47 protein-coding genes (1 of these 47 running past the window's edge) are annotated in these 56,799 nt (G+C 73.1%); 12 read left to right on the top strand and 35 right to left on the bottom strand.

All coding sequences use genetic code 11. The features are described 5' to 3' along the window. Positions 1–90, top strand: partial view of an ABC transporter permease gene (locus tag ACQEVU_RS09855; RefSeq protein WP_433322303.1) — the 3' end only. It extends 1,110 nt beyond the left edge of the window; the window shows 90 of its 1,200 coding nt (coding positions 1,111–1,200); the start codon falls outside the window, past its left edge; its stop codon occupies positions 88–90. Between the two features lie 147 nt (positions 91–237). Here the strand turns inward: ACQEVU_RS09855 and ACQEVU_RS09850 are convergent, their stop codons facing one another. Further along, positions 238–1,323 carry a peptidoglycan-binding protein gene (locus tag ACQEVU_RS09850; RefSeq protein ID WP_433322301.1) on the bottom strand — a complete coding sequence of 362 codons (1,086 nt, stop codon included), beginning with the start codon at positions 1,321–1,323 and terminating at the stop codon, positions 238–240. Positions 1,324–1,471: 148 nt separating this feature from the next. On the opposite strand from ACQEVU_RS09850, the gene ACQEVU_RS09845 reads away from it, so the two are divergent. Beyond that, on the top strand, positions 1,472–2,197 hold the full coding sequence (locus ACQEVU_RS09845) for a GntR family transcriptional regulator (RefSeq protein WP_433322299.1): 726 nt from the start codon (positions 1,472–1,474) through the stop codon (positions 2,195–2,197). Here ACQEVU_RS09845 and ACQEVU_RS09840 read toward each other — a convergent pair. After that, complete coding sequence (locus tag ACQEVU_RS09840) at positions 2,134–2,892, bottom strand: aspartate/glutamate racemase family protein (protein ID WP_433322297.1); 759 nt, start codon at positions 2,890–2,892, stop codon at positions 2,134–2,136. The genes ACQEVU_RS09845 and ACQEVU_RS09840 overlap by 64 nt on opposite strands. Continuing rightward, entirely contained in the window at positions 2,889–4,406 is a 1,518-nt protein-coding gene (locus ACQEVU_RS09835; RefSeq protein ID WP_433322295.1) for an NCS1 family nucleobase:cation symporter-1, read from the bottom strand. Before ACQEVU_RS09835 ends, ACQEVU_RS09840 begins: the two co-directional genes overlap by 4 nt. An 89-nt stretch (positions 4,407–4,495) precedes the next feature. On the opposite strand from ACQEVU_RS09835, the gene ACQEVU_RS09830 reads away from it, so the two are divergent. Both ACQEVU_RS09830 and ACQEVU_RS09825 read left to right on the top strand, forming a co-directional pair. Next, positions 4,496–4,819, top strand: coding sequence for a putative quinol monooxygenase (locus ACQEVU_RS09830; RefSeq protein ID WP_433322293.1), 324 nt, complete (start codon positions 4,496–4,498; stop codon positions 4,817–4,819). Beyond that, entirely contained in the window at positions 4,819–5,790 is a 972-nt protein-coding gene (locus ACQEVU_RS09825; protein ID WP_433322291.1) for an NADPH:quinone reductase, read from the top strand. The genes ACQEVU_RS09830 and ACQEVU_RS09825 overlap by 1 nt, the downstream gene beginning before the upstream one ends. On the opposite strand, the gene ACQEVU_RS09820 is transcribed toward ACQEVU_RS09825, so the two are convergent. From ACQEVU_RS09820 to ACQEVU_RS09780, 9 genes are all read right to left on the bottom strand, one after another. After that, complete coding sequence (locus ACQEVU_RS09820) at positions 5,759–6,196, bottom strand: nuclear transport factor 2 family protein (protein ID WP_433322289.1); 438 nt, start codon at positions 6,194–6,196, stop codon at positions 5,759–5,761. The two genes, ACQEVU_RS09825 and ACQEVU_RS09820, sit on opposite strands and share 32 nt — an antisense overlap. A gap of 70 nt (positions 6,197–6,266) precedes the next feature. Beyond that, positions 6,267–7,979: an Hsp70 family protein gene (locus ACQEVU_RS09815; protein WP_433322287.1), complete on the bottom strand. Its 1,713-nt coding sequence runs from the start codon at positions 7,977–7,979 to the stop codon at positions 6,267–6,269. 64 nt (positions 7,980–8,043) lie between these two features. Then, a complete protein-coding gene (locus ACQEVU_RS09810) occupies positions 8,044–13,017 on the bottom strand; it encodes a carbohydrate-binding protein (protein WP_433322285.1) in 4,974 nt (1,657 codons plus the stop codon). Between the two features lie 16 nt (positions 13,018–13,033). Continuing rightward, entirely contained in the window at positions 13,034–13,720 is a 687-nt protein-coding gene (locus ACQEVU_RS09805) for a cobalt transporter (RefSeq protein ID WP_433322283.1), read from the bottom strand. Then, positions 13,717–14,373: a hypothetical protein gene (locus ACQEVU_RS09800; RefSeq protein ID WP_433322282.1), complete on the bottom strand. Its 657-nt coding sequence runs from the start codon at positions 14,371–14,373 to the stop codon at positions 13,717–13,719. The genes ACQEVU_RS09805 and ACQEVU_RS09800 overlap by 4 nt, the downstream gene beginning before the upstream one ends. A 108-nt stretch (positions 14,374–14,481) precedes the next feature. Next, positions 14,482–16,122 (bottom strand): fucose isomerase, encoded by a 1,641-nt coding sequence (locus tag ACQEVU_RS09795; RefSeq protein WP_433322281.1) that lies wholly within the window; start codon positions 16,120–16,122, stop codon positions 14,482–14,484. Continuing rightward, the gene (locus tag ACQEVU_RS09790; RefSeq protein ID WP_433322280.1) at positions 16,119–18,599 is read right to left on the bottom strand and encodes a GH116 family glycosyl-hydrolase; all 2,481 of its coding nucleotides are present in this window, start codon (positions 18,597–18,599) and stop codon (positions 16,119–16,121) included. The genes ACQEVU_RS09795 and ACQEVU_RS09790 overlap by 4 nt, the downstream gene beginning before the upstream one ends. After that, a complete protein-coding gene (locus ACQEVU_RS09785) occupies positions 18,596–20,080 on the bottom strand; it encodes an FGGY-family carbohydrate kinase (protein ID WP_433322279.1) in 1,485 nt (494 codons plus the stop codon). The genes ACQEVU_RS09790 and ACQEVU_RS09785 overlap by 4 nt, the downstream gene beginning before the upstream one ends. Before the next feature lie 168 nt (positions 20,081–20,248). Further along, on the bottom strand, positions 20,249–21,220 hold the full coding sequence (locus ACQEVU_RS09780; RefSeq protein ID WP_433322278.1) for a LacI family DNA-binding transcriptional regulator: 972 nt from the start codon (positions 21,218–21,220) through the stop codon (positions 20,249–20,251). Positions 21,221–21,406: 186 nt separating this feature from the next. Here ACQEVU_RS09780 and ACQEVU_RS09775 point away from each other — a divergent pair, with 186 nt between their 5' ends. Together ACQEVU_RS09775 and ACQEVU_RS09770 are read left to right on the top strand one after the other, a co-directional pair. Then, on the top strand, positions 21,407–22,513 hold the full coding sequence (locus ACQEVU_RS09775) for a glycoside hydrolase family 172 protein (RefSeq protein WP_433322277.1): 1,107 nt from the start codon (positions 21,407–21,409) through the stop codon (positions 22,511–22,513). 85 nt (positions 22,514–22,598) lie between these two features. Next, positions 22,599–24,152 carry a DUF4185 domain-containing protein gene (locus tag ACQEVU_RS09770; RefSeq protein WP_433322276.1) on the top strand — a complete coding sequence of 518 codons (1,554 nt, stop codon included), beginning with the start codon at positions 22,599–22,601 and terminating at the stop codon, positions 24,150–24,152. 1,534 nt (positions 24,153–25,686) lie between these two features. On the opposite strand, the gene ACQEVU_RS09765 is transcribed toward ACQEVU_RS09770, so the two are convergent. From ACQEVU_RS09765 to ACQEVU_RS09745, 5 genes are all read right to left on the bottom strand, one after another. Continuing rightward, complete coding sequence (locus ACQEVU_RS09765; protein WP_433322275.1) at positions 25,687–26,508, bottom strand: carbohydrate ABC transporter permease; 822 nt, start codon at positions 26,506–26,508, stop codon at positions 25,687–25,689. Positions 26,509–26,518: 10 nt separating this feature from the next. Continuing rightward, positions 26,519–27,469 carry a carbohydrate ABC transporter permease gene (locus tag ACQEVU_RS09760; protein ID WP_433334876.1) on the bottom strand — a complete coding sequence of 317 codons (951 nt, stop codon included), beginning with the start codon at positions 27,467–27,469 and terminating at the stop codon, positions 26,519–26,521. Positions 27,470–27,550: 81 nt separating this feature from the next. Further along, positions 27,551–28,843: an ABC transporter substrate-binding protein gene (locus ACQEVU_RS09755; protein WP_433322274.1), complete on the bottom strand. Its 1,293-nt coding sequence runs from the start codon at positions 28,841–28,843 to the stop codon at positions 27,551–27,553. A 20-nt stretch (positions 28,844–28,863) separates the two neighbouring features. Beyond that, entirely contained in the window at positions 28,864–29,898 is a 1,035-nt protein-coding gene (locus tag ACQEVU_RS09750) for a DUF4185 domain-containing protein (protein ID WP_433322273.1), read from the bottom strand. A gap of 359 nt (positions 29,899–30,257) precedes the next feature. After that, the gene (locus tag ACQEVU_RS09745) at positions 30,258–31,181 is read right to left on the bottom strand and encodes a hypothetical protein (RefSeq protein WP_433322272.1); all 924 of its coding nucleotides are present in this window, start codon (positions 31,179–31,181) and stop codon (positions 30,258–30,260) included. Positions 31,182–31,661: 480 nt separating this feature from the next. Between ACQEVU_RS09745 and ACQEVU_RS09740 the strand changes: the two genes are divergently transcribed. Beyond that, on the top strand, positions 31,662–32,000 hold the full coding sequence (locus ACQEVU_RS09740) for a PadR family transcriptional regulator (protein WP_433322271.1): 339 nt from the start codon (positions 31,662–31,664) through the stop codon (positions 31,998–32,000). Positions 32,001–32,027: 27 nt separating this feature from the next. After that, complete coding sequence (locus ACQEVU_RS09735; RefSeq protein ID WP_433322270.1) at positions 32,028–32,894, top strand: hypothetical protein; 867 nt, start codon at positions 32,028–32,030, stop codon at positions 32,892–32,894. Here the strand turns inward: ACQEVU_RS09735 and ACQEVU_RS09730 are convergent. The 4 genes from ACQEVU_RS09730 to ACQEVU_RS09715 are packed head-to-tail and all read right to left on the bottom strand — an operon-like array spanning position 32,849 to position 37,256. Beyond that, entirely contained in the window at positions 32,849–33,697 is an 849-nt protein-coding gene (locus ACQEVU_RS09730) for a PIG-L deacetylase family protein (RefSeq protein ID WP_433322269.1), read from the bottom strand. The two genes, ACQEVU_RS09735 and ACQEVU_RS09730, sit on opposite strands and share 46 nt — an antisense overlap. 51 nt (positions 33,698–33,748) lie before the next feature. Further along, a complete protein-coding gene (locus ACQEVU_RS09725) occupies positions 33,749–34,852 on the bottom strand; it encodes an alanine racemase (protein ID WP_433322267.1) in 1,104 nt (367 codons plus the stop codon). Further along, positions 34,849–35,685 carry an amidohydrolase family protein gene (locus ACQEVU_RS09720; RefSeq protein WP_433322266.1) on the bottom strand — a complete coding sequence of 279 codons (837 nt, stop codon included), beginning with the start codon at positions 35,683–35,685 and terminating at the stop codon, positions 34,849–34,851. The genes ACQEVU_RS09725 and ACQEVU_RS09720 overlap by 4 nt, the downstream gene beginning before the upstream one ends. Continuing rightward, on the bottom strand, positions 35,682–37,256 hold the full coding sequence (locus tag ACQEVU_RS09715; RefSeq protein WP_433322265.1) for an N-acyl-D-amino-acid deacylase family protein: 1,575 nt from the start codon (positions 37,254–37,256) through the stop codon (positions 35,682–35,684). The genes ACQEVU_RS09720 and ACQEVU_RS09715 overlap by 4 nt, the downstream gene beginning before the upstream one ends. A 6-nt stretch (positions 37,257–37,262) precedes the next feature. On the opposite strand from ACQEVU_RS09715, the gene ACQEVU_RS09710 reads away from it, so the two are divergent. Next, complete coding sequence (locus tag ACQEVU_RS09710) at positions 37,263–37,643, top strand: RidA family protein (RefSeq protein ID WP_433322264.1); 381 nt, start codon at positions 37,263–37,265, stop codon at positions 37,641–37,643. 8 nt (positions 37,644–37,651) lie between these two features. Here ACQEVU_RS09710 and ACQEVU_RS09705 read toward each other — a convergent pair whose 3' ends face one another. From ACQEVU_RS09705 to ACQEVU_RS09665, 9 genes are all read right to left on the bottom strand, one after another. Then, entirely contained in the window at positions 37,652–38,518 is an 867-nt protein-coding gene (locus tag ACQEVU_RS09705; RefSeq protein WP_433322263.1) for an IclR family transcriptional regulator, read from the bottom strand. 9 nt (positions 38,519–38,527) lie between these two features. Then, positions 38,528–39,502, bottom strand: a complete 975-nt coding sequence (locus ACQEVU_RS09700) for an ABC transporter ATP-binding protein (RefSeq protein WP_433322262.1) — start codon at positions 39,500–39,502, stop codon at positions 38,528–38,530. A 164-nt stretch (positions 39,503–39,666) separates the two neighbouring features. Beyond that, on the bottom strand, positions 39,667–40,647 hold the full coding sequence (locus ACQEVU_RS09695; RefSeq protein WP_433322260.1) for an ABC transporter ATP-binding protein: 981 nt from the start codon (positions 40,645–40,647) through the stop codon (positions 39,667–39,669). Further along, the gene (locus ACQEVU_RS09690; RefSeq protein WP_433322259.1) at positions 40,644–41,498 is read right to left on the bottom strand and encodes an ABC transporter permease; all 855 of its coding nucleotides are present in this window, start codon (positions 41,496–41,498) and stop codon (positions 40,644–40,646) included. Before ACQEVU_RS09690 ends, ACQEVU_RS09695 begins: the two co-directional genes overlap by 4 nt. Then, positions 41,495–42,454, bottom strand: coding sequence for an ABC transporter permease (locus ACQEVU_RS09685; RefSeq protein ID WP_433322258.1), 960 nt, complete (start codon positions 42,452–42,454; stop codon positions 41,495–41,497). Before ACQEVU_RS09685 ends, ACQEVU_RS09690 begins: the two co-directional genes overlap by 4 nt. 79 nt (positions 42,455–42,533) lie before the next feature. Then, positions 42,534–44,126, bottom strand: a complete 1,593-nt coding sequence (locus tag ACQEVU_RS09680; RefSeq protein WP_433322257.1) for an ABC transporter substrate-binding protein — start codon at positions 44,124–44,126, stop codon at positions 42,534–42,536. Positions 44,127–44,189: 63 nt separating this feature from the next. Continuing rightward, on the bottom strand, positions 44,190–45,035 hold the full coding sequence (locus ACQEVU_RS09675; RefSeq protein WP_433322256.1) for a fumarylacetoacetate hydrolase family protein: 846 nt from the start codon (positions 45,033–45,035) through the stop codon (positions 44,190–44,192). Continuing rightward, positions 45,022–45,891 carry a Gfo/Idh/MocA family protein gene (locus ACQEVU_RS09670; RefSeq protein WP_433322255.1) on the bottom strand — a complete coding sequence of 290 codons (870 nt, stop codon included), beginning with the start codon at positions 45,889–45,891 and terminating at the stop codon, positions 45,022–45,024. Before ACQEVU_RS09670 ends, ACQEVU_RS09675 begins: the two co-directional genes overlap by 14 nt. Beyond that, positions 45,888–46,889: a Gfo/Idh/MocA family protein gene (locus ACQEVU_RS09665; RefSeq protein WP_433322254.1), complete on the bottom strand. Its 1,002-nt coding sequence runs from the start codon at positions 46,887–46,889 to the stop codon at positions 45,888–45,890. Before ACQEVU_RS09665 ends, ACQEVU_RS09670 begins: the two co-directional genes overlap by 4 nt. A 141-nt stretch (positions 46,890–47,030) precedes the next feature. Between ACQEVU_RS09665 and ACQEVU_RS09660 the strand changes: the two genes are divergently transcribed. Further along, the gene (locus ACQEVU_RS09660) at positions 47,031–48,341 is read left to right on the top strand and encodes an aspartate aminotransferase family protein (protein ID WP_433322253.1); all 1,311 of its coding nucleotides are present in this window, start codon (positions 47,031–47,033) and stop codon (positions 48,339–48,341) included. Positions 48,342–48,371: 30 nt separating this feature from the next. On the opposite strand, the gene ACQEVU_RS09655 is transcribed toward ACQEVU_RS09660, so the two are convergent. The 4 genes from ACQEVU_RS09655 to ACQEVU_RS09640 are packed head-to-tail and all read right to left on the bottom strand — an operon-like array spanning position 48,372 to position 54,157. Next, on the bottom strand, positions 48,372–49,601 hold the full coding sequence (locus tag ACQEVU_RS09655) for an NAD(P)/FAD-dependent oxidoreductase (RefSeq protein WP_433334874.1): 1,230 nt from the start codon (positions 49,599–49,601) through the stop codon (positions 48,372–48,374). Further along, a complete protein-coding gene (locus ACQEVU_RS09650; protein ID WP_433322252.1) occupies positions 49,601–50,986 on the bottom strand; it encodes an NAD(P)/FAD-dependent oxidoreductase in 1,386 nt (461 codons plus the stop codon). Before ACQEVU_RS09650 ends, ACQEVU_RS09655 begins: the two co-directional genes overlap by 1 nt. A gap of 1 nt (position 50,987) precedes the next feature. Beyond that, on the bottom strand, positions 50,988–52,403 hold the full coding sequence (locus tag ACQEVU_RS09645; protein WP_433322251.1) for an FGGY family carbohydrate kinase: 1,416 nt from the start codon (positions 52,401–52,403) through the stop codon (positions 50,988–50,990). 47 nt (positions 52,404–52,450) lie between these two features. Continuing rightward, positions 52,451–54,157 (bottom strand): IlvD/Edd family dehydratase, encoded by a 1,707-nt coding sequence (locus tag ACQEVU_RS09640; RefSeq protein WP_433322250.1) that lies wholly within the window; start codon positions 54,155–54,157, stop codon positions 52,451–52,453. Positions 54,158–54,186: 29 nt separating this feature from the next. Between ACQEVU_RS09640 and ACQEVU_RS09635 the strand changes: the two genes are divergently transcribed. Together ACQEVU_RS09635 and ACQEVU_RS09630 are read left to right on the top strand one after the other, a co-directional pair. Beyond that, complete coding sequence (locus tag ACQEVU_RS09635; RefSeq protein ID WP_433322249.1) at positions 54,187–55,095, top strand: SMP-30/gluconolactonase/LRE family protein; 909 nt, start codon at positions 54,187–54,189, stop codon at positions 55,093–55,095. Then, the gene (locus ACQEVU_RS09630; RefSeq protein ID WP_433322248.1) at positions 55,077–56,096 is read left to right on the top strand and encodes a zinc-dependent alcohol dehydrogenase; all 1,020 of its coding nucleotides are present in this window, start codon (positions 55,077–55,079) and stop codon (positions 56,094–56,096) included. Before ACQEVU_RS09635 ends, ACQEVU_RS09630 begins: the two co-directional genes overlap by 19 nt. Positions 56,097–56,271: 175 nt before the next feature. Here ACQEVU_RS09630 and ACQEVU_RS09625 read toward each other — a convergent pair whose 3' ends face one another. Then, entirely contained in the window at positions 56,272–56,790 is a 519-nt protein-coding gene (locus tag ACQEVU_RS09625; RefSeq protein ID WP_433334872.1) for a winged helix-turn-helix domain-containing protein, read from the bottom strand. Positions 56,791–56,799 lie beyond the last annotated feature (9 nt).

Raw genomic sequence — 56,799 nt, 5'->3', positions numbered from 1 at the left:
GTGTCGGTCGCCGCGGGCGCGGTCGCCGGCCTCTACCCGGCCCTGCGGGCCGCACACCTGCCGCCAACCGACGCCCTACGCACCGCCTGACCGCCCATACACAAAGGACGCCGCGGGCGCGGTCGCCGGCCTCTACCCGGCCCTGCGGGCCGCACACCTGCCGCCAACCGACGCCCTACGCACCGCCTGAGCACCATCCACAAAGGACGCGCGGGCGCGGTCGCCCAGCACCGGTTCCTAGTTCGGTACCGCGACCCGCTGCCCGGCCGCGAGCCCGTCCCCCGTCACCTCGACGAGGCTCGCGACCTGGTCGAAGATGCCGACGCGCACGGACACGTGGCGGGTGTTCGCGCCGTCGGCGACCAGCACCTCGTACTCGGCGTTCGGCAGGGCCCGCAGCGCCGGGATCGGCACGGCCAGCACCCCGCGGTGCGCCTCGACGGTGAAGCCGACCTGCACCTGCGCGTCCTCCAGGACGTTGCCAACGGAGCCGTTCATGGTGACCACGACGCCCACGCTCGCCGGGCCGCCCCCGCTCTGCCCGGGCGGGCCGCCGTTGGTCGCCGCCGCCTGGGTCACCGCGCCGAGCGTGCTGATGGTGCCCGGCCGGACGGTGCCGTCGGGCAGCGTCACCACGACGGCGTCGCCAACCTTGATCCGGGCCAGCACGGCGGTGGAGACCTGCGCGGTGACGGCCCGCTGCTCGCTCGTGCCGTGCTCGACCACCGCGCCCGGCTCGACGGCCGCGCCGGCCCGCAGGTCGGCCTCGGCGACGCGCACGCTGCCGGCGACGAACACGACCTGCCCGAGCGGCACGGTGCCGGTGACGGGCAGGTGCGCGTCCTGCTGCCAGCGGCGCACGGCGGAGTACGTGGCGGAGGTGAAGTGCTCGTCGACGGTCAGCCCGGCGCCGTACCCCAGCGCCCGCAGGTTCTCCTCGAGCTGCCGGACGTCGACGCCGTCGCTCATGCCGGACTGCATGGCGCGCCACGGCGGGCGCTCGCCGAACAGCAGGATGACCGGCGCGCCGTCGACCTCGTACGCCGGCTGCCCGCGGCCGACGACCGCGCCGGCGGCCGGCACCCACGTGAGCGTGCCCGGCCCGGGGGCGCTCACCGTGTACGTCCCGGAGCGCCCGAGCGCGCCGGCCACCGTCTGCCGGCGGGCCACGTCGGTGCTCACCACGGGCGCGGTCGCCGCCGGGGCCCCGTCCCCGGCCCTGCCCTGGCCGGGCGCCGGCCGCACCCCCAGCGCCACCGCCCCGGCGCCCGCCACCCCGGCGAGCGCTACCCCGGCCACCACGGCCGTGCGTCTGCGATCCATGTCGTGCAGCGTCACCCGCAACCGGCGGCGGTCGCTTCCCCAAAAAGTAGCCGCCGGGTCCCCTCGTTCGGCAATCCGCCAACCACGAAACGTGCCGATAACCAGGTCCGACTAGGCTCGGGCCACGTTCGGCCCTTCGGAGGCGCCCATGGCCGGTCCCCGGCGGCGGTCGGTGCTGGTGGCCCGGCTGCGGGCGCGGGCGCCCGGCGCGCCGCAGACCGCCATTCTGGATGACCTGCGCGCGTGCATTCTCGACGGCGAGGTGCCGCCGGGCTCGCCGATCCCGGTCGACGCGGTGGCCGACGCGTTCGGGGTGTCGCGCATCCCGGTGCGGGAGGCGCTCATGACCCTGATCGGCGAGGGGCTGGTCGATCATCGGCCGCATCTGGGGTACCGGGTGGCGAAGCTGACGGCCGAGGAGTTCGGCGAGGTCTACCTCGTGCGGGAGGCCCTCGAAACGGCGGCGCTGCGAGTCGCGGTCGGGCAGGCCGGCGCCGGGGATGACGAGCGGGCGGGCGCGGCCCACGCGGCGCTGGAGGCGGCGGTGCGGGCCGGGGACGGGCGGGCGTACCACCGCGAGAGCCGGCGCTTCCACCTGGCGCTGATCCGCCCGTGCCGGATGCGCCGGCTGCTGCACATGCTCGGCACGGCGTGGAACATGACGGAGCCGCTGCAGCCGATGACCCACCTGGGGCCGGACGAGCGGGCGCTGCTGCACCGCGACCACGCCGCGATGCTGGCCGCGTTCACCGCCCGCGACGCCGACGCGCTGGCGGCGGCCTGCGCGGCCCACCACCATCGTCTGCAGTCCTACATCGCTCGGCTGCCGCGCGACACGGGACTCTTCGCGAACCCCGACAGTGCCCCGCTGTAGGGCTTCGGCGGGGGCGGCGCGAACTCGCCGCGGGCCGAGGTCCGCAAGCCGAGCGTCACGAGCGACTGGGCGAGCGCGGTCGCGGCGGCGACGCCGTCGACGACCGGCACGCCGATCCGCGCGGAGACGGTCCGGGCCAGGTCGGCCATGCCCGCACAGCCGAGGACGACGACGTCCGCGCCGTCGGCGGCCAGGGCCGCACCCGCGAGCGTGGCGACCCGGTCGGCCAGGAACGGGTCCCGGTCGAGCTCGAGGACCGGGATCTCGCAGGCGTGCACGCCGCGGCAGGCGCCGGCCGGCGCGTACCGGGCGGCGAGGTCCCAGGCGCGGCCGGTGGTGCGCTCCAGGGTGGTGACGACGGTGAAGCCACGGCCGAGCAGCGTCGCCGCGTGCATGGCGGCCTCCGCGATGCCGACGACGGGCCCGCGCGCGAGCTCCCGCGCCGCGTCCAGGCCCGGGTCGCCGAAACAGGCGATGACGTAGGCGTCCACACCCGCCCGCTCGCCCTCGGCCACCGCCGCCAGCACCCCGGGCACGCTCAGCGCCTCGTCGTAGTGGCTCTCGATGGAGGCCGGCCCCATCGCGGAGGTGACCGCCTCGACGTGGACGCCCGGGCCGGCCACGGCCCGGGCGCTCGCCTCGATGGTGGCCGTCATCGCCGCGGTGGTGTTGGGGTTGACGACCCGGATTCTCATGACTCGGCGGTACGCCGGGACAGCGCCAGGTACGTCAGCAGCCCGAGGGCCATGCCGATGAACCAGCTGTACTGCGCCGTGGTGTGCATCCCCGGCCCGTGCGTCCACAGCACCGGCACGACCGCGACGACGGCCCCGACGGCGGTTGCGATGAGCGCGGGCGGGTTGTATCCCCGGCGGTACCAGTACCGGCCGTCCGGCGCCATCGTGAACATCGCGTCGACGTCCACCCGCTGGCGGCGCACCAGGTAGTAGTCGGCGATGAGCACCCCGAACAGCGGCCCGATCGCCGCGCCGAGGATCTCCAGCGTGTAGTGGATGACGTCGGGATTGTTGTACAGGTTCCAGGGCGTGATGAGCACGGAGCCGACCGCGGCGATCATCCCGCCGGCGCGCCAGCTGATGCGCTGCGGGCTGACGTTGGAGAAGTCGAACGCCGGCGAGATGAAGTTCGCGACGATGTTGATGCCGATCGTGGCGATGGTGAACGTGAGCGCCCCCAGCACGATGGCGAACGTGCTGTCGATGCGGGCGACCGTCTGCACCGGGTCGGTGATGAGCTCGCCGAAGATCGGGATCGTCAGCGACGAGGTGACCACGACCAGGATCGAGAAGGCCAGGAAGTTCACCGGCAGGCCGAGCAGGTTGCCGGTCCGTACGGACGCGAACGACTTGCCGTATCGGGAGAAGTCGCCGAAGTTCAGCATCGGCCCGGAGAAGTACGACACCACGAGCGCGATCGCGCCGAGCATGACCGGCACGGCGTCGAGGCCGTGGTACTTCACGTCGCCGAGCTTCAGGTCGATCGCGCCCCAGCCGGCCCTGGAGATGAGGTACCCCGCGAGCACCACCATGACCACGTAGACGGCCGGCCCGCAGAAGTCGATGAACCTGCGGATCGTCTCCATGCCGGTCCAGAACACCGCCGCCTGCAGCACCCACAGCAGCGCGTAGGAGCACCAGCCCAGCAGCGGCAGGCCGAGGAAGCCCCACTTGTCGACGTCGGCGTACGGCATCAGGCCCGGCCACAGCTTGAGCACGACGACGTCGAGGGCCGCGGAGGCCAGATAGGTCTGGATCCCGTACCACGCAACGGCGATCGACCCGCGGATGATCGCCGGCACGTTGGCCCCGAGCACACCGAACGCCACCCGGTTGATGACCGGATAGGGCACCCCGGTGGCCTGGCTCGGCTTGGCGACGAGGTTGCAGAAGAAGTACACGATGCTGATGCCCACGACGAGCGCGACCAGCACCTGCCAGCTGGACAGCCCGAGCGCGAAGAGGCTGCCGGCGGTGACGTAGCCGCCCACGCTGTGCACGTCGGACATCCAGAACGCGAAGATGTTGTAGGCGCCCCACGTCTGCCGGCGAAGCGGCGCGAGGTCCTCGTTGGTGAGCCGCGGATCGTATCCGGGCCTGACCTCGCCGCCGCCGACGGGCATGCCGGCGGCCTCGACGAGATCCTCATGCTGTGCCGTGGCTTCCTGCGAGCCTGAGATGGTGTCGGCCATGCCAACACGCTAGGAACGGCACGTTTCGGGGCCGTGTTCCCAGATATATATCTTCTTGGCCCCGCAGTTCCCGCCACGAGGAGTACCGAATGATCTTCATTACCGCCAAGTTCCGGGTCAAGCCCGAGCACGCCGAGCAGTGGCCCGAGATCACGGCCGCCTTCACGGCGGCGACGCGCGCCGAGCCGGGCAACCTGTGGTTCGACTGGTCGCGCAGCCTCGACGACCCGAACGAGTACGTCCTGGTGGAGGCCTTCCGCGAGGACGCCGCCGCCGCGCACGTCGGGTCGGAGCACTTCAAGGAGGCGCAGCGGACCCTGCCGCGGTACCTCGCCGAGACCCCGAAGATCGTGAACTTCACGGTCGGGCAGGACGACTGGTCCGCGCTCGGCGAGATGGCCGTCGAGGGCTGATGCGCGCCGCGTACGTCGAGCGCCTCGGCCCGCCCGAGGAGATCCGCTTCGGCGAGCTCCCCGACCCGCGGCCCGGCCCGACGGACGTGCTCGTCACCGTCGCGGCCGGCACGGTCAACGTGGTCGACGGGCTGGTGCGCTCGGGCCGGTACCGCACCGCGGTCCCCCTGCCGTTCGTGGTCGGCCGCGACCTCGCCGGCACGGTGGCCGCGGCCGGTCCCGGCGCCGTCGGCTTCGCGCCCGGCGACGCGGTGTGGTGCAACAGCCTGGGCCACGACGGCCGGCAGGGCGCCGCCGCGGAGCTCGCGGTGGTGGCCGCCGATCGCCTGTACCACCTGCCGCCCGGCGTCCCACCACCCGCGGCGGTCACGCTGCTGCACCCCGCGGCCACCGCCCACCTCGCCCTGTTCACCCACGGCCGGCTGCGCCCGGGTGAGACGGTGGTCGTGGCGGGCGCGGCCGGGAACATCGGGTCGGCGCTGGTCGCGCTGGCGGCGCAGGCGGGCGCCCGGGTCGTGGCGACGGCGTCGGCCGCCGACGCCGGCTACTGCGCGGCCCTGGGCGCGGCCGAGGTGCTGGACTACCGCGCCGCCGGCCTCGCGTCCGGCCTGGCGGCCGCCTGCCCCGGTGGCGCCGGCCTGTACGTGGACACCTCCGGCCGCAACGATCTCGCCGAGGCGCTGCCGCTGCTGGCCGGGCGGGGCCGGGTCGTGGTGCTGGCCGGCGCGGCGTCGCGGCTGGCGGCGCCGGCGGCCGACCTGTACCTGCACGACCGCACCGTGACCGGCTTCGTCATCTCCCGCGCCACCACGGCGGAGCTGGCCGACGCCGCGGCGTCGGTCAACCGGCTGCTCGCCGCGGGCGTGCGCAGCCGCGCGACGCTCGAGCTGCCGCTGTCGGCGACGGCCGAGGCCCACCGCCGGCTCGAGGACGGCTCGCTCAGAGGCCGCCGGGTCCTCCTTCGCCCCTAGGGCCGAAGATCCGCCGCTCGTGCTCGGCGATCGGGATGTCGTTGATGCTCGCCTCGCGCCGGGACATGAGCCCGTCCTCGGTGAACTCCCACAGCTCGTTGCCGTAGCTGCGCCACCACTGCCCGGCGGCGTCATGGCACTCGTACTGGAAGTGCACCGCGATCCGATTTCCCTGGTACGCCCACAGCTGCTTGCGCAGCGCATAGTCCAGCTCCCGGGCCCACTTGCCGCGCAGGAACCCGACGATCTCGGCGCGCCCGGTCAGGAACCGGTCGCGGTTGCGCCACTGGGAGTCCGCGGTGTAGCCGAGCGCGACGTGCTCGGGGTCGCGGGTGTTCCAGGCGTCCTCGGCGGCCTGCACCTTGGCGAGGGCGGTCTCGAGGGTGAACGGCGGTCGCTGGGTCACGTTGCGCGCTACCCGGCGGCGGCGCCGGGTAACCGGATCGGCGGATGAGGCCGGGCGAGCCTGCGGAAGGTCACCTCCACGCCGGCGTGACGGTTGCGGCGTCGATGATCGCGATGAGGTCGGTCCAGTCCTCGAGCAGCTGCGCCAGGTCGACCTTGGCCAGGCGCCGGCGGGCGCCGCGGGCCGTCGGGTCCAGCAGGTGCCGGCGCAAAGCGTCGTCGGCCTGGTCGATCGTGGTGTGCTCGCCGATGAGGTCGTCGACGCCGTCGAGGTCGAGGAACAGGGCCAGCTGTGCGCACAGGTCGCGGCAGCGGCACACGTAGCTCGGCAGCCACCCCTCCGGCGGACCGCTGAGGTGCTCGACGAGCAGGTCGAGGTCGTAGCGGGCCTCGTCGGCGCCGGTGTTGCGCACCTGCCACGGCGGCGTCGCCAGCAGCGGGTCCCGGCCGGCGTTGGCCGCCGCGTATTGGGCGAGCTGCGCCGCCTCGGGGAACATCAGCAGCCGCCCGCCGGCGTCGGCCGGGAAGACGTGCTCGAACACGCCGTACCCGGCGTGCAGCTGGCCGCGCAGCGTGAAACCGGAGTGCTCGGGCAGGCTCACCTCGATCAGCTCCACCGCGGTCACCGTGATCCCGGAGGGCGCCGGCCCCGGCGGCGCCGGCGGCACCGGCGCGGCCGCAACCGGCCTCAAGACCGCCGCCGTGGCCGGAGGTGCCGCAACCGGCGGCGGGTACAGCAGAGGATCGAGGCTCCCGGCGGCGACCACGAGCTCGGGCTGGTCGACGACGGTCGGCGCGACCCCCAGCGCGTGATGCACCATCGCGCCAACGAGCGGCATCCGGCTGGCCCCGCCGACCAGCAGTACCGCGAAGAACGGCCGCAGCGGCACCGGGCTGCCGGCGAGGGTCGCGTGGACGGCATTGACGGTCCGCTGGATCAGCGGCGCGGCCACGCCCTCGACGTCGGCCCGCGACAGGGTCTGGTCCTGGTCGGCGATCGGCACGTACAGCGTCGTGGAGGCCGACCGCGACAGCATCTCCTTGGCCGCCCGCACGTCGTCCCACAGCTGCCGGCGGGCGGCCCGGTCGGCGATGGTGGCCGGGTTGTCCAGCCGCGCCCACGCCTCCGGGGTGCCGCACCGCGTCCGCAGCAGGTCGACGATCGCGGCGTCGATGTCCTGGCCGCCGGTGTCGTCGAGGCCGGCGCTGCACAGCACGGTCATCGGGGTCGCGGTGCCGGGCGCGAAGCGCACGACGGCGACGTCGAAGGTGCCGGCCCCGAGGTCGTACACGAGCAGGTCGGCCGGCCCGGCCTGGTGCCGGCGCAGGTGGAAGGCGGCCGCGGCGACGGGCTCGGGCACGAGCCGCAGCCGGTTCAGCCCGGCGGCGGCCGCGGCCCGCTGGAGGGTCTCCCGGCGGGCCGGACCCCAGGCGGCCGGATGGCAGACGGTCGCGGCGGTCACCGGCGCGCCGGCGATGCGCGCCGCCTCGCCCGCGGCCCGCCACAGCAGGGCGCCGAGCAGCGACTCGACGGCGACCTCGGCGTCGCCGAGCAGGACCGAGGGCTCGTCGATGCGCCGCTTCGGGCTGCCCTCGAAGCGCTCGGGCCGGGTCCGCGCGGAGTGGACCGCGTCTCGGCCGACGATCAGGCCGCCCTCGTCGGCGAAGACGGCGGAGGGCAGCAGCGAGGCGCCGTCGAACAGCACCGGCTCCACCGTGCCGTCGGGGCGGCGCACGAAGGCGACCGTGGCGGAGGTTCCAAGATCGATACCCAGCTCCACCACGGCCGCCTCCCCGTTCCCGTCGCGCCAGCGTATGCGACCGGCGCAAGCGCGACAGGCTACCGCACTACTTGATCAGCCTCCAGGGCCCGTTCGGCTCGCCGGGGGCCTGGTTGCGGGTGTACCACTTCGCCTCGTACACGTGGCCGCCGTACGACACCCGATCCCCGGTGTTGTAGACGGTCGTGGGCGTCCAGGCCGCCGGTCCGCCGCCCGGGGACGGCGGGGCGATCTCCTCCCACGGCCCGTTCGGGTCGCCGGGGGCCTGGTTGCGGGTCCACCAGCGGACCCGGAACCGCTTGTCCTTGTACAGCGCGACCTCGCCCGAGTTGAAGATGCGCGATGCGGTCCACAGGGCCGCGCCGTCCTCGGACATCGCCTGCTCCTGCCAGGGGCCGGTCGGGTCGCCGGGCTTCTGGTTCTGGCTCCGCCAGGCCGCGACGTACACCCTGCCCTCGTAGCTGACCTTCGCGTTGCCGTCGTACGCCTTGCTGGCGCCCCACACCGGCGGCACGGTGATTGTCAGGGTGACCGCTGCCTGGGCCGGGTTGAAGGCGTCGCTGCCGGTGTACGCCGCCGTCAGCGCGTGGTCGCCGGCGGCCAGCCCCGGCGGCAGCTTGAAGGTCGCCGTGTCGCCGGCCGGCGCCACCGACCCGCGCACCTGGCCGCCCTCGCGCAGCTCGACGGTGCCGGTGACCGGCGCCCCGTCGGCGTCGACCTTCACGGTGACCGTCGCCGCCGTGCCCCACTCGACGGGCGCGGTCGTCGCGGTGAGCCGCGGCTGGCCCTTGCCGGTGCGGAACACCGCGGGCTGGGCCGCCGCCACGCCGCCGTCGGCGCTCCTCGCCGTGACGATCCAGGCGTACGACGTGGCCGGCGACAGCCCGGTCCAGCTCACCGTCGCCGTCTCGTTCGCCTTGAGCTCGTCGGTGCCGATGGTCCCGGCCGGCACGTACGCGGCGAGCGAGTCGGTGCTGAACGAGGTGCGGCGGGTGGTGAGGTCGACCGGCAGGGTCAGGTTGTCCTCGGCCCCGTTGTAGCGGGGCTTCGTCTGGCTGCCGTCCTGGCGGATGTCGTACTCCGTCGCGCCGTAGTTGTTGAGGAACGGGGAGTACGTGTCGATGTGCATCTCGGCGCGCTTGACGTCGAACTGCAGCAGCCGCAGGAAGCTCGCGCCGAACTGCAGCCGGTCGGTCGCCTTGTGGTCGGGCGTGCCGTCGCCGTTGACGTCGATGTTGCCGGCCGAGTCCACAAGGGACGGCCACAGCTCGCCGGCCGGCACCGTGTAGAACTGGTAGTCCGCCAGCAGCTCGACGACGTCGTGGGCCACGGTGACGCCGACGTTGGTCTTCAGGTTGGTACCGACGCCGTGCTCGTGGCCGGCGAGGACGAGGAAGACGTTCGGGTTGGCCTCCACCACCTGCTTGTACAGCGGGGAGCCGTCCGGCGCCGAGAAGTCCGCGCCGCGCCCGTCGGGGTTCGTCGAGGGCTTCAGGTAGTCGTGGGACAGCAGGATGCCGTTGCGGTCCTTGTACCGCTTGAAGATGGAGTCGGCCCACCTGGCCTCCTGCGGCGTGACGCCGTAGGAGAGCCCGACCGCGACGAAGTCGAGCCCGCCGGCGGAGAACAGCACGTAGTTGTTTTGGTTGTCCTGGCCGGTCTGGTTGTCCCGGCCGGGCTTGACCGTGCCGTCGGCGTTGAACTGCTCGTCCCAGGCGTGGTACTCCGCGCCGGCCGGCCAGCCCTTGGCGACCTGGTAGTAGCGCTGCGCGCTGAACGTCTTGGAGAACCGCGAGTCCGGGCCGGTCTCCGCGCCGAGCTGGTCGTCGTGGTTGCCGGCGATGACCTGGTTGACCACGCCGTGGTCGTCGAGCGTCTTCTGGTAGCCCGAGGCGAGCGCGAGCTCCTTGTCGACCTCCTCGTTGAGGCCCGGCCGCTGCAGCGAGCCGTCCGGGTTCCTGGCGAGCGGGTCGTAGTAGTCGTTCTCGATGATGTCGCCGGTGTGCGCGGTGTAGGCGATCTTCCGGCTCGCCGAGTTGTCGGCGATCCACTGGGTGGTGTCCTTGTACGCCGCCGCCCAGATCGCCTGCTCCTCGGCCGTCTCGACGTCGGCGGCCTCCTGCTTGCCGTTCCAGTTGTCGTAGGTGCCGCCGGCCGCGCCCTCGGTGAGGTACTGCGTGTCGGTGAAGTGGGCCAGGGCGAAGTCGTACGTCCCCGGGTCCTCGAAGTGGTCCTTGTCCTGCTGCGCGGTGGCGTCGCGCGGCGACAGGTCGTCGGCGAACGGGTCCTCGCCGGTGACGAGGACGTGCACGGTGCCGCCGTCGCGGTAGGCGTCGGGCAGCGCGGCGGCGAGCACGGTGCTGTGCTGGGCCTGGCCGCGGGAGCTGGTCAGCACGACCCACCGCTTCGCGGCCGGGTCCCACACCCGAAGCGCCACGACCCGCTCGGGGTCGATGGTGCCCTCCCAGCGCAGCGTCGGGCCGGCGGCGGCGCCCAGGCTCAGGTCGTACCGCTGGAAGACCACGTCCCGTCCGGACGCCGTGTCGACGCTCTGGGAGTCCAGCGGCCGCAGCGACTCCAGCTTGACGGTGCCGTCGTGGGCGACGTCGAGCGTGGTCGGCACCGCGCTCGCCGTGCCCTGGTACCCGGCGGCCGGCAGGACCACGTCGGCCTTGGTGAACGTGGCCGTGAGCGCCACGCCCGCCGCCCCCGGCACCTTCGCGGAGAGGTTCGCCGTGGGAACGTTCGGGTCGCTCACGGTCGCGGCGAGGTCGGTCGGGACGTCGGGGATGTTGGCGCTGGTGAAGTGGATCTGCCGGGTGGCGGCGTTGCCGAGCGTGTCGGTCGCGGTGACCGCGAGCGTGTGCGCGCCGGCGGGCAGGCCGCGGCCGATCTGGTCGCCCTGGCCGACCGCCTTGCCGTCGAGGGTGATGACCGGCTGGCCGGCGATGCCCGACGCGTCCCGGATCTTCACCATGAGCGCGACGGTCGAGGTGAGGTTCTGCCCCTCGGCCGGGACGCTGCTGTCGACCTCGGGCGCGGTGTTGTCCACCTTGAACGTCCGGGTCGACGACCGATCTCCCACCCGAGCCTGGATGGTGTGGGCGCCGTCGGCGAGCGTGGTGGTGTCGACGTCGGCGCGGCGGCCGAGCGCGGGGGCGCCGGCGATGTCGAACGTGATCGTCTTGTCCAGCACCGCGTTGAAGCTGCTGCCGCAGGTGCCGTCTCCGATGTAGACGGTCACCGGCTGGCCGGCCGGGTAGCTGGCCGAGCCGATGGTGACGGTGTTCTCGGCGATCTCCCTGGTCAGCTGGGTCGCGGTCGCGCCGGCCGGGGCGAGCTGGAAGTCGCGGAGGGTGAAGTCGTCATAGTTGTCGCAGCCGCCGGGCAACGCCTCCCCGTGGTCGCTGCCGGCGACGAACTCGACGGTGTTGACGCCGGGGACGAGCCACTCGTTCGGAAAGGCGAGGTCGGCGACCTCCTTCTCCCAGATGCCGAGGTCGAGCGGGATGCCGTTGATGAGCACCTTGTTGTCGAAGCCGCTGTCGGCGCCGTTGCCGCCGACGAAGACCCGCAGGTGGGCGTCGCCGGCCGCGGCGAGCGTGTCGAGCGTGCGGGTGGTCGGGGCGCCCGCGACGTCGAAATGGAACTCGGCCTCCTTGTTGGGTCCGCACGTGCCGTCGCCGAGGGCCAGGGAGGCGTCGGTGGTGGGCGTGCGCGTGACCGTGGCGCCGCTGGTGGTCGTCAGGTAGGTGGTGCCGGGCGTCACGGTGCCGGCCGTGCCGATCGCGAGCTGCGTCGCGGCCCGGGTCAGCTTGAAGTCGTCGTGGTTGGCGCAGGTGACGCCGCCCGACGTGCCGTTGTAGTCGCCGGTCTTGACCTGGATGACGTTGTCGCCGTTGTGCAGGAACCGGTTCGGGAACGTGACGGCCGCGCTCTCCTGGCCGGCGACGCCGTAGTCGCCGCCGAGGTCGACGCGGTTGCCGTTGACGAGCAGGTAGTTGTGGTACTTCGCCTCCAGGGAGTTGCCGGCCTCGACCGTGAACCCGAGGGTGGCGGTGCCGGCGGCGAGCGTCTCGGCGTTCTCGGCCGGCCGGTCGTCGATGGCGAGCGACGCAATGCCTTCGCCGGTCCCGGTGCCCCCGGCGAGGGCGGCGATGACCGGGCGCGTGCCGCGCACGAGCGCGCCGTCGGCCGGGGTCACCTTCGGCGCGCCGGCCGGGGCGTTGTTGACCGAGACGGCGACGCGGGTGGTGGCGCCGGACTTCGTGGTCGCCGCGACCGTGTGCGCGCCGTTGGCGAGCCCGGTCGTGTCGAGGTCGGCGCCGAGGCCGGCGGTGCCGCCGGGGGTGCCGGAGACGACGAACGTCAGGTCCTCGGTCAGCAGGTGCGGCGAGCTGCCGCAGGTGCCGTCGCCGAAGCTGTAGCTGAAGGAGTTCTGCTCGCCGTCGGCGACGACGCCGATGAGGCTGAGGCTGATGCTGCTCAGCGGGAAGTCGTCGTAGTTGGGGCAGCGCAGGCCCTCGCCGAACGGCAGCGTGTTCACGCCGGCGGCGGCGGTGTTCGTGGTGTCGACCCAGTTCCAGCCGGCGTGCACGGTGACCGTGTTGACGCCGGGGTGCAGCCAGGCGCCGGGGAAGTCGAGGGCGCCCGCGCGGCCGCCGGGGATGTCCGGGAAGTAGACCCGGTCGGCCTCGGCGGTGTGGTCGTTCACGGTGATGTAGTTGTGGTAGCGGGCCTCGGTACCGTTGCCGCCCATGTCGAAGCCGAAGTGCGCGGTGCCGGCGGTCGGCTTCGCGGCCACCGCGGCGCCGTCGACGCTCAGGGCGACGACGGAGTCGTTCTCGATCGTCGGCTCGGCCTCGACGCGGGCGGTGCCCTCGATGGTCTGCCCGTCGGCGAGGTTGATGACCGGCGCGCCGGCGGCGCCGGGCGGCGCGTCCTCGGCGCCGGCGTGGTCCGGGCCGACGGCGGCGCTGGTCCCGCCGACCAGCACGACGGCGAGCGCGGAGGCTATCGCCCGCCGCATTCGATGCCTCATGGCGCTGCTATCTCCTTCAGAGGTGGTAAACGGAAACCGCGACGAGGCCGACGCCGGCGAGGGTGATGCCGGCGGCGGCGAGGATCGGGGCCACGTGGGTGGCGCGGTGCAGCAGCGAGCGGGTCCGCGCCGCGCGCTCGATCAGGGAACTGCCGGCGACGGCGAGGACGCCGACGCCGAACAGCACGACGGCCATGCCGATGCCGAACGTCAGCACGAGCAGCAGCGCGAACCCGGCCCGGCCGATGAACAGCCCGGTGGCCAGGACCAGGAAGGCGGCGGGCGAGGGCGTGAGGCCGCCGGAGACGCCGAGCAGGATCAACCCGGGGCGTTTGTGCTCGTGGTGGTGGTGGTGTCTTCTCGCATTTCGGCGGATGAGCCAAAGCCCGGTGAACAGGACGAGCAGGCCCGCGGCCAGCTGGAGCCAGGTGGTCAGCCGTTCCATGCGGATCACGTCGGACAGCGTCAGGAACGTCCACAGCAGACCGATGACGAGGACCGACAGCGTGTGCATGACGGCGACCGAGCCGCCGAGCCAGGCGGCGTCGCGCACGCGGCCGCGGGAGCCGGCGAGGTACGCGGCGGCGAGGCTCTTGCCGTGCCCGGGCATGACCGCGTGACCGGCGCCGGCGGCGAAGGCGAGCACGAACGCGATGGCGGGCACGCCCGGCGAGTGCAGGATGTCCTGGAGGCGGTCGCTCATCGGCGCAGCCGCCTCGTCAGCAGGAACACCGCGACTGCGACGAGCAGCACCCCGCCGACGACGGCGGAGATCTGCCAGGCCGCGCTGCGACCGAGATCCGAGCCGGGGGCGCCGATCGCCCAGTCGTGGGAGTCCGCGCCCTGCCGGTACACGGCGCGCTCACCGCCCGGGCCGGTGGCCAGGGTCTGGTACGCCGGGTTGAGGTCCGTCAGCATCCGCACGACCACGGAGGCGGTGCCGACCGGGCCGGGGCAGGCGTAGTCGACGGTCACGCCGGCCTTCGCGAGGTCGGCGGGCGGCTCGACCGTGCCGGCGCAGGCCCGGCCGGCGCTGGCGACGGTGATCTGGCGCAGCAGGTAGGCGGAGAACGCCGGCGACGGGCCGATCGCGGCCGCGTCGGCGTCGCGGTAGAACACGGCGCCGTCGAGCATGACGCGGTCCGGCGGCAGCAGGCCGAGGGAGACGCCGAGCAGGGTCAGGTCGTCGAGGCCGCCGACCTTCCAGCGGACCCGGACGACCTCGGGCCGTGCGCCGTCGGCGGCGACGGTGACCGTCTGCGGGTCACCGAACGGGTGCGCCGCGGCGGGCGCGGGCGCGGCGAGCACGGCCGCCAGCGTCAGGGCACCCGCGAGGAGGCGTCCGAGTTGTGCCAAGGAGAACGCTCCGTGAGTGCGACATCGGTTGCGCCGGGCCAGTCTGCCCGGCGCAACCGAAACTCACAGGCTTCTCTCAGCCAGCAACAGGCAACGCCGACGTGAACATCAGATCTTGACGTCGCCGCACAGGTGGACGACCAGGCCGAGCTCCTGGAACAGCGCGGCCTTGGCCAGCAGCGCCCGGTCGGCCGCGTCGGCGTCGGGGCAGTAGGCGACCTGGACGTGGTTGGCCTTGTGCCGCGCCATCAGCTGGTCGCGGCCGACGCCGTGCAGCACGGCGTGCATGATGGGCCACTGCCGGTCGGTGGCGTCGAGGCGGCGCTGGGTCTCCTGCGGCGGCAGGCTGCGCACGTGCGCGCGGCCCAGGTCGACGTGCAGCACACCGTCCATGATGAACACCCGCGACCAGACGATGTCGCCCGGCTTGGAGACGCCGCTGAGGGTGCCGCCGCCGAGGGGGAAGAACATCGGCGGCTGGCGCATGCTGTAGCTCTTGTCGTAGCCGCCGTTGTGCGACGCCGGCACCGAGCCGGAGATCTCGAAGACCCAGACGAACTCGCCCTCGTACTCCTGGCCCCACCGGATGTCGTGCAGCGTCGTGGCCGGGTCGAAGCCCATCGCCGTCCACAGCCGGTTGGTCACCAGCGCGTCGACGGCCACGCCCTCGTCGACCTCGTTGAAGTGCGGCAGCGGTACGCCGGCGTAGAGCTCCCGGCTCCCGTCCCGGCTGCGCACCGGCGGGCGCTCCACGTTGTTGAGCAGCCCCTCGGCGAGGTCGCTGGCCGGCACCGTGTCCTTCAGGCCCTGCTGGTACTGGATGCCCACCGCGTCGAGGCCGAAGTCGTCGCTGATGCGAAGCGCCGCGATGTACATCTTGAACTGGCTCGTCACCTGCGCCTCGGTGAGCTCGCTGGCCTCGTCGGTGCCGAAGTGGAACGTGAAGCCGCGCTCGTCGAGCCAGGCCCGCACCGCGGCGGCCTCGGCGTCGCCGACCCGGTTCATCTCCGCGACGAGCGCGCTCTGCGACAGCCGTTCCTTGTAGATGCCGAGCGGGTTGAGCAGTTCGTCGTCGAAGATGGCGTTGTACATCCCCATGCAGCCCTCGTCGAACACCCCGATGACGGCCTTCTCGTCGCGCAGCTGACGGGCCAGCGCGGTGCCGAGGACGACTTCGGGCGAGCCCTCGTCCAGCGGCGGCAGGTCCCGCACGTGGGACAGGTCGTGCACCACCTCCCCCGTCTCCAGCCACTGCCGCAGCCCGTCGACCGCCCACGGGTCGGTGAAGTCCTCGCTCCACAGCGCCGAGTGGTGCACGCCGGCCTTGGTGAGGCTGGCGGTGAGGTTCAGCAGCCCGACGAGGCCGGGGAAGCCGCCGGACCAGTTCGCGACGATGAGGATCGGGCCCTCGTGCGTGCGCAGGCCGGCGAGGACGTGGTGGCTGTACTGCCACACCGCCTCCACGACGATCAGCGGCGCGTCGCGCGGGATCGTCTTGAACACCTCGATGCCCATGCGCTGGCTGTCGATGAAGCCGTGGCCCTTGGCCGCGTCGAACGCGTGGGTGCGGTGCGCCTGCCAGCCCAGCCGGCCCAGCGCCGCGGTGACGTCGGACTCGAGCTTCTCCTGGGTGGGCCAGCAGCGGATGTTGGCGCTCGGCCGGAGGTCGCCGCTGGCCACCAGGTAGGCGGTGGTCGGCTCGGCGGCCGGCCGCCGCAGCGGTACCGGCAGCGGGTACGAAATCGTCATTTCTCCTCCGGTGGAGTCGTGGGGGCAGTGAGCGAAACGGTGTCGCCCGCGCGAAGGGCGACGCCGGTGGCCTCGAGCCGGCCGAGCGACGGGTGCTCGACGGTGAGCCGGACCAGGTCGAGGGATCCGCCGTGCAGCACCAGCGCGGCGCCGTCCGGGCCGACCTCGGCCTCGCCCCAGCCGCCGCCGGTGGTGAAGACGGAGCGGACGACGGGCGCGTCGAGGCGGGGGCGGATGGTCAGGGTGGCCGCGGGCGCGTCGTAGTCGACGCCGCTGAGCGCGAGCAGGGGCCCCCAGCTGGCCAGCGACCGGGCGTAGTGGTTGCCGCACTCGGCCTCGTTCCACGGGCTGCGGCGCCGCCCGTCGTGCCGGTCCCGCACGGCGCGGACGATGCGCAGGCCCTCCTCGACGAGGCCCTCGTAGATGAGGTGGGTGGCGACCTGGTACTCGATGCCGGTCCACACCTCGTCGCAGTACACGAACGGGATCCGGGGCCGCCCGCCCCGCGGCCACGAGCACAGCACCAGCCCGGCCTCGTCGCCGAGGGCATAGGTGCGCTGCACGCTGTGGTGCTCCGCGAGCGTTTCCCGGAAGTTGTACCTCCACACGGCGCCGATCGCCGAGCGCACATGGCCGGCGGGCAGCACGTGCCCGAGCCCGGCGACATGGGCGAGCTGCTGGCCGAGGAGCTGGTCGCTGAGGCAGCCGGTGCCGTACTGGTAGCGGTGCTCGTCGACGTCGTCGAGGCGCTGCTCGTAGTACTCGCCGTTGTAGAGCAGGGCGTCCATCCGCTCGGCGCAGCGCCCGGCGGCCTCCCGGTAGCGCGCGGCGTCGGCGTCCTCGCCGAGCCGCTCAGCCATCCGGGCGCCGGCGTGCAGCGCGGCCACGAACATCGAGTTGGCCAGCGAGTTGGGCCCGAAGAACTCGATGTCGTACGTGTTGTGCTGCTTGCTGTCGAGCACCCCGTCGCCGTCGGCGTCCCACTCCCGGAACGCGAAGTCCAGGGCCCGCCGGGCGCCCGGGTACAGCCCGGCCAGCCACGCGTCGTCGCCGGCGAAGCGCCACTCGCGGTACAGCCGCACGATCGCGCCGAGCTGCCCGTCGACGGCCGGATGAAACTCCCACGGCGCGTTGCCGAAGACGCTGTTGGCGCGGAAGTTCATCCGCCCGTCCGCGCGGGTCTCGTGCCGGAACTCGGTCTCCCGGGCGCTGCGCTCGAGCTCCGGGAAGAGGAACGCGGCCGACTGCGCGTAGTTCCACACGTGCGTGCAGGTGCCCTCGCAGCTGCCGGCGTGCTCGAAGCTGCCCTCCCACGCGGCGAACACCCGGTTCTCCAGCACGAAGCACGTCGTGCTGCGCAGCACCGCGAGGTTGGCGGCGGCCGCGTCGACCACCGCGGCCGGCAGCGTCCCGCCGTGCAGCGCCTGGTGGAACCGGCGCGTCTGCGCCTCGAGCCCGGGCAGCCGCGCCGCGAGGTGCGCGGCCACGCCCCACGCGTCGGCGAACCGGGTGGCATAGTGGTTGCGCACGACGTCGCCCGCCCCGGCGTTGTCGAGCCCGATGTTGCCCTGCCAGGCGCGGGCCCGGTTCGGGAAGTGCCACGCGAGCAGGAACTCGAAGTCCCGTTCTTCCTGTGGCGCAAGGGTTTTGACGATGCCGAGCGAGCCGACGCGCAGCCGCGTGAACCAGTCGGGGTGCGGCGGCGGGTCGAGGCTCTCGACGGTCTCCGGCTCGAGCCGCCCGTCCTGGCGCAGGTCGTCCCAGAACACCTGGACGCCGTCCTGCCAGAACCCGCTGAGCCACTGGGGTTTCGCGGTCACGTCCCGGTCGGTGGTGGTGAGCGCCGCGCTGCCGAAGCGCAGGTCGCGCTCGCCGAGGTCGGTGCCGAACCGGATGCCCCGGATGCCGTCCTCGTCGCGCCACTCGTTGCGCGGATGCCCCGCGAACTCCGGGAAGTGGAACACGTTGCGCCCCACGATCCCGACGGGGTTGGCCATCGACCCGGCCACGGTGACGTCGGCTGGTTCGGCGCCGGTGTTCTTCACGGTGTACCGCAGCACGGCCCCCGGAATCCCGGAGTCATCCACGTCGAGCGGCACCAGCGGCGTGAACGCGGTCAGCGTGACCTCGAGCCCCAGCCCGGGGTCGGCCAGCTCGACCTGCAGCAGCGGGTACTCGCCGCGCATCCGGCTGCTCTGCAGTCGCGGCAGCCCGGCCAGCCGCCCGGCGTCGTAGCCCTGGTCCCCTTCGTGCGGCGGCCGCAGGCGCCCCTCCAGCACGCGGGTGACCGGCTCGTGCCCGTCGCGGGCGACCCGGACCGCGAAGAACGTGAACGGCAGGCTCGCCCCCTTGCCGGGCGCGTTGGCGAGCTCCCAGTCGCGCAGCTCCCCGCGCGCCCCGATCGACACGTTGCCGGTGCCGATGCCGCCGAGCGGGAACGCCGCCACGGCGTCGGCGCCGTCCAGGACCCGGCTCATGCCCGCGCCGCCAGGGCGTGCGCGATGCGCTCGGTGGCCGGGTACAGCTCGAGGTACAACTGGTAGAGCTCCTCGTACCGCGCGGTCGCCGGTGGGTCCGGCCGCACGGTTTCGACGACCGGGTTCCAGTCCTCGATGCTGACGGGGTGCCCGGCGCGGGCGGCCAGGAAGGCGGCGCCGTAGCTCGCGCCGATCGTCTTCTCCGCGACGACCTGGTCCCGCCCGGTGACGTCGGAGACGATCCGCGCCCAGAGCCCGCCCTGCGTCCCGCCGCCGACGGCGACGATCCGCTCGATCCGCCCGCCGGCCGCCTCGATCGCCTCGATGTTGTGCTGCACCCCGAACGCGGTCGCCTCGAGCGCCGCCCGGTACAGGTCCCCGCGGTTGTGTTCCACGGTGAGCCCCGCGATGACCCCGCGCGCGTCGGGGTCGGCGATCGGCGTGCGCTCCCCCGCGAAGTACGGCAGCATGAGCAGCCCCCGCGCCCCGATGCCCGACTCGCGCGCCTCCTCCAGCAGCCGCGGGTACCCCGGCCCGCCGACGAGGTCGTGCAGCCACGAGGTGATGGCGCCGGAGGTGGCCATGCCGGCCGCGAGGTTGCGCGTGCCGGGGAACGCCCCGGTCGTTCCCCACAGCACGCCGGAGCCGTTGCGCACGGCGGTGGTGTGGACGAGGAACATCGTCGTGCCGTACATGAGCATGAGGTCCCCGAGCCGGTGCGCCCCCACGCTGACCGCCTCCGACCAGGCGTCGATGGTCCCCGCGATGACGGGCGTCCCGGCGGCGAGGCCCGTCTGCTCGGCGGCCCCGGCGGTCACGCCCCCGACGACGTCCCCCGGCCACACGAGCGGCGGCAGCTCGATCCCGCCGCGGAGCCGCTCGGCCCAGGGCCCGTACCAGTCCATGCCGTCCGCGTCGTACATCGGCGTGCACTGGCTCGCCGAGTGCTGGTCGAGGTAGTAGCGTCCGGTGAGCCGCCACCCGAGCCAGTTGGACGGCATGAACAGCCGCCGCGCCCCGGCCCAGTGGCCGGGCTCGTGCTCGGCCAGCCAGGCGAGCTTGGGCCCGACGCTCTGCGTCGACAGCGCCGACCCGCTGCGCTCGCGGATGGCGTCGGCTCCCCCGAGCTCGTCGGTGAGCCGGGCGATCTGCCGGGTGGCGCGCGTGTCGACCCCGTAGAGGATGCCGGCCCGCAGCGGCCGGCCGCCTTCGTCGGCGATGACCACGCACGGCCCCATGCCACTGACGCCCACGGCCTTGACGTCACGGTCGCCCGGCGCCGCGTCCAGCAGCTCCCGGACGATGGAGACGGCTTCCTCCCACCAGACCTCGGCGTCCATCTCCACGTGCCCGGCTCGCGGCCGGCGCACGTCGTGCTGCCGCGTGGCGCTGGCGAGGATCGCCCCCTGCAACGAGACGAGCACGCCTTTGGTGCTCGAGGTCCCGACGTCGATGCCGACGACCGCGGCGCTGTTCGTCATGGTAGCCAAGATGGCAGAAATCGATTTCACCGTCAATGCCGCGCGCGGCCGGGAACTCCCCCAGGAACGCACGCGTTCCCGCACGCTCCCCCTGAATCCCTTGCAAACCAACAGTGTTCGCCGCTGCCGGGGAAGTCTCGGCGCGGGCGTGGTGAGCCGGGGATGCGGCTAGTGCGGCGCTACCCGGTTGCGCAGGACGATCGTGCGGGCCGGCTGGTTGTCGCCGTTGATCCGCTCCAGCAGCAGGTTGGCCGCCGTGGTGCCGATCAGCCGCGCCGGGAGGTGGACGACCGTGATGGGCAGCGGGACCAGCGGGACGAACGGCAGGTCGCCGAAGATGGCCAGGCCCGTGGTCGGCGGCAGGATGCCGCGCTCCGCCAGCACCTGCAGGGCGCCGACGCTCATCAGGTTGTTGGCGACAAAGACGGCGTCGGGGGGCTTCGGCAGCTCCAGCAGCTCTGCCATCGCCTGCTCGCCGCCGTCGACGCGGAAGTTCGCGTAGCGCAGCAGGTCCGGGTCCGGCTTCACGCCCGCGGCGGTCAACGCGTCCGCCCAGCCGTCCGCGCGGCCGGTGGCCGTCTCCACGTCCCTCGGGCCCGTGATGCACGCGATCCGGCGGTGGCCGGCCTCCAGGAGGGCCTTCGTGGCCGAGCGGCCTCCCGCGCGGTTGTCGACCGTCACCGCGTCGATGTCGAAGCCGTGCGGGCCGCGGTCGACCGCGACGACCGGGCGGCCGCGCTCGATGAGCTCGCTGACGTCGCTGTGGTCGCCGGCGGCGGCCAGGATCACCCCGGCCATGTTCGCGCCGATGGCGATGTCCAGGTAGCGGGCCTCTTTATCATGATCTTCGTCGGTGTTGCACAGGACGACCGAGTAGCCGGCGGCCTGGGCCACGTCCTCGACGCCGCGGGCCAGGGAGGTGAAGAACGGGTTTTCGATGTCCGGGATGACCAGCGCTATGACTTCGGAGTTCTGGCGGCGCAACGTGCGGGCCGTGCGGCTCGGGCGGAACGACAGGGCCTCCGCGGCCTCGCGCACGCGTTTGGAGCGCTCGGGGCTGACGTTCATCCCGTTCATGACGCGCGACACGGTCGCCGGGGAGACGCCGGCCAGACGGGCAACCTCGTAAATCGTCGACATGACTCCCCTGTCGTCCCCGGGCCGGATCCCACCGTACCTGCGAGTTTATCCGGCACGTGGCGCGATGATTGACACGCTGTCCCGGCGCAGCCTACAGTCCGGTGAAATCGATTGCACGCAATTGTGATCACCCATACGCCCACGGCGACGAGACGGCCGTACACGGCAAGGGAGCCCAGACAAGCTATGAACCCGATTTCGCGGCTGCGGGCCGTACAGACGCGGTCCATCAGTCCGGAGAACTTCGACGGGTCGGCGGGCGGCGGGGGCCGCGCCACCGAAGGCACCGGGGCGTCGTGCGCCCGCGACCTCGGGCCGGGGTGGAAGATCTCGCCGAGCGTCGACATCGAGCCGGGCGACACGTTCACGCTGGGCCGCATCGAGGGCGCCGGGCGCATTACGCACTTCTGGATCACCACCCACAAGGACAACTGGCGCACGCTCATGCTGCGCGCCTACTGGGACGGGCGGGACGAGCCCGCCGTCGAGGTGCCCTACGGCGACTTCTTCTGCAACGGCTGGGGCGAGTTCGCCCAGGTCAACTCCCAGATGGTGGCGTCCAACCCGCACGGCGGGTTCAACTCCTACTGGCCGATGCCGTTCCAGGACGGCGCGCGCCTCACGATCGAGAACACGTCCGTCGTGCCGGTCCGGGTGTACTACCAGATCACCTACGAGATCGGCGGCGACTACAGCGACGAGGGCTACTTCCACGCCCAATGGCGGCGCAGCAACCCGCTGGAGTACCTCAAGACCCACGTCCTGCTCGACGACGTCGTCGGCGCGGGGCACTACGTCGGCACGTATCTGGCCTGGGGCGTCAACAGCAACGGCTGGTGGGGCGAGGGCGAGATGAAGTTCTACCTCGATGACGACGACGAGTACCCGACCATCTGCGGCACCGGCACCGAGGACTACTTCGGCGGCGCGTGGAACTTCGACGTCCCCGGGCAGGGGTACACCGCGTTCTCCACCCCGTACCTGGGCATGCCGCAGGTCATCCGGCCCGACGGGCTCTACGTCAGCCAGCAGCGCTTCGGGCTGTACCGCTGGCACGTCCCCGACCCGATCCACTTCGCGAGCCGGCTGCGCGTCGAAGTCCAGGCCCTCGGCTGGCGGTCCGGCTGGCGCTACCTGCCGCTGCGCGACGACATCGCGTCCACGTCGGTGTTCTACCTCGACCGGCCGGTCACCAACCGGCCGCCGACGCCGAGCGCCGACGACCTGGAGATCCACTTAGGCGCCGCGCCGGTACCCGACCTCGGCGCACAACCCCCGAGGCACCCGGACTGAACCCGGCCGCGGCCCCACGTCTGCGGGACCCGGCCCACCGCGCCGCACCGGGCGGCGCGGCGGGTCCCGAGGTAAGGAGCCAGCAGTGCCCCTTCGAAGCACCCTGGGAAGGACCGCCGCCGCCACCGCGGTTCTCGCCCTCACCACCACCGGGCTCGTCGCGCTCGCCGCGGCGCCGGCCCTGGCCACGTCGGCGCACACGCCGGCGAGCCTCGTCGAGAAGCTCACGGGGCCGGACGGCCCGAACAACACCTGGGGCCGGTGGGACGTGAAGGCCACCGACCTCGGCATCCTGTGGGACAACGGCGCCGGGCAGACCCTGGCCGCGTTCGGCGACACGTTCGGCGACGCCTGGGTCGGCCCGGGCGGCGGTGCCCTCGGGCCCGGCGACGCGTACTGGCGCAGCAACGTCCTGCTCCGCTCGGGCGACACCAACCTGGCCGACGGCATGCACTTCGACAGCGCCGTCACCGGATCCGACGGCCGGGCCCGGGAGATCGTGCCGGGGCTGCACCAGGCGGACGGCACCGGCGAGGTGACGAAGATCCCGACCGCGGGCATCGCGGTCGGCACGCGGCAGTACCTGTCGTTCATGTCGGTGCGCCACTGGGGCGCGCCCGGGCAGTGGGACACCAACTACGCCCGGATCGCGTACTCCGACGACAACGGCGTCACGTGGTCCACCGGCGGCACGCCGACGTGGAACAACCCCGGGTTCAACGACCACTTCCAGATGCAGGCGTTCGCCCGCAACGGCGGCTACGTGTACGTCTACGGCACGCCCAGCGGCCGCAACGGCAGCGCCTACGTGGCCCGCGTCCCGGAGGCGCAGATGCTGACCCAGAGCGCGTACCAGTACTGGAACGGCAGCACCTGGGTCACGAACAACGAGGCGGCCGCGGTCGCGGTCGTCGGCGCCCCGGTGTCGGAGCTGTCGGTACGCTACGACAGCTGGAGCGGCAAGTGGCTCATGATGTACCTGCAGGGCGAGGACATCATCCTGCGCACGGCGACCAGCCCGCAGGGCCCGTGGAGCGGCACACAGGTGGTCGTCAGCTCGGCGGACTACCCCGGCCTGTACGGCGGTTTCATGCACCCGTGGAGCGCCGGCGGCACAATCTACTTCACGATGTCACAGTGGGACCCGTACAACGTGTACCTGATGAAGGTGCAGATCAACACGGCCGGGCAGATCGTCAACCCGAACCTCATGGGTGACCCGAGCCTCGAGCGGGGCGCCCTCAACGGCACGGGCACCGGCGGATTCTGGGCCTGCACCGGCAACTGCGGCATCGACAACGCACACTGGGGCTACTCGGGCGACCGCAACGCCTTCGCGCGGTACAATCAGGGCTGGCAGGACGTGCACCAGACGGTGCCGGTGGCCGCCAACACCAACTACCAGCTGACCGGCTGGCTGCGCACGTCACCGAACAGCGACAACGGCTTCTTCGGCGCCCGCGACACCAACGGCGTCGTCATCTCCGAGGCACACTTCGCCTCGGTCGGACCGTGGACAAGGTTCGTGGTGAACTTCAACAGCGGCAACCGCACGGCCGTCGCCGTCTACGGCGGCGTGTGGACCGACCACGGCGACATCTGGATCCAGCTCGACGACTTCTCGGTCGTCAAGGCCTGAGCACGGCGGTGGCCACGTCCACTGTGGACGTGGCCACCTCTCAGCCCCTGCCTTGCTCCGGGCCGTGGTGGCAAGTCCGCGCTCGGGGCCGTGGGGGCAAGCCCACACTCCAGGCCGCGGCGACAAGCCCACACTCCAGGCCGCGGCGACAAGCCCACACTCCAGGCCGCGGCGACAAGCCCACGCTCCAGGCCGCGGCGACAAGCCCACGCTCCAGGCCGCGACGGCAAGCCCACGCTCCAGGCCGTGGCGACAAGTCCACGCTCCAGGCCGTGGCGACAAGTCCACGCTCCAGGCCGTGGTGGCAAGTCCGCAGATTTACTTGGACGGGGGGCTGACAAACGACGCTCGGCCGATGGTGGCGGGCGCTGGCGCGCCCGCTGCAACGCATTAGCGTGGTCCGGGTTCGTCGTTGCCCACCGGACATTCCTCCGGGCCGTCTGCCGCCGGCGGGCTCGCGCGGGTCATCATTCGGTGGTCCAGGTTGAAATGTGGTGGGGCGTTGGGATATTGGTTTTCCGAGTGCGCGTGCCTCAATTTTTGAAGACGGCGGATTTGCGTCACGGGCTGCGTATTCTCGGAGCCTGATCGGGCCGACAACAATGGCGTCGGGGATGCCGGGTCGCATTTGGGTGCGGCCTTGCGCGGCGGCGTCTCGGTTGCGCGATCGTTCTGGCTGCTGTCGCCTGCGGCCGGTCCGGCGGGGTCGGAAGTCGCAGCCGGCGATGGTGCCAGCGCTGGATCAGGGGCGGGAGCCGAGGCAGGCGTCGGCGGCGGAGCTGGGGCGGAAGCTGGGGCCGGAGGCGGCGCCGGTTCGGTCCGATGGTCAGCGCCCGCGGCCACCGCTGCGGCCTTCTCGCGAGCCCGACGCAGCCGCTCGGCGTGCCGCCTGACAAGCCCCCAATCCCGGTGCCGTTGATGTTCCCGCCGAAACTGCTCATTCACAGGAGAATAACTTCGCGCCCTGCTCCGATCACGCATGGCAGCCATTTCCTGCCTGGTAAACAACTGCAGCTGCCCCATACAAGAATTATCCCAGCACCCGCCCAAAAAAACCGCCCCGAGCACCATCCAAAATTCAGATGACGCAAACCCTCAACGGCCCGGACCACCGACTGATGACCCGCACGAGCCCGCCGGCGGCAGACGGCCTGGAGGAATGTCCGGTGAGCAACGACGGACCCGGACCACGCTAATGCGTTGCAGCGGGCGCGCCAGCGCCCGCCACCATCGGCCGAGCGTCGTTTGTCAGCCCCCCCGTCCAAGTAAATCTGCGCTCTTGCCACGACGGCCCGCCACGGACACGGTCACGGCACGCACGGACGCACGACACGCACCCGAGCACGACACGCACCCGAGCACGACACGCGCGCGGGCACGGCACGCACGCGAGCACGGCGCACCGGCCCTGCGCCATCGCCATCAGCGGGGTCAGGCGGCCGGAGCCGCGGTGCGCGACCGGGACTGGGCGCGGACCTGGCGTGGCCCGGGAGTCACGGGCCGCGGCCACGGCGGACGTCGCGGTAGCCCGGAGCTATTTGATGCCCGAGATGCGCACGCCGTTGACGATGAAGCGCTGGAAGAACAGTAGCAGCAGGATCGTCGGCAGCGACGCGAGCGCGGAGCCGGCCATGAGCAGGCCCCAGTCGTTGCCGCGTTCGGAGCGGAACGAGCCCAGGAACTGCATGATCTGCATGAGGTTGGGGTCGGTGATGGTGAGGATCGGCCAGACGTAGGCGTTCCAGTACGCAAGGTACGCGGTGATGCCCATGACGGCGAACGGTGCGCCCGACTGTGGCAGGAAGATGCGCACGAAGATCTGCCAGCTGGTGGCGCCGTCGATGCGGGCGGCCTCCTCGATCGCGATCGGCACGCCGAGGTAGAACTGGCGCAGGAAGAACATCTGGGCGGCCGAGGCGACGCCGGGGATGATGAGCACCGCCATCGTGTTGAGCATCCCGAGCTTGCTGACCACCATGAACGACGTCAGCAGGATCGCCATCACCGGGATGAACATGGGCAGGATGCAGTACAGCCACCAGAATCGCTTGCCGGGGAAGTCCAGGCGGGCGAAGGCGTAGGCGGCCATCGAGTTCACCGCGAGGCTCAGGGCGGTGAAGATGAGCGCGCCGATGAACGTGACCGCCATGGATCTGGAGAACTGCGGGTCCTTGGCGATGGCGACGTAGTTGTCGAACTTCCACATGTCGGGGAAGAACTGGAACGGCGAGCGCAGCACCTCGGTCTTGCCCTTGAAGCCGGCCATCGCCATCCACGCCAGCGGAAACAGCACGCTGAGGCTGATGAGCGCGACCAGGACCGCGGAGGCGGTGCGCTGCAGCGGGGTCTTCTTCATCGCACGTCCCTCAGCCGTCGACGGACTTCTCGGAGTTGACCAGCCGGAAGATGACCAGCGAGATCAGCCCGAGGACGACGAACAGCAGCAGCGAGGCCGCCAGCGAGAAGCTCGTCGCGTAGGGGGTGAAGTCGCGGAACCGGTTGAAGATGTACAGGTTCGGCGTGACCGTCGAGTCGACGGGGCCGCCGTTGGTCATCACCAGCGGCAGGTCGAACATCTGGATCGCCAGCGTGCACTCGGTCACCAGCAGGTACAGCACCACGTTGCGCAGCAGCGGGATGGTGATGGAGAACGTGCGGCGCAGGTAGCCGGCGCCGTCGAGCTCGGCCGCCTCGTAGTACGCCTGCGGGATGTCCAGCAGGCCGGCGAGCATGATGAGCGTGGTGAGGCCGAAGCGCAGCCAGATGCCGGCGACCGCGATCGACGGCAGCGCCGTGTCGGGGTCGTTGAGCCAGTCGACCGGCCCGATGCTCAGGAAGCCGACGAGCCAGTTCGTGACGCCCTGGTCCTGGTACATGAACACGAAGATGACGGCGGCGATGACGGTGGACACGACCGCCGGGAGGTACACGGTGGTCTTCATGAACGCGGCCACCTTGCCGCTGAGCGACTTGATGAACGACGCCAGCAGCAGCGACAGGATCAGCTCGGCGGGGACCGTCAGCACGGTGTAGTACAGCCCGACGCCGAGCGCCTTGTAGAAGCCCGCGCTGGTGAGCACGTACTTGTAGAAGTCGAGGCCGACGAACTGCGACGGCTGGTAGAAGCTGATTTTGAAGGTGCTCAGGTAGAACGAGTAGAACAGCGGCCACACCACGAAGATGCCGAGCAGGATCACCATCGGCGCGATCATCAGGTAGGCGGTGACGCCGTCCCGGCCGCGCCCCCGCCGCCGCCTGGTCTTCCCGGCCGGCACATCGGGGGCGGGCGCCGCCTGCGCGATGCTCGCCGGGCTCATAGTCGACACGCGTCGACCCCCTTGGAATAGGGGCGCCCGGGAGCGCCGCGCGCGCTCCCGGGACGCCGGAACCGATGCTCGTCAGCTCTTGGGGGCGGTGCCCTTGAGCTCGGTCTTCATCGCCTTGGGCACGTCGGCGGTGTTCTTCATCGCCGACTCGACGGCGGTGCCGAAGGCCAGGGCGATGTCGAACGGGTACGCCGGCTCCTGCTTGCCGTGCGCGACGATCTGGTCGGAGATGACCTTCATGAACGGGTCGGCGGTCGCCTCGGGCGTGCCGGCCAGCGCGGTGTCGACCGAGGTCCGCACGGTGTACTTCGAGAAGCCGCTCGTCTTGAAGAAGTCCGCCATGATGGCCGGGTCGCCGGCGAGGAGGTACTTGATGAACTCGGCCGCCTGCTGCTTGTTCTTCGTCTTGCCGTCGACGGTCAGCGTCCAGCCGCCCAGCGTCGCGGTGGGCTTGCTCGGGTCGCCGTCGACGGACGGGAACGGCGCCACGGCGGTCTTGGCGACCATGGCGGGGTAGGTGTTCTTGAGCTGGCCGACCGCCCACGAGCCGTTGGCCATCATCGCGACCTCGCCCTGGCCGTACGGCAGCGCGTCGGGGTAGCCGACCTTCGGCTGGCGCGGCATGAGGTTGCCCTGGAACAGCGACTTGTAGAACTCGGCGACCTTGGCGAAGCAGGCGTCGGTGGCGCGGCCCTTCGACCAGTCGTCGGTGATCGGCAGGTAGCCGCAGGCGTTGTACTGCAACCCCCAGCTCGACCACGCGAGGTCCGCCGCGGTGGAGGCGATCGTCATGCCCTTGACGTTGCCGGAGGTGAGCTTGGTGGCCCAGGTGATGAGGTCGGCCCACGTCTTGGGCGGGCTGGCCGGGTCGAGGCCGGCCGCCTTCACGAGGTCGGTGCGGTAGTACAGCACCGTGGAGGGCTCGACCAGCATCGGGTAGGCGTAGTGCTTGCCGTTGATGGTCACGAAGCTCTTGACGTTGTCCTTGACGTCGGCGAAGGCCTCGGCCGGCAGCAGCCCGTCGAGCTCGGCGAACTGGCCCTGGGCGGCGCCGGCGGCGATGTTGCCATAGCTGGTCGTGGCGACGTCGGGCGCCTTACCCGCGGCCTGCGCGGCCTTGAGCTTCTGCTGCCACGTGTCGGCCGGCACGACCTGGTAGTCGACCTTGACCTTGTCCTGCGAGGCGTTGAACTGGTCCACGTACTTCTTGAACCACGTCTGCTGGTAGTCCTCGAACTTCTGCTGCCAGAACGTCACCACGGTCTTGCCGTCGGCGCTCTGCCCGCCGCCGCTGCCACAGCCGGCGAGGGCGGCTGCGGCGAGCACCACGGCGGTCAGCGAAGCCGCTATCTTTGAACGGGTCACGTGCCACTCCTCCTCAAACTTCATTTGCGATTGGATCGCACCAGGTCGGCTCGGTACCAGAACACGTTGTAGGGACCCCACAGCGACAGCGCGAAGTAGACGGTGCGTCCGTCGCCGCTCACGCGGGGCGATAGGAAGGGCGCGTACAGGCCCGGCGTGTCCGCCTGGGAGACGAGCGTGAAGCGGTCGCCCCACGGGCCCCACGGTGTGACGCCTTCGCGGATCACCGCGCTCTCGTCGGCGCCGCGGGTGTAGGTCATCAGCCAGCGCGACAGGTACGGGCTCCACACCACCGAGAGCTCGCCGGCCGTGTCGTCGACGACGGTCCGCGCGGCGGCGGGGTCGGCGCTCCACTGCGGCGCTCCGCCGGCGGCGGTCCCCGCGAAGTACCGGTAGGCCCGCTGGTCCTCCACGTCGCGCTCGGGGACCTTCATCAGCGAGACCGGGCCGAAGCGCCCGTGTGTGACGCCCCAGAAGTAGATGTCATCGCCCACCTTGGCCGTGCTGACCTGGATGAAGCGGCTGTCGCCGGGCCAGCGCGGGGCCTCGAGCTTCGCCCAGGTCTGCCCGCCGTCGGTGGACTTGGCGAACCCGGAGTAGTTGGTCTCCCACTCGCCGGGGTCGCCCCAGTGCCGCACCGACATGTACGCCAGGTACATGGCGCCGTTGGCCTCGAACCCGTACGTCGGGATCGTCGTCATCTCGGTGCCGTCGACCTTGCGGGAGTCGATCAGCTCCTTCGCCCAGCCGATGTCGTCCACGATGTAACCGTCGAGCCGCAGGCCGTCGGCGGGGTTGTCGTCGGTGGTGTACGCCAGGGTGTTGGACCGCCACTGGGTGCCGCCGCCGCCGGTGAGGCCGGGCTCGCGCTGACCGAACGTGTCGCCGAAGACCAGCCACGTCTTGCCGCCGGCCTCGAACATCGAGCCCAGGTCCTGGCCGGCGATCTCGAACCGGTCGGTGCGGTTCGGCGAGGCGGGCCCGGTCACCTGTGCGACCTGGCGCACCTGTGCCACACCGGCGAGCACGAGCGGCTCGTCACCATTCGCGATCATCGGCCCACTCCCCTTCGAGCAGCCTGCCGCCAGGACGCCCGAGACCGTCAGGAACGCCCAGGTGGCGATGGTGGTACGAGGTCGCATCGCCGCCCCCAAGTCGGACTCGGTTGGGTAGCAGTGAACCCGAGGAAATCGGTTTCGTCAAGACCTTGGATCTACGCCCCAATTCAAGCCTCTGAGCTGGGCAAACATGGTGTGAAACCGATTGCACGTCACTCGTCGGCGCCTCGGCCTGGGGCCCCGGGGCGGGACCCGCGGGCCCCGCCCCGATGGGCAAAAGCCCAGGTGGCGGTCGGTGTCCTGGACATCACCGGCGCTCACATTGCAAATCGATTACACGCAGGTTACCCGGCGCCTCAGGTGAGTGGCTCGACGGTGAAGACCGACTCCTGGCCCTGCTCGAACGGCCGGACCACCTCGACGTTCTCGTAGGCGGCGCCGCCGGGGATGGGCGCGGCGCTGGCCCAGTACGTGTGCCGGCCGTTGACCCACGCCTCGAGGCCGGGTCCGGGGTTCTCGACGCGCCAGCCCTGCGCGGCCAGGCGGCCCTCGTAGTGCCAGTGCCGGTTGGTGCCGGGCGCGTACTCGGCGGCGGCCGGGTCCGGCTCGTCGGGCTCGGCGGTGACGACGGCGGCGCCGTTCGCGTCGCGGCTCAGCTCGGCCAGGCCGAAGCGGGCGTGCGCGGCGAACCCGTCGCCGAAGCGGACGTCGCCGGTGAGGCCGGCCTCCAGCCCGGGCCACAGCTCGCCCGGGGTCACCGTCCGGTCGCGCAGCCGCAGGCGCCGCAGCCGGGCCCAGTTGCCCATGGTCGCGGTGAGCACGACCCGGGACAGCGGCACGGATCCGGGCGCGGCGAAGGCGGCGAGGGCGACCTCGTGCGGGCGGCGCTCGTCGAAGCGGGCGCGCACGTACACCTCGGCGCCGCTGTCGAAGCGCTCGCACATGACGTGGACGGTCAGCGTGCGCGCACCGTCCGCGCCACCCTCGACGCCGTCCGTCGCGGCCGACGCCGGATCGTTCGCCGCCCACATCCGCTTGCCCGGCTCGCCGTCCAGGGCGCTGCGCTCGAGCTCCGAGAACCCGCGCTGGGCCGAGCCCGCCGGGATCGGCTCGACCGCCACGTAGTTGACCATCCGGCCGTGCGGGTGGCCCAGGTACGGCGCATAGATGCGGATGAGCCCGCGCGGGCCCGGCAGCGGCGCGAGGCCGATCTGCAGGCCCTCGGCGTGACCCCAGCGCGGGTCGCCCGGCGTGGGGCGCACCCAGAGTTGATCGGACATGGCCGGCGACTCCTCTCGGGATGGTGAGCGGGCGTAAGACAACGCCATGCAACCGATTTCGTCAAGGATGGCCCGCGGCGCGCCAGGGCGGCGGAGACCGCGACGGCGACCGCGATCATGCGCGCTCCAGATCGGCCACTGACATAGACATCGATGCTCGTCTGGCGTCTGAAATCGATTCCAGGCGTTCATCGCGGCCCACGGCCGGCTCGTCGGACGCGGGCACCGCCGGCGACGTCTACGTCGGGCTGTCCAACGGCACGTCGTTCGGGGCTGGGCAGAAATGGCGCGACTGGTTCGCGCCGGGCGGCGACGTGGACGGCGACAGCCGGGACGACGTCATCACATTCATGCACGACGCAAACGCCGGCGTGAGACGACGCTCCAGCCCCTGCGCCTTGCCGCGGGGCGCGCACGGCGCCCCGCGGCATCCCCCGTCACGGCTGGAGCATATACCGCTGCGTGGTATATGCTCTCGGTGTGGAGTCGCTGAGTGAGCAGTCGTTCCTGATCCTGGCCGCGCTCGCCGATCAGCCCCGGCACGGCTATGCGCTGGTGACGGAGGTCGCGGCGCTGTCGGGAGACCGGGTCCAGCTGCGGGCGAGCACGCTGTATGCGGCGCTGGAGCGCCTCACCGGGCGCGGCCTCGTCGAGCCGGACCGCGACGAGGTGGAGAACGGGCGCCTGCGCCGCTACTACCGGCTGACCGACGCCGGCGCCGCGGCGGTCGAGGAGGAGTCGGCCCGGATGGCGGCCCAGGCCCGCGCCGCCCGCCGGCGCCTGAGCCGCCGCGCCCCACGCCTGGGCACCGCCGGATGAGTCCCGTCACGGGGAAGGGATCGCTGCATGGATGCGCTTGAGCGCCGGTATCGGGCGCTGATCCGGCTGCTGCCGGCCGATCATCGCGAGGCCCGCGGCGAGGAGCTGCTCGGGCTGCTGCTCGACCTCGACGACGGCCGCGAGTGGCCGAGCCTTCGACAGGGGGCGGGGGTGGCCGGGCTCGCGGTGCGGCTGCGGCTCGGCCAGGGCGCCGCGCTGCTGGCCTCCGGGCTGCTCGTGGCGGCGAGCACCGGCATCGCCGTGACGTGGGCCGGCGGGGCGCGGCGGTGGGTCACCATGGAACCGCCGCCGATCTGGCCGGCGCTGCTGTTCGCGTTCGCGCCCGTCGCCCTGGCCCTCGCCGCCGCGGTCACGTGGAGGCGCGGGAGCGGGCGGCTCACGGCGTGGCTGCTGGCCGCCGAGCCGCCGGCGGCCCTCGCCGCGATGCTGTACGACGCCCGGACCGCCCCGCTGGTGACGCTGCCGGCCGTGCTCATCCTCGCGACGTGGCTGCTGCCCGTCGAGCGGGCCCGGCTCGGCCTGGCGCTGTCGGTGGCGGCCTCGGGGGCGTTGTGGGCGGTGGTCATCGGCAGCGGCCCGCCCAGCGCGCCGTGGCCGCTCGACACCCGCGTCGGCCTGGCGCTCGCGGTGGGCGGCGCCGGCCTCGGCGTGCTCGCCGCGGGCCTCATGGCGCGGCGGGCCGGAGGGCTGGTCCGGGCCGCCGCCTGGCTCGCCGGCACGGCGGCGGGCACGCTGGTGCCGAACCTGGCCTGGTACATGCTCTCCGGCCACCTGCTGTGGCTGCTGCCCGCCACGCTCGTCGCCGCGGTCGCCGCCGGGGCCGCCGGTCAGTCCGCGATCGGGTACTCGGCGCGCAGGTCGACGCGGCTGTAGGAGATGTGCCGGGTCAGCGGGTCGTCGGCCATCGCGGCCGCGGTCACCGGCAGCAGGGCGTGGGTCTCGTTGTACAGGCGGTAGAAGCCCTCGGCGAAGTTCACGCCCGCCGCGCGCCCGGCCTCGCCGTTGGCCGACTCGATGAGCTTGCGGGCGAACAGGCCCGAGTACCCCTGGCTGTCGAAGCAGTCCATCGCGGCGACCTTGCGGCCCACGACCGGCGTGATGTCGACGAAGACGTCGTTGCGCACGCCGAACAGGCTCAGGCCGTCGGTCGGGAACACCGGCAGGGACGTCAGGTAGACCTGCTTCACGTGATACTCCGGGCGGCCGTCGAGGTTTCGCAGGTACGCCCCGGCCCGGCCCAGCGCCGCCAGCACCGTCGTCGTGGCGACCGTGTGGGTGTTGGCGGCCATCACCGGGTTCTGCGGGTAGTCGCAGATCAGCACGTCCGGGCGCTCCGCGGCGAGGTGCTCGGCGACCGCCTCGACGAGCTCGTCGTGCAGGGCGGCGTCGCGGTCGTCGCGGTCCAGGGTGACGACCCGCGAGATGCCGACGATGTCGGCGGCCCGCTGCAGCTCGCCCTTCTTGAACGCGACGATGTCGTCGAGGCCGGCGCCGGCGATCGCCGCGTCCGGCGTGTCCTTGCGCCACTCCTCGGCGTAGCGGTTGGCGTGGATGCGCCCGCCGTGGGTGAGGATCAGCGCGACGACCTCGTCGCCGGCGTCGGCGTGGCGGGCCAGGGTGCCGCCGCAGTTGGTGATGGTGTCCGCGGGGTGCGCGTAGACGGTCATGACCTTCATGCCCACACCCCACGTGAAACAGCATTCCATGTCAATGGCCCGGCGGTGGCATCAGTAGCGTGCGGAGATCTCCCAGCGGTCGAGGACCTCGTCGCCGCGGACGGCGTACAGGTGGCTCCACATGTTGGTGGTGCCGCAGGCGTGGTTCGGGACCAGGCGGACCACGTCTCCCACCGCCAGCCGGTCGTCGCCGTCGTCGTCGAGCAGGAAGCCGTGCTCCTCGTTGGCGTCCGCGAAGGTCACGCCGGGGCGGCGGGCGTTGTCCGGATGGCACACCAGGCCGACCGAGCCGGCGGCCGCGATCGTGTCCGAGCTCATCGCCTTGATGCCCGCGTCGATGATCGGGCGGCCGGGGCGCTGGACCGACACCACGCGGGCGAGGACCGTCAGGGCACAGTCGTCGATCGTGCAGCTGCCGAGGCGGATCTGGTTGGCGTCGTAGTAGACGTACGTGCCGGGGCGGCCCTCCGTCACGCCCGGGGCGAACGGGGCCGAGGTGGCGCCCGGCGTCGAGCCGACCGACACGATGTCGATCGCGTGGCCCGCCGCGCGCAGCTGCGCGGCCAGCGCGGCCAGCAGGTCGCCGGCGGCCCGGCCGGCCGCCTCCAGCGACGGGCGGTCCGGCATCGTGGCCAGGTGGCCCTCGTGGGTGAGCAGGCCGCGCAGGCGCAGGCCCGGCAGGGCGGACAGGGCCGCCGCCGTGGACATCACGCGCTCGGGGTCGACGCCCAGGCGGGCGTGGCCGGTGTTGACCTCCAGCACGAAGGGCACGGTGACGCCGGCCGCCGCGGCGGCGTGCGACAGCGGCCGGGCGGCCTCGAGCGAGTCCAGGGCGACCGTGAGGCCGCCGCCGTCCGAGGCGGCGGCGACGACGAAGGCGACCTTCGCCGGGCCGACCGGGGCGTGGGCCCACAGGAGATCGGCGACGCCGGCCGCGCGCAGCCAGGCGACCTCGGCGGGGGTCGAGCAGGTCATCCCGCCGGCGCCGGCGGTGAGCTGCCGGCGTACGACCTCCAGGCATTTGGAGGTCTTCGCGTGCGGGCGCAGCGCCACCCCGGCCGCGGCGAACGCGCCGGCCATCCGGGCGATGTTGCGCTCCAGCCGGTCGACGTCGACGACCAGGGCGGGCGTGGGCAGCTCGAGCAGCGTCGTCATGCCGCCAGCCCCAGGGCCGCGCGGGGGTCGCCGTCGATGAGCCACTCGACGGTGGCGCGCTCGATGCGCGGCAGGCCGCCCGGGCGCATCTCGGCGAGGGCGCGCAGGCCGGCCACCGCATCGACCGGTGTCCACATCGGAAAGTCCGAACCGAACAGCAGCTTCGGTACGACGCCCCACTCCTGCGCCCGCACCAGCGCCATGAAGCCGTCGAGGGGGCGGGCCCAGCTCGCCGAGACGTCACCGAAGACGTTGCGGTTCTTGCGCAGCACCACGACCGTCTCGCGCTGCCACGGGTGGCCGAGGTGGGCGATGATCTGGCGCAGGCCGGGGTGGCGGCGGGCGACGTCGTCGACCAGCAGCGGGTTGGACAGCTCGAGGCGCCCCTCGGGGCTCGGCGTGGCGCCCATGTGCCACAGCACGATGAGGCCGGCCTCGGCGGCGGCGGTGAAGAACGGGTCGTGGGCCTCGTCGCGCGGGTCGAAGTGGGCCAGGACCGGGTAGAGCTTCACGCCGCGCAGGCCGCGGGCGATGCCGTCGGCGAGCTGGTCCATGACGTCCGGGTCCGAAAGGTCCAGGGCCATGAACCCGATCGTGTCGGTGGCGGTCTGCTCGCAGAAGCGCTGCACGTACTCGTTCGGGGTGATCACACCGGCCCGGGTGGCCCGCATGCCGAAGACGAACGCGAGGTCCACGCCGGCCGCGGCCATCGCCTCGTCGTACTGCTCGGGGGTGCGGTCGGCGTACTCGTGGCCGTAGACGGGCTGCCAGTTGCGGTGCCACTCGCAGCCCCAGTGCTCGGAGAGATGGCAGTGGGTGTGTACGTCGATCATCCGGTGGTTCCTCTCGTGCGGTACAGGACCCGGCCCGCCCGCCGGCCGGTGTGGGCGCCGCGCTCGACGGTCGGCACGCCGCCGACGAGCACGAGGTCGATGCCGGTGGCGAAGCGGTGCGGTGCGGTGAACGTGGCGGGGCCGGCGATGGTGTCCGGGTCGAGGACGACCACGTCGGCGGGGGCGCCCGGGCGCAGCACGCCGCGGTCGGGCAGGCCGGCGAGCCGGGCCGGGGCCGAGGTGCAGCGGCGGATCGCGTCGGGCAGGTCGGTCGCGTAGCGCTCGAGGTACCGCGGAAAACACCCGTAGCTGCGCGGGTGCGGCATGCCGGCGCCGTTGACGCCGCCCGGGTCCAGGGCCAGCCCGTCGGAGGCGACGACGGCGCTCGGGTGGCTCAGCACCGCGCGCAGGTCGTCCTCGCTGCGCCCGCCGGCGGTCATCATGACCCCGGCGCCGAGCTCGGCCAGCAGGTCCAGCGCCGCGCCGGCCCCGCCGAGGTCGGCCAGGGTGCGCCCGACGACGGGGTCGGCGTCGCCGCGGCTGGTCCAGCTGACGGTGATCTCGTCCCAGCCCGTGGGCCGGTCGGTCCACTCGGCGCGGATGCGCTCGCGGACCCCGGCGTCGCGCAGCCGCGGCGCCCACGCGGCCGCGCCGCCCTCCTGCGCCCAGGCCGGCAGCAGCTGCGACAGGGGCGCGTTGCCGTGCAGGTACGGGTAGATGTCCACGCCGACGCCGAGGCCCTCGGCGGTGGCCGCCTCGACGAGGTCGAGAGCCCGGCGCACGGCGCCCCAGTTGCGGCGGCCGACGGCGGCCAGGTGCGAGATCTGGGTGCGGCAGCCGGCGGCCCGGGCGACCCGCAGCGCCTGGGCGACGGAGTCCAGCAGCCCGTCGTCGTAGCTGCGCACGTGCCACGTGAACACCGCGCCGGCGGCGGCGACGACCTCGGCGAGGGCAACCAGCTCCTCCTCGCGGACGTAGGTCAGCGGGGCGTACACCAGGCCGGTGGACAGCCCCAGCGCGCCCGCGTCCAGGGAGTCGGCCAGCAGCCCCCGCATCCGGTCGAGCTCGGCCGCGCTCGCCGGGCGGTCGTCGAACCCGCACACCCCGCCGTGCAGCGCGACGTGGCCGACGAGCGCGGCCACGTTCGGCGACGGGCCGGCGGCGGCGAGCGCGGCGAGGTACCCGCGCACGTCGTCCCAGTCCCAGGTGACGGCCGGGTCGAGGTCGAGGTAGCTCACGGCCTGGCGGATCGCGGCGACGTCGGCGCCGGGCGGCAGCGGGGCGGCGCCGAGGCCGCAGTTGCCGACCACCTCGGTCGTGACGCCCTGGTGCAGCTTGGAGAGCCCGCGCGGGTCGGACAGCAGCGTGAGGTCGGAGTGGGTGTGGATGTCGACGAAGCCGGGGCACACGATGCGCCCGGTCGCGTCGAAGGCCGGGCCGTCGCTCGCCAGGCCGGGCCCGATCGCCGCCACCACGCCGTCGCGGATCAGGACGTCGGCGGCGACGCCGGGCGCGCCGGTGCCGTCGAGCACCGTGCCGCCCTGGAGCAGCAACGTGGAATGTGATTCCATGCTGGCATGATCGAACGTTTCCATCCCGCCTCCTTCGCGCCCGTCGCCGTACCGCTGTCACACGCCACGAAGGCCGGCGACTTCGTCTTCGTCTCCGGCCAGGTGGCCACCGACGCCGAGGGCAACATCCGGCTCGGCGACTTCACCGACGAGGTGAACCTGGTGCTGGACAACGTCGAGGCCGTCCTCGCCGCGGCCGGCGCCCGGGTCGACCAGATCGTCAAGGTCGGCGCGTTCCTGTCCAACGCCACGCTGTTCGCGCCGTTCAACGAGGTCTACGCGCGCCGCTTCGCCGCCGCGCCGCCGGCCCGCACGACCGTGGTCGTCGACTTCGGCCGGGCCGACGTCCGCGTCGAGGTGGAGGCCATCGCGTACGTCGGCGACTGACCGGCTCGTCATGCGCCGCCGCCGGTCTTCCCGGCGGCGCGCAGCGAGCGGTGCACGATGCGCAGCGCCGCGGCGAAGTCGGGGTCGTCGGGCATGGCCTTGGCGACCTCGTCGAGCGCGGCCACGTACTCCTGCTGCCGCCCCGCGGTGAACTCCCCCGCCGGCCCGGACACGCTGACCGCGGCGAGCAGGTCCCCGGCGAGGCGCACGCCGACCGCGACGCAGCGCAGGCCGGTGCTGCGCTCGTTGTCGTCGAGGGCGTACCCGCGCCTGGCGGTGCGCCGCAGGTCCTTGCGCAGGTCGGCGAGCGTGGTGAGGGTGTTCTCGGCGAACGCGGGGAACGGCTCGGGCGGCAGGATCGCCGCCACGCGGTCCTCGGGCAGCTCGGACAGCAGCATCTTGCCCAGGCCGGTGCAGTACGTGTGGTCGCGGGCCCCGAGGGCGGTGGTGAACCGCAGCGGGCGGTCCGGCTCGGCGACGCAGATGTGCAGCACCTGGTCGCCGTCGAGCACGCCGAGGTTGGCCGTCTGGCCGGTGCGCAGGGCGACCGGCCGCAGGTACGCCTCGGCCACCACGGTCAGGTCCAGCGACGCGACGTAGGCACTGGCCAGCCGCTGCACCTTGTGCCCGAGGCGGTACGACGGGCGGTCGTCGACCCGCACGACGTACTCCATCTCCGCGAGCACCGCCAGCAGCCGCACGAGCGTGCTCTTGGGCAGGGCCGTGCTCTCGCTAAAGTCGTTGATGGTCAACGGCTCCGGCTCGGCGGCGAGCATCTCCAGCAGCGCCAGGCCCCTGGCCAGCGCGGCGGCGTGGTAGTTGGCCGACGCGGGGCGGGCCTCGTCGACGGGCACCGGGCGGGTGACACGGGCCATGGCGGACTCCTACTCGGGAAAGTGGCAGGCGCTCGGGTGCCCCGCCCCGATCCGGTCGATCAGGGCCGGCGCTTCCTGCGCACAGACATCCTGGGCCTTCCAGCATCGGGTACGGAAGCGGCAACCCGACGGCGGGTCGGCCGGACTGGGCACGTCGCCGGTGAGCGTGATGCGCTCCCGCGCATCGCGCCCCACCGGCGTCGGGACCGGGATCGCCGACAGCAGCGCCCGGGTGTACGGGTGGTTGGGGCGGGTGAAGATGTCGGCGCGGGTGCCCGTCTCGACGATGGTGCCCAGGTACATCACCGCGACCCGGTGCGAGATGTGGCGCACGACCGACAGGTTGTGGGAGATGAAGAGGTACGCCAGCCCGAGCCGGTCCTGCAGGTCCCGCAGCTGGTTGATGACCTGCGCCTGCACCGAGACGTCGAGCGCGCTGACCGGCTCGTCGAGGACCAGCAGCCGCGGGGACAGCGCGAGCGCCCGGGCGAGGCCGACGCGCTGGCGCTGGCCGCCGGAGAACTCGTGCGCGTAGCGGCGGGCGTGCTCGGGCCGCAGCCCGACCAGCGCCAGCAGCTCGGCGACCCGCGCGGCGCCGCCGTCGCGGTAGCGGCCCTGGACCCGCAGCGGCTCGGCGACGATGTCGTGGACGGTCATGCGCGGCGACAGCGACGCGTACGGGTCCTGGAACATGATCTGGATGTCGCGGCGCTTCTCGCGCATCCGGGACTGCGGCAGCCGGGCCAGGTCGTCGCCCTCGAACAGGATGCGGCCGGCGGTCGGCTCGAGCAGCCGGACGAGCAGCCGGCCGGTCGTCGACTTGCCGCAGCCGGACTCGCCGACCAGCGACAGGGTCTCGCCCGCGGCCAGTTCCAGGTCGACCCCGTCGACGGCGCGCACGGCGCCGACCTGGCGCTGCAGCACCCCGCGGCGGATCGGGAAGTGCTTGCTCAGGCCCTCCACCTTCAGCAGGGGCTCGGTCATGCGCCCTCCGCTTCGCTCCGGCCGCACGACCTCCGAACTGAGCCCATGATGCCCGGCCCCTCCGCTTCGCTCCGGACCGGTCATGCGCCCTCCGCTTCGCTCCGGCCGCACGACCTCCGAACTGAGCCCATGATGCCCGGCCCCTCCGCTTCGCTCCGGACCGGTCATGCCAGCTCCTCGTGGAAGTGACAGGCGCTGCTGCGGCCGTCCCCGATCGGCAGCAGGGCCGGGCGGTCGGTGCGGCAATTGTCCCTCGCGATCGCGCACCTGGGGTGGAACGGGCACCCCGGCGGCGGGTCGGCCATGTTGGGCGGGTTGCCGGGGATGGGGTCGAGACGCTCCGCCTCCGTGTCCATGCGCGGGAGGCTGCCCAGCAGGCCCAGGGTGTACGGATGCCGGGGCCTGGCGAACAGCTCGAGGACGCCGGCCGTCTCCACGACCCGCCCCGCGTACATGACCACCACCCGGTCGGCCAGCTCGGCGACGATGCCGAGGTCGTGGGTGATGAGCACCGTCGCGGCGCCGGTCTCGCGCTGGGCGCGCTGGATGAGCTGCAGCACCTGGGCCTGGATGGTGACGTCCAGGGCGGTGGTGGGCTCGTCGGCGATGATGAGGTCCGGGTCGTTGGCGATCGCCATCGCGATCATCGCGCGCTGGCGCATGCCCCCGGAGAACTCGTGCGGGTACTGCCGCGCGCGGTGCGCCGGGTCCGGCACGCCGACCATCGCGAGCAGCTCGACGGCGCGGGCCCGGGCCGCCCGCCTGTCGCGCTTGGCCTGGTGCAGCTGGACGGCCTCGGCGATCTGGTCGCCGATGCTCAGCACCGGGTTGAGCGCGGTCATCGGGTCCTGGAAGATCATGCCGACCGGCCCGCCGCGGATCGCCCGCAGCTCCCGCCTCGACAGGGAGCGCAGGTCCTGGCCGCGGAAGGCGAGCGTGCCGGCCCGGACGCTGGCCGGTGGTTCGCGGATCAGCCGGAGCACCGACATCGCGGTGACGGTCTTGCCCGACCCGGACTCGCCGACCACGGCCACGATTTCCCCGGCGTGTACCTCCAGATCGACGCCGGCCACCGCCTGCACCACGGTGCCGTCGGTGTGGAACTCGACGCTCAGATCCTTGATCTGCAACAGCGGATGACTCATGACTGCCTCGGATCCACGGCGTCGCGCAGCCCGTCGCCGATGAAGTTGACGGCCAGCACGGTCAGGGCGACCGCGATGCCGGGCGAGAGCCACAGCCACGGCTCGCTGCGGATGACGGTGAGGCTCTGCGCGTCGGTGAGCATGTTGCCCCAGCTGGCCGCGGGCGGCTGCACGCCGAGGCCGAGGAAGGACAGCGTCGCCTCGAGCGCGATCGCCTGCGCGACGGCGAGGGTGGCGGCGACGCTCACCGGCGGCAGCGCGGCCGGGATGATGTGCCGGCGCAGCAGCCACAGCGGCCCGGCCCCGGTCGCCCGGGACGCGAGCACGTACTCCTGCTCCCGCAGCGACAGCGTCACGCCCCGCACGATGCGCCCGCAGACCGGCCACTGGAAGAGCCCGATCGCGATGACCATCGTGACCACGCTCGGCCCGAGGATGCCGGCGACGACCACGATGACGACCAGCGACGGGAACGACATGAACACGTCGGCGAGGCGCATGATCACCCCGTCGGCCCACCCGCCGAGCAGCCCCGCGATGCCGCCGAGGAGCGTCCCGACGATGACGGCGAGCGCGGCCGAGGCGATGCCGACGCCGAGCGAGACCCGCCCGGCGAACAGCAGCCGGGCGAACACGTCGCGCCCGGTCGAGTCGGTCCCGAGCCAGTGCCCGCCGGACGGCGACTGCCGGGCCGCGAGCAGGTCGATCTGGTTGGGATCGTGCCCGGCCAGCGGCCGCGCGAACACCGCCGCGACCACGACGAGCAGCAGGAACACGACGCTGACGACCGCGACCGGGTGTTGCTTGAACCGCCGCAGCGCACCGCGGCGAGGCGTCTCCAGGTTGGTCATCGCAGCCTCACCCGGGGATCGACGAGCGTGTAGAGGACGTCGGCCAGCAGGTTCGACAGCAGCACCAGGATGGCGATGAGCAGCGCGAACCCGACGATGACGGAGTAGTCGTGCTGGTTGACCGAGCTCACGGCGAGCTGCCCCATCCCCGGCCAGGCGAACACCTGCTCGATGACCACCGCCCCGGCCAGCAGCTGCGGCACGCTGGAGGCGATGACGGTGAGCAGCGGGATGAGCGAGTTGCGGAACGCGTGGCGCAGCACGACCCGCCGCGGCGGCGCCCCCTTCGCCTCGGCGGTGCGCACGTAGTCGGCCTGCAGCTCCGTGATCATGGAGCTGCGCACGTACCGCATGTACGGCCCGGAGTTGCCGAACCCGAGGATGAGCGCCGGCAGGACGAGATGGCGCAGCGAGTCGACGAGACCGGGCGCGGCGGGATCGGAGATGCCGGACGACGGCAGCCACTGCAGCTTCAGCGTGAACAGATAGATCATGATCAGCGCGACGAAGAAGATCGGAATCGACACGGACCCGAGGCTGACCACGGTCGCCGAGTAGTCGACGACGGAGTTGCGCCGGCGGGCCGCGAGAATCCCGAGCGGGATGGCGACGAGCAGCGATATCACGAGCGCGACGCCCATGAGCTCGATCGTCGGCCCGATGCGCTCGCCGAGCACCTCGGTGACCGGCCGCCCGTTGAGCAGCGAGTATCCGAGATCGCCGCGGACGGCGGCGCCGAGCCAGTGCCAGTACTGCACGAGCACCGACTGGTCGAGCCCGAGCTCGTGCCGCTTCTGCGCGATGAACTCGGCGCTGCCGGAGTTGAGCTGATCGGCCGGCACCTGCATGGCGATCGGATCCCCGGGCGACTTGTGCACCAGCCCGAAGATCGCCACCGTGATCAGGAAGAACACCAGCACGTTCACCAGCAGCCGGCGGACGAGGTACGCCCCCAAGTGCTCACACCCCTCTCATCCCGCCGCGACCTCCGCTCAGGGCGAGCGGCCGGCCGCCGGCCGCTCGCCCGCAGCGGGATCAGGCGGTGATCGACCAGCTCGCCGGGTCCCAGAAGTTCGCGTCCTGGGAGCCCGGGGCCCGGAAGCCCTGCACCTTCTTGCTGACCGCCCACAGGCCGAACGGGTTGTACAGCCACATCAGGTCGGCCTGGGCGTTCTCCTCCGCCGCGGCCTGGTCGTACAGCGCCTTGCGGGCCGAGTCGTCCGCGGTCTGGTTCGCCCGGGTCATCAGGTCGTCCAGCTTCGCGTCGCAGAAGAAGTCGATGTTGCCGCCGGCCGGGTACTGCTGGGCGCACGCCGTGATCACGTTGATCGTCGACGAGTCGACCGCGTAGTTGCCGCCGCCGTACAGGGTCATGTCGTAGGACTTGTCCTTGTACGTGCCGGCGATCTGGGCGGCCTGGATGTTGACGAGGTTGACCTTCACGCCCACCGCGGCCAGCTCGCTCTGCACGATCGTGGCCGTGGCGTCGCGGTCGCGCTGGCCGTGGACCCACTGCAGGTTCACGGTGCGGTTCGGGTCCCAGCCGGCCTCGGACAGCAGCTGCTTGGCCTTCTCGACGTTCTTCGCGTAGTCGTTCAGGCCGGCGGGCTCGTTCGACTTGGCGAAGTTCGACATCCGCACCTCGGCCTTGCCGAACAGGACGGTCTTGACGATCTGCTCGCGGTCGACGGCGTACAGGAAGGCCTGGCGCACGCGGGCGTCCTGGAAGTACGGCTTCGACTGGTTCAGCGCGATCCGCACGAAACCGGCGCCCGGCTTCTCCTGGGTCGACACGTTCGAGAAGCCGGCGACCGTCTGCTGGTCCGTCGGCGAGTACGACGCGATGTCGATGCCGCCGTTGCCGAGCTGCGCGGTGGCCACGTCCGACGTCATCGGCTTCAGGAAGACGTCCTTGATCTTCGCCGGGGTGCGGTAGTTCGGGTTCGCGGTCACGTGGACGTACTGGTTCGTCTTGTACTCCACGAACGTGTACGGGCCCATCCCCACCGTGGGCTTGCGGAAGAACTCGTCCTTCGCCACCGTCTCGGGTGAGTCCTTGCTCAGCACGTGCTCGGGCAGGATCCACGGGTTGCCGATGAGGGCGAGCAGGCCGAAGTTGGGCTTGGCCGCCTTGATGACGAACGTGTTGTCGTCGGGGGCCGAGAAGCCGCTGATGCTCTGCGCCTTGCCGGCCACGAAGTCCGCGACGCCCTCGACCCCGGTGTAGCTGCCCGCGGTGGCGCTGGTCGTCTTCGGGTTGGCCAGCAGGTTGTACGTGAACAGGACGTCCTTCGACGTGAACGGCTGCCCGTCGCTCCACTTGAGGCCGGAGCGCAGCTTGAACGTGAACGTCGTCGCGTCCGGCGAGACCGTGTAGCTCTCGGCCAGGCGCGGCTGCAGCTTGTAGTCGGGGTCGACGGCGAGCAGGCCCTCGTAGACGAACGACATCACCTGCGAGTCGGCGCCGTTGAGCGGCGCGAGGGGGCTGAAGACGCCGGCGGGCTCCTGGTAGAGGTACACGTTGAGGGAGGACTTGCCGGGCGCGCTCGAGCTGTCGGTCTTGGGGCCGGTGCAGCCGGCGAGCAGCGCGAGCGCCGCGACGCCGGCAACGAGCATCCGTTTCGGCATGGGGACCTCTTTCGAAGCAAAGGCCAAAAGGGGGAAGGCCAACAAGGGGGAACCGCGTGACCGTCAGGCCACCGTGTTGCGCAGGACTCCCAGCGGGCCGAGGTCGACGGTCATCTCGTCGCCCGCCTTGAGGTATTCACCGGTCGCGGCGCCGACCCCGGCGGGGGTGCCGGTGAGGATGACGTCACCGGGCTCCAGGGTCATCAGCCGCGACGCGTGGGCGATCAGCTCGGCCACCGTGAAGATCATGTCCTTGGTCGAGCCGCGCTGCCTGGTGACGCCGTTGACGTCGAGACGCACGGGGATCGCCTGCGGGTCGCCGGCCTCGTCGGCGCTCAGCAGCCACGGGCCGAGCGGGGCGAAGCCGTCGCACCACTTGCCGGCGAGCCAGTCGAAGAACCACACGGCCCGGTCGTCGGTGTCGCGCTCGAAGCCATAGTCCACGGACCGCGCCGAGACGTCGTTCGAGGCCATGTAACCGGCCACATAGGACAGTGCGTCGCCCGCCGTCACGTTGCGGGCGGTGCGGCCGATGACGACGGCGAGCTCGGCCTCCCAGTCGACCTCGTGGCTGACGTCGGGCAGCGGCACGACGGCGCCCGGGCCGACGATGCACGTGGGCGGCTTGAGGAACAGCCGCGGCGACAGGCGTGACTTGTCGAGCGGCTCGCCGCCGGTCTCGGTGACGTGGTCCTGGTAGTTGGCGGCCGCGGCGAGCAGCTTGCCGGGCCGGGTCAGGGGCGCCTGCAGCGTCACCTCGGCCAGCGCGACCCGCGCCACCGCTTCGCCGGCGAGGCCCCGCTGGATCAGGCCGAGCAGGTCGCCGTCGCCGAGCTCCTCGATCAGGTCGCCCTCGACGAGGCGGCCGTGGCGCACGGATCCGTCACGCAGGTAGCTAACGAAGCGCATCGAGCATCACTCCCCGGCCGGAGGTCATGGACTGCCGGGCGGCCTCGACCACCCGCTGCGCCCGGACCGCGTCCAGCGGGCCGAGCTCGGCGCGGCCGGTGCGCACCCCGGCCGCCAGGACGTCGAGCAGCGCATCGACGGTGCCCGGACCGGTCCACGCCGCGGACGAGCCGTCCGCCGTGCGCACCTGGAGGGCGGGGCGGGTGGCGTCGACGACGAGCACGCCGTGGGAGCCGCTGATGCGGTACCGGTGCAGGGCCAGGCCGCCGGGCGGCACGTCGCGCAGCGCCGGTATCCGCCCGCAGACGATGGTGCTGGTGACGCCGTGCTCGTGGTCGAGCAGCAGCGTGTCGAGCGGCCCGCCGGTGGCCTGCACGCGGGTCACGCCGAGCCCGAGCAGGTCGCACACGATGTCGATCGGATAGATCCCGAGGTTCAGCAGCTCGGCCGGCGCCGGATCGCCGCCCGCGACGACGAAGTCGCACTGGACGTTCCACGGCAGCCCGATCCGCCCGGCCCGCACGGCCGCCCGCGCCGAGCGCAGCGCGCCGCCGAGGCGCTGGTGGAGCGCCGGCACGACGACGACGCCGTGCGCCGCGGCGAGCGTTGCCAGATGCTCGCACTCCGAAGCGGTGGCCGCGAGCGGCTTGTCGGCCAGCACGTGCCGGCCGGCCCTGATCTCGCGCTCGATGACCGACGCGCGCTCCTCCAGCGCCACGGCCACGCTGACGACCTCGGCGTCGGCGTCGTCGGTGACGACGAAGGCGGGGTGGCGCGCGAACGCGGGGGCGTACATGTCGCGCTGGTGATCCTGGGTGCCGATGCCGGCGTTGCCCACGAGCCGGACCCGGATCATGCCAGCACCTCCGCGATCCGGACCGCCTCGCCGGTGGCGATCGAGCGCTCCGCGGCCACGCCCATCGCGACCGCGAGGACCGCGTCGTCCACGGGCATGAGCGGCGGCGCGCCGCCGACGGCGTCGAGCCACGCGCGAAGCTGCGCGACGAAGCCGTTGCCGCCGGCCGCGGGCACGAGCCCGGGGCCGCCCTCGGCGAAGAGGACCGCCGACTCGCCGTCCCAGTCCTGGCGCACGGTGCCCGCGGTGCCGGCGACGAACAGCTCCCGCTGGTTGAACGATCCGGGCCGATGGGCGCGGCTCATCTCGCACACGGCCGTGGCGCCGCCCTCGTAGCTCACCACCATCTCCAGGTAGTCGAAGATGCCGAGCTCGGCGGCGGTCTGCCGGCGGCCGCGGGCGCGCACCTCGACCGGGCGCGCGCCGAGCCACCAGGTGGCCAGGTCGAGCAGGTGCACGCCGTTGTGCAGGGCGTGGCCGCCGGACTTCGCCGGGTCCGCCACCCAGGCGCTCCAGTCGGGCCAGATCCAGCCGCCGAGGATGGCCAGGCGCACCAGGAACGGCTCGCCGATCCCGGCGACGGCCGCCTTGACCGCGCGGCCGTAGTCGTAGGCGCGGTGGGTGTGCGCGGCCGCGAGGACCAGGCCGTTTTCCGCGAACGCCGCCTGCAGGGCCCGCGCGTCTGCGACCGTGGTGGCCAGGGGCTTCTCGATGAGCAGGTGCTTGCCGGCGGCGGCGACCGCGGCGCCGATCGCGGCGTGCGTGTGGTTGGGCGTGCACACGATGACCGCGTCGACCTCCGGCCAGGCCAGGGCGGCGGCGAGGTCGCCGGTGTGCGGGATGCCGCCCTGGGAACGGGCGAACGCGGCCGCGCGGCCCGCGTCGGTGTCGACGATGCCGGCGATGTGGGCGCCGGGCGTGGCGGCGACGGCGGCGCTGTGCGCGTCGGCGATGAAGCCGGCGCCAACCAGCAGAATGCCGATCGAGTCGATCGCCACCTGGCCTCCCTCCGCGACGCTGGGTTTGGAACGCCTTTCCATGTCGCATCATCGTGGGTCGGCCAGAGAGCCCTGTCAAGGTCCACAAGAGAACATGGAACGTCTTGCCATGTTCCGCGACCGTACTCTAGCGTCCGGGGCATGCCCTCTGCACAACGGCGGGACTCCCCGCGCGGACAGGCGATCGCGGAGCGGGCCGCCCGCGTCATCCCCGGCGGCGTCAACTCCTCGACCCGATACATCGGCGACCCCTACGCGTTCGCCGCCGCCGACGGCGCATATGTGACCGACGCCGACGGCCGGCGCTACCTCGACTACCACGCCGCCTTCGGCGCCATCCTGCTCGGTCACAACGCCCCGGTCGTCAACGACGCCGTCCGGGCCGCCCTCGGCGGCCTCGACCTCGTCGGCATCGGCGTCACCGAGCCCGAGGTCGAGCTGGCCGAGCGGATCGTGGACATCATCCCGTCGGCCGAGTCGATGATCGCGACGATGAGCGGCTCGGAGGCGACCGCGCAGGCGATCCGCCTGGCCCGCGCGGCGACCGGCCGCGACCTCATCGTCAAGTTCCAGGGCGGCTTCCACGGCTGGCACGACGCCGTCGCCCGCAACGTCATCTCCGCCCCGGACAAGGCCTACGGCCGTGACCCGCTCTCCAAGGGCATCCTGGCCCAGGCGATCGACGCGACGCTCATCGCCGAGTTCAACGACCTCGCCTCGGTCGCCGAGCTGTTCGACCGCCACCCGGACCGCATCGCCGCGGTCATCCTCGAGCCGATCCCGCACAACGTCGGCGCGCTGCTGCCCACCCGGGAGTTCGTCGAGGGCCTGCGCACGCTCACCGCCGAACGGCGGGCGCTGCTCATCTTCGACGAGGTCATCACCGGCTTCCGGCACGCCCTCGGCGGCTACCAGCAGGTCGTCGGCGTCACCCCCGACCTGACCACGTTCGGCAAGGGCATGGCCAACGGCTTCCCGATCGGCGGCGTCGCCGGCCGGCGCGACCTCATGGAGCGCTTCAACGGCCGCACCGGCGACGTGCTGCTGGCCGGCACGTTCAACGGCAACCCGGCCGGGTGCGCCGCGGCGCTGGCCACGATCGGCTACCTGCAGGCCAACCCGGACTTCTACACCCGCACCCACGCGCTGGGCGCCCGGATGCGCGAGGGCCTGACCGCCATCGTCGCGGAGCTGGGCATCGAGGCGACCGTGGCCGGCTTCGGCGGCGTGTTCGCGCTGTACTTCGCCAAGGGCCCGGCGCTGGGCTACCGCGACCTGATGCGCAACGACAACGCCGCCTACGTCGCCTTCCACCGCGGCATGACCGACCGCGGCTTCCTGATGCTGCCGATGGCACTCAAGCGCAACCACGTGTCCGGCGCCCACACCGAGGCCGAGATCGACCTGACCCTCGAGGCCGCCCGCGACGTACTGTCCACAATGGAGGGATGACCGGGTGCGCGGGCGATCCGCCGCCCCGGGCTACCGCCTGAGGCCGACCGTGACCGGGCCGCCCGCGGGGTCCACGCCGTCCAGCACGTCCGACGGCACGCGGAACACGCGACCGGGTGCGGCCGGCCACCACAGGCGGCGCTCGGCGAGGGTCCGGCCGTCCTGGCGTACCACCACCGTCGGCCCGGCCACGTGCTCCTCGGCCCACAGCAGCAGCCGCCCGCGGGCCGGCGCCGGGTCACCGGGGCGCACCAGGTGCGGCGACACCCACCGGAACGGGGCCTCGGCCCGCAGCGGCACCGGGTCGCCGGCCGGCCGCTTCCCGTCGAGGTAGGCGCGGACGTGCCGGGCCACGGCCGCGCCGTCGAGGGCGGCGACGTCGGCCGTGTCGACCGGGTGCACGAGGTTGCCGGCGGCGAAGACGCCGGGCCGCGGGGTGCGCAGCGCGGTGTCGACCAGCGGGCTGCGGCTGGCCGGGTCGATCGGCAGGCCGGCCGCGCGGGCCAGCTCGTGGTCGGGGATCCAGTCGCCGGTCAGCACCACCGTGTCGCACGCCACGGTGCGCCGCACCCCCGTGGCGAGGTCCTCCAGCTCGACGCCCTCGACCCGGCCGCGCCCGGCGATGCGCACGAGCCGGGTGCGGGTCGCCACGCGCGTGCGCAGGGCGAGCCGGCCCGGCGCGTGGAACAGCAGGTACGCGTCCGGCCGCGGGTACTCGGTCGTCATGAGCACGGTGCGGCACCCGGCGTGGCGCAGCGTGAGCGCCGCCGACCAGCTCACCGCCTCCGCCCCGACGACGACGGCCCGCCGCCCGACCCCTGGCAGTCCATTGTGGACTATCTGCTGGAGCTGGCCGGTGGTGAAGACCCCGGACGGCCGGTCCCCGGGGATGAGCCGGGCCGGGCGCGGGCGCTCGCGGGCGCCGGTGGCGAGCACGACCGCGCGCGCCCTGACCGTGAAGCGCCCGGTCGGCGCCGTCACCTCCAGGCCCCGCTCCCCCGCCCAGCCGGTGGCGGTCGCCCCGGTCAGCACGCTCGCCCCGGCCGCCTCGGCCCGCTCCAGCAGCCGCCGCGCGTACCGCGGGCCCGTCATGACCCGGCGCAGGTCCCGCAGCCCGTAGCCGGTGTGGTCGCTGTGCCGCGGGATGCCGCCCGCCTGCGCCTCCCGCTCGAGCACGAGCACGTCGAGGCCGCCGGCGAGCTCGGCGGCGGCCCGCAGCCCGGCCGGCCCGGCGCCGACGATGACGACGTCCGGCCGCATCACGCCGCGCCCCTGCCCCCGCCGGCGAAGCGCGCCGCGACCTCGGCGCCGCAGTAGAAGCCCTGGCAGCGGCCGTTCATCGCGCGCGTGCGCCGGCGCAGCCCCGAAAGCGTCGCGGGCGGGATCGGCCCGGCGAACGCGTCGCGGATCTCGCCGGCGGTGACGCGCTCGCAGAAGCAGACGATCCGGCCGTACTCCGGGTCGCCGGCGATGCGCGCCGCGTCCTCGTACGGCCGCCGGTACGCCTCGCCGAGGTTGGGCATCCGGGGCGGCGCCGGCAGGTCGTCGCGCGCGAGCAGCTCGAGGCCGGCGTCGCGCAGCAGCGCCGTGGCGTGCTCGGCGATCGCCAGGCACGCGGACAGGCCCGTGGAGCGGATGCCGCCGGCGAGCAGGTAGCGCCGGCCGGCGTCGGCCCTGATGAGGTAGTCGGGGCTGTCGGCGGCGGCCCGCAGGCCCGCGTAGGTGGCCGTGACCTCCTCGTCCAGCAGCGCCGGGCAGAGCCGCCGGCCCTGCGCCAGCAGCCCGGCCAGCCCCGCCTCCGAGGTGGCGGTGTCGGCGCGGTCGTCGAGGTCCTCGGCGGTCGGGCCGAGCATCACGTTGCCGTACACCGTGGGGCTGATGAGCACGCCCTTGCCGCGGGCGGTGGGCACGGGCAGCAGGATGTGCTCGGCGAGGGGCCGGGCCTGCTTGTCGAAGACGATCAGCTCGCCGCGGCGCGGGGTGAGCGTGAACCGTTTGTGCCCGAACAGCCCGTCGAGGACGTCGCCGCCGAGCCCGGCCGCGTTGACGACCCAGCGGGCGCGCACGTCACCGGCCGGGGTGTGCAGCACGGTCGCGTCCCGGCCGGCGGTGACGCGCTCGACCCGGCGGCCGAGCAGCAGCGCCGCGCCCCGGCCCACGGCGTCGGCGGCGAGCGCCAGGTTGGTGCTCCACGTGCACGTGATGGCCTCGTCCGGCACCACCAGGCCGCCGAGCGCGCCGGGGCCGATGTGGGGCATCATGCGGTACACCTGGGAGGAATCGACGATCGAGGCCCGCTCGTAGCCGTTGCGCCCGGCCTTGGCCAGCAGCCCGGGCAGCGCCGCCAGCTGCTCGTCGTCCCACGCGACGAGGATGGCGCCGGTGCGCTCGACCGGGATGCCGGTCGCCGCGGCGTACTCGGTGAGCATCGCGTACCCGCGCCGGACGAGCCGCGACTCCAGCGTGCCCGGGGTCGCGTCGAAGCCGGTGTGCAGGATCGCGGTGTTGGCCTTGCTGGTGCCGTCGCCGACGTCGTCGCGGCCCTCGACGAGCGCGACCGACAGCCGGTGGCCGGCCAGGGCGCGGGCGATCGCGGAGCCGACGAGCCCGGCCCCGATCACGGCGACGTCGAAGGTGGCGTCCACGTCAGGCCCGTCCGGCGGCGGCCGACCAGCGGGCGCGGAACCCGGCGGCCCGCTCGGCCGGCCAGGCCGGCGCGTAGACGGGGCCGGGCGCCCACCCGACGACGGCGGCGTCCAGGCTCAGCCCGGGGTCGGCGGCGCAGCGGGCGAGCGCGGCGGCGCCCAGGGCGGTGGCGTGCTCCGAGGGGTACACCTCGATCTCGATCTGCATGAGGTCGGCCACCGCCTGCATCAGGGTCCGGCAGCGGGTGAGCCCGCCGTCGACGCGCAGCCGGGTCAGGGGCGCGCCGAGGTCGCGCTCGACGGCCGCGCCGAGCTCGGCGACCTGCGCGGCGATGCCCTGCAGGACGGCGGCGACGAGGTGCCCGGTCGTGGTGGCCAGGCCGAGGCCGCTGAGCGCGGCACGGGCGTCGGGGCGCCAGCGGGGCGCGCCGAGGCCGGCGAGCGCGGGCACGGCGAGCACGTCCCCGACGCCCTCGGGGTCGGCGACGTCGTCGAGGTCGGCGGCGCCGCGGATCCAGCCGAGGGTGGCCATCCAGCGCACCGCGGAGGCGGCCGTGTACACCTGCCCGTCGAGGCAGTAGCAGGTCTCGCCGCGCAGCCGCCACGCGACGGAGGCGGACAGCCCGGCGCCGGAGCGGGCCGCGGCCGCGCCGGTGTTGGCGAGCAGGAACGCGCCGGTGCCGAACGTGCACTTGGCCTCGCCCGGCCGCAGGCACCCCTCGCCGGCCAGCGCGGCCTGCTGGTCGACGACGAGCCCGCCGACGGCCGCCTCGCCGCCGAACGCGCCGGTCGACCCGACGATCTCGTCGCACGCCACGATGTCCGGCCGCCGCTCCCCGCCGAGCCCGAACAGGTCCAGCAGCTCGGGGTCCCAGGCGCCGGTGTCGAGGTCCGTGACGAGCGAGCGGCTCGCGGTGCTGACGTCGGTGACGAACCGCCCGGTGAGGTGGTGCACCAGCCAGCTGTCGGAGGTGGTGACGACCCCGTCGCGGGTCACGTGGCGCCGCAGCCAGGCGAGCTTGGGCGCGGAGAAGTAGGGGTCGAGCACCAGCCCGGTCCGCGCGGCGAACGCGTCGCGGTGCGCGCCGAGCTCGCCGCAGAGCCCCTCGGCCCGCCGGTCCTGCCACACGACGAGGTTCGACAGCGGCCGCCCGTCGTCGGGGTCCCAGGCGAGCACGGTCTCACCCTGGTTGGCCAGGGTGACCACGTCGATCGGCAGCCCGGCCTGCGCGACCGCGGCCCGGCCGGCCCCCAGCACCGACCCGAGCAGCTCGGCCGGGTCCTGCTCGACGCCGCCGCCCGGCAGGTACTCGGGATGCACGGCCCGCTCGGCGAGCCCGCGCACGCGCCCGTCCCGGTCGACGACGACGGCTTTGGTGCCGGAGGTGCCCTGGTCGATCGCGAGCACCGTGGTCATGGCGCATTATCGGCACCCGGCACCGCGCCGGGCAAGGGATTGCCCGCTCAGTGCGAGCCGCGGGCCACCCGGTCGCCGCTGGCGCCGAGCAGGAAGTCCTGATCGGCTCCGGTGTCGGCCTGGCGCACGGTGTCGATGTAGAGCCGCTCCCAGCCGCGGGCCGGGCGGGCCAGGGCGTTCAGGAAGGCGGCCGACGGCTCGCGGGCGTCGAGGTCGGCCTCGACGTGCAGGGTGCGGGCGGCCACGTCGAGCACGACCATGTCGCCGGTGCGCACGCGGGCGAGCGGACCGCCCGCGGCCGCCTCCGGGGCGACGTGGAGCACGACGGTGCCGTACGCGGTGCCGCTCATCCGCCCGTCGCAGACCCGGACCATGTCGCGCACGCCCTGGGCGAGGAGCTTCGCCGGCAGCGGCATGTTGGACACCTCGGGCATGCCCGGGTACCCCTTCGGGCCGCACCCGCGCAGCACCAGCACCGAGTCGGCGGTCACGTCGAGCCCGGGGTCGTCGAGGCGGGCGTGGAGGTCCTCGACCGAGTCGAAGACGACCGCCGGGCCGCGGTGGCGCAGCAGGTGCGGCGAGGCGGCGGCCGGCTTGATGACGGCGCCGTCGGGGGCCAGGTTGCCGCGCAGCACGGCGATGCCGGCCCGCTCCTGCAGCGGTGCTGCCCGGGTTCGAATGACCTCCCGGTCGTACACCGGCGCGCCCTCGACGTGCTCGACGAGCGGCCGGCCGCTCACGGTGCGCGCGCCCGGGTCGAGCAGGTCGGCCACCTCGGCGAGCACGGCGTGCAGGCCGCCGGCCCGGTGCAGGTCCTCCATCAGGAACCGCCCGGCCGGCTGCAGGTCGACCAGCAGCGGCACGCCGGCGCCGATGCGGTCGAAGTCGTCCAGGGTCAGCTCGACCCCGGCCCGCCCGGCGATCGCGAGCAGGTGCACGACGGCGTTGGTGGAGCCGCCGAGCGCGGCCAGGGCGACGATGGCGTTGTGGAACGACCCCCGGGACAGCACGTCGCTGGGCCGGCGCTGCTGCTCGACCAGGTCGACGGCGAGGGCTCCGGCCGCGTGGGCCCCGGCGAGGAGCCGGCTGTCCGGGGCGGGGATCCCGGCGGTGCTGGGAAGGGTCATGCCGAGCGCCTCGGCGAGCAGGCCCATGGTGGACGCGGTGCCCATCGTGTTGCAGTGCCCGCGGCTGCGGATCATCGCGGACTCGGAGTCGAGGAAGGCCTGCTCGGACAGCGTCCCGGCGCGGACCTCCTCGGACAGTTTCCACACGTCGGTACCGCAGCCGAGCGGCACGCCCCGGAACGTCCCGGTCAGCATCGGCCCGCCGGGCACGACCACGGCCGGCAGGTCGACCGAGCAGGCGGCCATGAGCAGCGCCGGGATCGTCTTGTCGCAGCCGCCGAGCAGCACGACCCCGTCGATCGGGTTGGCCCGCAGCATTTCCTCGGTGGCCATCGCGGCCATGTTGCGCCACAGCATCGCGGTCGGGCGCACCTGCGTCTCGCCGAGCGACACGACGGGCAGGTCGAGCGGGATGCCGCCGGCCTCGTAGACGCCGTTGGCGACGCTGCGGGCGACCTCGTTGAGGTGGGCGTTGCACGGGGTCAGGTCGGAGGCGGTGTTGGCGATGGCGATGTGCGGGCGGCCGTCGAACGCGTCGGCGGGCAGGCCGCGGCGCATCCAGGCGCGGTGGATGTAGCTGTTTCGGTCGTCGCCGGCGTACCACTGGGCGCTGCGTCGCGGGGCCATGAGCCACGCTACCGCCGTACTATCCGGACATGACAGCGCTGGCGCGTTACACCGCCCGCCCGGCCGCGCCCGGCGCGCACGCCCTCGGCGAGGGGCCGGTCTGGGATCCGGACCGTGAGCGGCTGCTGTGGGTCGACATCGTCGCCCACGCGGTCCACGAGGGTCGCCTGGACCCGGACGCCGGCACGATCACCCGCACCGGGACGGCGACGTTCGAGACCACGGTCGGCGCGGTCGCCGTGGCCGCCGCCGGGGACCTGCTCGTGGCCGAGCGCCGGGTGCTGACCCGGGTCGCGCCGGACGGTTCCCGGTCCTTCGTCGCCCGTGTGCTGCCCGAGGATCACACCGGCCGCCTCAACGACGGCGCCGTCGACCCCGCCGGCCGCTTCCTCATCGGCAGCATGGCCGAGGACGGGCGACGCGGCGGGGAGATCCTGGCCCGGCTCGACCGCGACGGCGTCACGGTCCTCGACGACGACCTCGACCTGTCCAACGGCCTGGCCTGGAGCCCGTCCGGCGACCGCCTGTACAGCGTCGACACCATCCCCGGCCTGATCCGCGTCCGCGACTACGACCCGGCCACCGGCGCCGTCGGCGAGCGCCGCGACTGGGTGGCCATCGGCGACGGCCTGCCCGACGGGATGTGCGCCGACGCCGAGGGCAACCTGTGGATCGCGGTCTGGGGCGGCTCCCGGGTCGAGTGCCGCGGCCCCGGCGGCGACCTGCGGGCCGTCGTCGCCGTCGACGCGCCGCACACGTCCAGCGTCGCCTTCGCCGGCCCGGACCTCGACGTCCTCGTCATCACCACCGCCGCCCACGGCCTGGCCCCGGCCGACCTGGCCCGCCACCCGAGCTCCGGCCGGCTGTTCACCGCCCGGGTCGGGGTCGCCGGCCTCCCGACCGCCTACTGGGACCCGGCGTGCGCGCCCTCGTCCTGACCGGCCCGCACCGGGCCGAGGTGCTCGAGGTCCCCGAGCCGGTCGCCGCCCCCGGCCACGTGGTCGTCGACGTGGAGCGGGCCGGCATCTGCGGCACCGACGTGGAGCTCTTCACCGGCGAGCTGAGCTACCTGCAGACGGGGATCACGGCGTACCCGGTGCGCCCCGGCCACGAGTGGTCCGGCATCGTCACCCAGGTCGCGCCCGACGTCGACCCGGCGTGGCTGGGCCGCCGCGTCACCGCCGACACGATGGTCGGCTGCGGCGCCTGCGCCCGCTGCCGCGCCGGCCGCCACCACGTGTGCGACGACCGCCACGAGATCGGCATCCGCGGCGCCCTGCCCGGCGCCCTGGCCGAGCGCGTCGCCGTGCCGGCCCGCTCCCTGCACGCGCTGCCGCCGGCCGCCGACGCCGAGCTGGGCGCGCTGGTCGAGCCCGGCGGCAACGCGCTGCGCTGCGTCGAGGCCGCCGCGGTGTCCCCCGGCGAGCGCCTCCTGGTGCTGGGCACCGGCACGATCGGCCTGCTCGTCGCGCTCTTCGCCCGCGCCCGGGGCGTCGACGTGCACGTGCTCGGGCAGCAGCCGCGGCAGCTGTACCTCGCCCGCTCCCTCGGCCTCGATCGCGCCTGGACCCGCGAGTCGCTGCCGCCCGGCCCGTGGGACGCGGTCGTGGACGCCACCAACGACCCGGCGATGCCCGGCCTCGCCGCGGCGCTCGTCGAGCCGGGCCGCCGGATCGTGTGGATCGGCCTGTCCGGCACCCCGAGCACCGTCGACACGCGCGAGATCGCCCTGAAGGACGTGACGGCCGTCGGCATCCTCGGCGCCTCGGACGGCCTGCCGGGCGCGATCGCCGCCTACGCCGACGGCTCCGTCGACCCGCGCCCGCTCGTGGCCGCCACCATCGGGCTCGACGAGGTCGCGGCCGTCCTGGCCGGCACCCGCCCGCCCGACGCCGGCCCGGGCCCGAAGCTCCTGGTCGACCCCCGCCCGCGCGGCTAGGCCCTGACCTGTCGATCATGCCGTGCCGAGACGAGGTCCGGATTTCGCCTGCGTGCGCCCCCGCGGAAGCCTGGCTACCGGTGTTGTAACCCGGCTTTCGCGGGGTGCGCGCAGCGCCTTGGCTGGGCCAGGAATGTGGGCCCGGCGCAGGCCGGCATGATCGGCAGGACAGGCCCTAAGCCTCATCCCCCGGGTTCAGCAGCGGGAAGAAGCGGGCGACGACGGCGACCGGCCCCGCGCCGGCCGGGCTGGCGCCCGGGCGGTCCTCGCGGTGGCGGTAGCCGGCGACGAGTGCCCGCACGGCGCCGGCCAGGTCGGCCATCTCCTTCGGCGTGAGGTACACCACCTGGCTGAACGCGTCGTCGCGCCGCCACCGGGCCGGGGCCTCGTCCCGCATGCCGAGCCAGCGCTGGTAGCTCTCGTCCTCCAGGCCGCGCGCGAGCGCGCCGAGGTCGGGGGCCGGGGGTTCGGCGGGCGCGCCGGCGAGGCGCCACGGCTTCGCGCGGCCGCGGCCCGGCGCCGGCTCGACCAGGCCGTAGCGCGCCAGCTGGCGCAGATGGAACGAGTGCAGCCCGGACGACCCGCCCAGCTCCCGCGCGGCCTCGGTGGACGTCACCGTGCCGCGGGCCCGCAGCAGCTCGACGAGCGCGGCCCGCACGGGGTGGGCAAGTGCGGCGGAGACCTGTTGGCCCATCACTTTGCA

The organism is Dactylosporangium sp. CA-139066, assembly GCF_050936175.1.
In the GTDB taxonomy this organism is placed as follows: domain Bacteria; phylum Actinomycetota; class Actinomycetes; order Mycobacteriales; family Micromonosporaceae; genus Dactylosporangium.
This window is presented reverse-complemented; position numbering and strand designations above follow the sequence as displayed.

What these genes read in the sequence shown, in the direction of transcription:
- ACQEVU_RS09670 (WP_433322255.1), bottom strand. Translation starts at nt 45,891, where the DNA reads ATGATCCGGGTCCGGCTCGTGGGCAACGCCGGCATCGGCACCCAGGAT.
- ACQEVU_RS09835 (WP_433322295.1), bottom strand. Translation starts at nt 4,406, where the DNA reads ATGGCCGACACCATCTCAGGCTCGCAGGAAGCCACGGCACAGCATGAG.
- ACQEVU_RS09715 (WP_433322265.1), bottom strand. Translation starts at nt 37,256, where the DNA reads ATGGAATCACATTCCACGTTGCTGCTCCAGGGCGGCACGGTGCTCGAC.
- ACQEVU_RS09645 (WP_433322251.1), bottom strand. Translation starts at nt 52,403, where the DNA reads ATGACCACGGTGCTCGCGATCGACCAGGGCACCTCCGGCACCAAAGCC.
- ACQEVU_RS09690 (WP_433322259.1), bottom strand. Translation starts at nt 41,498, where the DNA reads ATGACCAACCTGGAGACGCCTCGCCGCGGTGCGCTGCGGCGGTTCAAG.
- ACQEVU_RS09725 (WP_433322267.1), bottom strand. Translation starts at nt 34,852, where the DNA reads ATGACGACGCTGCTCGAGCTGCCCACGCCCGCCCTGGTCGTCGACGTC.
- ACQEVU_RS09625 (WP_433334872.1), bottom strand. Translation starts at nt 56,790, where the DNA reads ATGGGCCAACAGGTCTCCGCCGCACTTGCCCACCCCGTGCGGGCCGCG.
- ACQEVU_RS09810 (WP_433322285.1), bottom strand. Translation starts at nt 13,017, where the DNA reads ATGAGGCATCGAATGCGGCGGGCGATAGCCTCCGCGCTCGCCGTCGTG.
- ACQEVU_RS09735 (WP_433322270.1), top strand. Translation starts at nt 32,028, where the DNA reads ATGGATGCGCTTGAGCGCCGGTATCGGGCGCTGATCCGGCTGCTGCCG.
- ACQEVU_RS09705 (WP_433322263.1), bottom strand. Translation starts at nt 38,518, where the DNA reads ATGGCCCGTGTCACCCGCCCGGTGCCCGTCGACGAGGCCCGCCCCGCG.
- ACQEVU_RS09750 (WP_433322273.1), bottom strand. Translation starts at nt 29,898, where the DNA reads ATGATCGCGAATGGTGACGAGCCGCTCGTGCTCGCCGGTGTGGCACAG.
- ACQEVU_RS09745 (WP_433322272.1), bottom strand. Translation starts at nt 31,181, where the DNA reads ATGTCCGATCAACTCTGGGTGCGCCCCACGCCGGGCGACCCGCGCTGG.
- ACQEVU_RS09765 (WP_433322275.1), bottom strand. Translation starts at nt 26,508, where the DNA reads ATGAAGAAGACCCCGCTGCAGCGCACCGCCTCCGCGGTCCTGGTCGCG.
- ACQEVU_RS09825 (WP_433322291.1), top strand. Translation starts at nt 4,819, where the DNA reads ATGCGCGCCGCGTACGTCGAGCGCCTCGGCCCGCCCGAGGAGATCCGC.
- ACQEVU_RS09675 (WP_433322256.1), bottom strand. Translation starts at nt 45,035, where the DNA reads ATGCGCTTCGTTAGCTACCTGCGTGACGGATCCGTGCGCCACGGCCGC.
- ACQEVU_RS09730 (WP_433322269.1), bottom strand. Translation starts at nt 33,697, where the DNA reads ATGAAGGTCATGACCGTCTACGCGCACCCCGCGGACACCATCACCAAC.
- ACQEVU_RS09805 (WP_433322283.1), bottom strand. Translation starts at nt 13,720, where the DNA reads ATGAGCGACCGCCTCCAGGACATCCTGCACTCGCCGGGCGTGCCCGCC.
- ACQEVU_RS09700 (WP_433322262.1), bottom strand. Translation starts at nt 39,502, where the DNA reads ATGACCGAGCCCCTGCTGAAGGTGGAGGGCCTGAGCAAGCACTTCCCG.
- ACQEVU_RS09780 (WP_433322278.1), bottom strand. Translation starts at nt 21,220, where the DNA reads ATGTCGACGATTTACGAGGTTGCCCGTCTGGCCGGCGTCTCCCCGGCG.
- ACQEVU_RS09850 (WP_433322301.1), bottom strand. Translation starts at nt 1,323, where the DNA reads ATGGATCGCAGACGCACGGCCGTGGTGGCCGGGGTAGCGCTCGCCGGG.
- ACQEVU_RS09680 (WP_433322257.1), bottom strand. Translation starts at nt 44,126, where the DNA reads ATGCCGAAACGGATGCTCGTTGCCGGCGTCGCGGCGCTCGCGCTGCTC.
- ACQEVU_RS09720 (WP_433322266.1), bottom strand. Translation starts at nt 35,685, where the DNA reads ATGATCGACGTACACACCCACTGCCATCTCTCCGAGCACTGGGGCTGC.
- ACQEVU_RS09830 (WP_433322293.1), top strand. Translation starts at nt 4,496, where the DNA reads ATGATCTTCATTACCGCCAAGTTCCGGGTCAAGCCCGAGCACGCCGAG.
- ACQEVU_RS09785 (WP_433322279.1), bottom strand. Translation starts at nt 20,080, where the DNA reads ATGACGAACAGCGCCGCGGTCGTCGGCATCGACGTCGGGACCTCGAGC.
- ACQEVU_RS09635 (WP_433322249.1), top strand. Translation starts at nt 54,187, where the DNA reads ATGACAGCGCTGGCGCGTTACACCGCCCGCCCGGCCGCGCCCGGCGCG.
- ACQEVU_RS09790 (WP_433322280.1), bottom strand. Translation starts at nt 18,599, where the DNA reads ATGAGCCGGGTCCTGGACGGCGCCGACGCCGTGGCGGCGTTCCCGCTC.
- ACQEVU_RS09695 (WP_433322260.1), bottom strand. Translation starts at nt 40,647, where the DNA reads ATGAGTCATCCGCTGTTGCAGATCAAGGATCTGAGCGTCGAGTTCCAC.
- ACQEVU_RS09840 (WP_433322297.1), bottom strand. Translation starts at nt 2,892, where the DNA reads ATGAGAATCCGGGTCGTCAACCCCAACACCACCGCGGCGATGACGGCC.
- ACQEVU_RS09845 (WP_433322299.1), top strand. Translation starts at nt 1,472, where the DNA reads ATGGCCGGTCCCCGGCGGCGGTCGGTGCTGGTGGCCCGGCTGCGGGCG.
- ACQEVU_RS09640 (WP_433322250.1), bottom strand. Translation starts at nt 54,157, where the DNA reads ATGGCCCCGCGACGCAGCGCCCAGTGGTACGCCGGCGACGACCGAAAC.
- ACQEVU_RS09775 (WP_433322277.1), top strand. Translation starts at nt 21,407, where the DNA reads ATGAACCCGATTTCGCGGCTGCGGGCCGTACAGACGCGGTCCATCAGT.
- ACQEVU_RS09760 (WP_433334876.1), bottom strand. Translation starts at nt 27,469, where the DNA reads ATGAGCCCGGCGAGCATCGCGCAGGCGGCGCCCGCCCCCGATGTGCCG.
- ACQEVU_RS09795 (WP_433322281.1), bottom strand. Translation starts at nt 16,122, where the DNA reads ATGACGATTTCGTACCCGCTGCCGGTACCGCTGCGGCGGCCGGCCGCC.
- ACQEVU_RS09710 (WP_433322264.1), top strand. Translation starts at nt 37,263, where the DNA reads ATGATCGAACGTTTCCATCCCGCCTCCTTCGCGCCCGTCGCCGTACCG.
- ACQEVU_RS09660 (WP_433322253.1), top strand. Translation starts at nt 47,031, where the DNA reads ATGCCCTCTGCACAACGGCGGGACTCCCCGCGCGGACAGGCGATCGCG.
- ACQEVU_RS09655 (WP_433334874.1), bottom strand. Translation starts at nt 49,601, where the DNA reads ATGCGGCCGGACGTCGTCATCGTCGGCGCCGGGCCGGCCGGGCTGCGG.